The 57671-nt window shown below is 52.7% G+C and carries 45 protein-coding genes and 4 tRNA genes (1 of these 49 running past the window's edge); 33 read left to right on the top strand and 16 right to left on the bottom strand.

Features of this window, described 5'->3' with window-relative positions:
- Nucleotides 1–168, bottom strand: partial view of a ComEA family DNA-binding protein gene (locus ACFFLD_RS03115; RefSeq protein WP_386035449.1) — the 5' portion only. The gene continues 117 nt to the left of window position 1, outside the view; 168 of the gene's 285 nt are visible here — the first part of the coding sequence; its start codon is at nucleotides 166–168; its stop codon lies beyond the left edge, outside the window.
- A 275-nt stretch (nucleotides 169–443) separates the two neighbouring features.
- Between ACFFLD_RS03115 and pyrF the strand changes: the two genes are divergently transcribed.
- Nucleotides 444–1142 carry an orotidine-5'-phosphate decarboxylase gene (gene pyrF / locus ACFFLD_RS03110; protein ID WP_386035446.1) on the top strand — a complete coding sequence of 233 codons (699 nt, stop codon included), beginning with the start codon at nucleotides 444–446 and terminating at the stop codon, nucleotides 1140–1142.
- 72 nt (nucleotides 1143–1214) lie between these two features.
- On the opposite strand, the gene lapB is transcribed toward pyrF, so the two are convergent.
- From lapB to ACFFLD_RS03095, 3 genes are all read right to left on the bottom strand, one after another.
- Nucleotides 1215–2420: a lipopolysaccharide assembly protein LapB gene (gene lapB / locus ACFFLD_RS03105; RefSeq protein WP_386035443.1), complete on the bottom strand. Its 1206-nt coding sequence runs from the start codon at nucleotides 2418–2420 to the stop codon at nucleotides 1215–1217.
- Entirely contained in the window at nucleotides 2421–2726 is a 306-nt protein-coding gene (locus ACFFLD_RS03100; protein WP_386035440.1) for a lipopolysaccharide assembly protein LapA domain-containing protein, read from the bottom strand.
- A gap of 86 nt (nucleotides 2727–2812) precedes the next feature.
- Nucleotides 2813–3109 carry an integration host factor subunit beta gene (locus ACFFLD_RS03095; RefSeq protein ID WP_007113226.1) on the bottom strand — a complete coding sequence of 99 codons (297 nt, stop codon included), beginning with the start codon at nucleotides 3107–3109 and terminating at the stop codon, nucleotides 2813–2815.
- A 346-nt stretch (nucleotides 3110–3455) separates the two neighbouring features.
- Here ACFFLD_RS03095 and ACFFLD_RS03090 point away from each other — a divergent pair, with 346 nt between their 5' ends.
- Nucleotides 3456–3749, top strand: a complete 294-nt coding sequence (locus tag ACFFLD_RS03090; RefSeq protein WP_386035436.1) for an FAD assembly factor SdhE — start codon at nucleotides 3456–3458, stop codon at nucleotides 3747–3749.
- Nucleotides 3709–4143 (top strand): hypothetical protein, encoded by a 435-nt coding sequence (locus ACFFLD_RS03085; RefSeq protein WP_386035433.1) that lies wholly within the window; start codon nucleotides 3709–3711, stop codon nucleotides 4141–4143. The genes ACFFLD_RS03090 and ACFFLD_RS03085 overlap by 41 nt, the downstream gene beginning before the upstream one ends.
- A 54-nt stretch (nucleotides 4144–4197) precedes the next feature.
- Here ACFFLD_RS03085 and nadB read toward each other — a convergent pair whose 3' ends face one another.
- The 7 genes from nadB to uvrY all read right to left on the bottom strand — a co-directional run bounded on the left by nadB (nucleotide 4198) and on the right by uvrY (nucleotide 9697).
- Nucleotides 4198–5772, bottom strand: coding sequence for an L-aspartate oxidase (gene nadB, locus ACFFLD_RS03080; RefSeq protein WP_386035430.1), 1575 nt, complete (start codon nucleotides 5770–5772; stop codon nucleotides 4198–4200).
- A gap of 334 nt (nucleotides 5773–6106) precedes the next feature.
- Nucleotides 6107–6193 (bottom strand) — tRNA-Leu (locus ACFFLD_RS03075).
- Between the two features lie 56 nt (nucleotides 6194–6249).
- A tRNA-Cys gene (locus ACFFLD_RS03070) sits at nucleotides 6250–6323 on the bottom strand.
- Nucleotides 6324–6398: 75 nt separating this feature from the next.
- Nucleotides 6399–6473, bottom strand: a tRNA-Gly gene (locus ACFFLD_RS03065).
- A gap of 83 nt (nucleotides 6474–6556) precedes the next feature.
- Entirely contained in the window at nucleotides 6557–7105 is a 549-nt protein-coding gene (gene pgsA, locus ACFFLD_RS03060; RefSeq protein WP_386035427.1) for a CDP-diacylglycerol--glycerol-3-phosphate 3-phosphatidyltransferase, read from the bottom strand.
- 96 nt (nucleotides 7106–7201) lie between these two features.
- Nucleotides 7202–9016, bottom strand: a complete 1815-nt coding sequence (gene uvrC, locus ACFFLD_RS03055; RefSeq protein ID WP_386035424.1) for an excinuclease ABC subunit UvrC — start codon at nucleotides 9014–9016, stop codon at nucleotides 7202–7204.
- 30 nt (nucleotides 9017–9046) lie between these two features.
- On the bottom strand, nucleotides 9047–9697 hold the full coding sequence (gene uvrY / locus ACFFLD_RS03050) for a UvrY/SirA/GacA family response regulator transcription factor (protein WP_386035421.1): 651 nt from the start codon (nucleotides 9695–9697) through the stop codon (nucleotides 9047–9049).
- 172 nt (nucleotides 9698–9869) lie between these two features.
- Between uvrY and ACFFLD_RS03045 the strand changes: the two genes are divergently transcribed.
- Nucleotides 9870–9945 (top strand) — tRNA-Ala (locus ACFFLD_RS03045).
- Between the two features lie 156 nt (nucleotides 9946–10101).
- On the opposite strand, the gene argF is transcribed toward ACFFLD_RS03045, so the two are convergent.
- A complete protein-coding gene (gene argF, locus ACFFLD_RS03040) occupies nucleotides 10102–11022 on the bottom strand; it encodes an ornithine carbamoyltransferase (protein ID WP_386035418.1) in 921 nt (306 codons plus the stop codon).
- 152 nt (nucleotides 11023–11174) lie between these two features.
- Here argF and grxD point away from each other — a divergent pair, with 152 nt between their 5' ends.
- From grxD to ACFFLD_RS03000, 8 genes are all read left to right on the top strand, one after another.
- Nucleotides 11175–11525 carry a Grx4 family monothiol glutaredoxin gene (grxD, locus tag ACFFLD_RS03035; protein ID WP_386035415.1) on the top strand — a complete coding sequence of 117 codons (351 nt, stop codon included), beginning with the start codon at nucleotides 11175–11177 and terminating at the stop codon, nucleotides 11523–11525.
- 131 nt (nucleotides 11526–11656) lie between these two features.
- On the top strand, nucleotides 11657–13741 hold the full coding sequence (gene dnaX, locus ACFFLD_RS03030; protein WP_386035412.1) for a DNA polymerase III subunit gamma/tau: 2085 nt from the start codon (nucleotides 11657–11659) through the stop codon (nucleotides 13739–13741).
- Between the two features lie 92 nt (nucleotides 13742–13833).
- A complete protein-coding gene (locus ACFFLD_RS03025) occupies nucleotides 13834–14160 on the top strand; it encodes a YbaB/EbfC family nucleoid-associated protein (RefSeq protein ID WP_386035409.1) in 327 nt (108 codons plus the stop codon).
- Nucleotides 14161–14163: 3 nt separating this feature from the next.
- On the top strand, nucleotides 14164–14769 hold the full coding sequence (gene recR, locus ACFFLD_RS03020) for a recombination mediator RecR (protein ID WP_386035406.1): 606 nt from the start codon (nucleotides 14164–14166) through the stop codon (nucleotides 14767–14769).
- 46 nt (nucleotides 14770–14815) lie between these two features.
- Nucleotides 14816–15952, top strand: a complete 1137-nt coding sequence (rnd, locus tag ACFFLD_RS03015; protein ID WP_386035403.1) for a ribonuclease D — start codon at nucleotides 14816–14818, stop codon at nucleotides 15950–15952.
- Nucleotides 15949–16257: a YcgL domain-containing protein gene (locus ACFFLD_RS03010; RefSeq protein WP_386035400.1), complete on the top strand. Its 309-nt coding sequence runs from the start codon at nucleotides 15949–15951 to the stop codon at nucleotides 16255–16257. The genes rnd and ACFFLD_RS03010 overlap by 4 nt, the downstream gene beginning before the upstream one ends.
- 6 nt (nucleotides 16258–16263) lie before the next feature.
- A complete protein-coding gene (locus ACFFLD_RS03005; RefSeq protein ID WP_386035397.1) occupies nucleotides 16264–16839 on the top strand; it encodes an acyl carrier protein phosphodiesterase in 576 nt (191 codons plus the stop codon).
- A 34-nt stretch (nucleotides 16840–16873) separates the two neighbouring features.
- Nucleotides 16874–17329: a YcgN family cysteine cluster protein gene (locus ACFFLD_RS03000; RefSeq protein WP_386035394.1), complete on the top strand. Its 456-nt coding sequence runs from the start codon at nucleotides 16874–16876 to the stop codon at nucleotides 17327–17329.
- Between the two features lie 407 nt (nucleotides 17330–17736).
- Here the strand turns inward: ACFFLD_RS03000 and ACFFLD_RS02995 are convergent, their stop codons facing one another.
- Nucleotides 17737–21207, bottom strand: coding sequence for a putative bifunctional diguanylate cyclase/phosphodiesterase (locus tag ACFFLD_RS02995; RefSeq protein ID WP_386035391.1), 3471 nt, complete (start codon nucleotides 21205–21207; stop codon nucleotides 17737–17739).
- A gap of 464 nt (nucleotides 21208–21671) precedes the next feature.
- Here ACFFLD_RS02995 and ACFFLD_RS02990 point away from each other — a divergent pair, with 464 nt between their 5' ends.
- The 3 genes from ACFFLD_RS02990 to ACFFLD_RS02980 are packed head-to-tail and all read left to right on the top strand — an operon-like array spanning nucleotide 21672 to nucleotide 28303.
- Entirely contained in the window at nucleotides 21672–26237 is a 4566-nt protein-coding gene (locus ACFFLD_RS02990) for an EAL domain-containing protein (protein WP_386035388.1), read from the top strand.
- 1 nt (nucleotide 26238) lies between these two features.
- Nucleotides 26239–27726, top strand: a complete 1488-nt coding sequence (locus tag ACFFLD_RS02985) for a GAF domain-containing protein (RefSeq protein ID WP_386035385.1) — start codon at nucleotides 26239–26241, stop codon at nucleotides 27724–27726.
- Nucleotides 27719–28303: a biliverdin-producing heme oxygenase gene (locus ACFFLD_RS02980; RefSeq protein ID WP_386035382.1), complete on the top strand. Its 585-nt coding sequence runs from the start codon at nucleotides 27719–27721 to the stop codon at nucleotides 28301–28303. The genes ACFFLD_RS02985 and ACFFLD_RS02980 overlap by 8 nt, the downstream gene beginning before the upstream one ends.
- On the opposite strand, the gene ACFFLD_RS02975 is transcribed toward ACFFLD_RS02980, so the two are convergent.
- Nucleotides 28251–30350 (bottom strand): S9 family peptidase, encoded by a 2100-nt coding sequence (locus ACFFLD_RS02975; RefSeq protein ID WP_386035379.1) that lies wholly within the window; start codon nucleotides 30348–30350, stop codon nucleotides 28251–28253. The two genes, ACFFLD_RS02980 and ACFFLD_RS02975, sit on opposite strands and share 53 nt — an antisense overlap.
- 62 nt (nucleotides 30351–30412) lie before the next feature.
- On the opposite strand from ACFFLD_RS02975, the gene ACFFLD_RS02970 reads away from it, so the two are divergent.
- The 8 genes from ACFFLD_RS02970 (at nucleotide 30413) to ACFFLD_RS02935 (ending at nucleotide 41536) form a co-directional block, all read left to right on the top strand.
- The gene (locus ACFFLD_RS02970; RefSeq protein ID WP_386035376.1) at nucleotides 30413–30835 is read left to right on the top strand and encodes a hypothetical protein; all 423 of its coding nucleotides are present in this window, start codon (nucleotides 30413–30415) and stop codon (nucleotides 30833–30835) included.
- Between the two features lie 33 nt (nucleotides 30836–30868).
- The gene (locus tag ACFFLD_RS02965; protein ID WP_386035373.1) at nucleotides 30869–31648 is read left to right on the top strand and encodes a class II glutamine amidotransferase; all 780 of its coding nucleotides are present in this window, start codon (nucleotides 30869–30871) and stop codon (nucleotides 31646–31648) included.
- Between the two features lie 294 nt (nucleotides 31649–31942).
- Entirely contained in the window at nucleotides 31943–33607 is a 1665-nt protein-coding gene (locus tag ACFFLD_RS02960; RefSeq protein ID WP_386035370.1) for an AMP-binding protein, read from the top strand.
- Between the two features lie 110 nt (nucleotides 33608–33717).
- Complete coding sequence (hrpA, locus tag ACFFLD_RS02955; protein WP_386035686.1) at nucleotides 33718–37722, top strand: ATP-dependent RNA helicase HrpA; 4005 nt, start codon at nucleotides 33718–33720, stop codon at nucleotides 37720–37722.
- A 159-nt stretch (nucleotides 37723–37881) separates the two neighbouring features.
- Entirely contained in the window at nucleotides 37882–39003 is a 1122-nt protein-coding gene (locus tag ACFFLD_RS02950; RefSeq protein WP_386035367.1) for a beta-ketoacyl-ACP synthase III, read from the top strand.
- 28 nt (nucleotides 39004–39031) lie between these two features.
- The gene (locus ACFFLD_RS02945) at nucleotides 39032–39826 is read left to right on the top strand and encodes an MlaA family lipoprotein (protein ID WP_386035364.1); all 795 of its coding nucleotides are present in this window, start codon (nucleotides 39032–39034) and stop codon (nucleotides 39824–39826) included.
- An 8-nt stretch (nucleotides 39827–39834) separates the two neighbouring features.
- Entirely contained in the window at nucleotides 39835–41028 is a 1194-nt protein-coding gene (locus tag ACFFLD_RS02940) for a PP2C family protein-serine/threonine phosphatase (RefSeq protein WP_386035683.1), read from the top strand.
- Nucleotides 41018–41536: an STAS domain-containing protein gene (locus tag ACFFLD_RS02935; RefSeq protein WP_386035361.1), complete on the top strand. Its 519-nt coding sequence runs from the start codon at nucleotides 41018–41020 to the stop codon at nucleotides 41534–41536. Before ACFFLD_RS02940 ends, ACFFLD_RS02935 begins: the two co-directional genes overlap by 11 nt.
- Nucleotides 41537–41635: 99 nt before the next feature.
- Here the strand turns inward: ACFFLD_RS02935 and ACFFLD_RS02930 are convergent, their stop codons facing one another.
- On the bottom strand, nucleotides 41636–43300 hold the full coding sequence (locus ACFFLD_RS02930) for a methyl-accepting chemotaxis protein (protein WP_386035358.1): 1665 nt from the start codon (nucleotides 43298–43300) through the stop codon (nucleotides 41636–41638).
- Between the two features lie 161 nt (nucleotides 43301–43461).
- Here ACFFLD_RS02930 and ACFFLD_RS02925 point away from each other — a divergent pair, with 161 nt between their 5' ends.
- The 6 genes from ACFFLD_RS02925 (at nucleotide 43462) to pstB (ending at nucleotide 50235) form a co-directional block, all read left to right on the top strand.
- A complete protein-coding gene (locus ACFFLD_RS02925; protein WP_386035355.1) occupies nucleotides 43462–44649 on the top strand; it encodes a multidrug effflux MFS transporter in 1188 nt (395 codons plus the stop codon).
- On the top strand, nucleotides 44642–45373 hold the full coding sequence (locus ACFFLD_RS02920) for a sulfite exporter TauE/SafE family protein (protein WP_386035680.1): 732 nt from the start codon (nucleotides 44642–44644) through the stop codon (nucleotides 45371–45373). Before ACFFLD_RS02925 ends, ACFFLD_RS02920 begins: the two co-directional genes overlap by 8 nt.
- 150 nt (nucleotides 45374–45523) lie before the next feature.
- Nucleotides 45524–46540, top strand: coding sequence for a substrate-binding domain-containing protein (locus ACFFLD_RS02915; RefSeq protein WP_386035352.1), 1017 nt, complete (start codon nucleotides 45524–45526; stop codon nucleotides 46538–46540).
- Between the two features lie 107 nt (nucleotides 46541–46647).
- Nucleotides 46648–48027: a phosphate ABC transporter permease subunit PstC gene (gene pstC, locus ACFFLD_RS02910; RefSeq protein ID WP_386035349.1), complete on the top strand. Its 1380-nt coding sequence runs from the start codon at nucleotides 46648–46650 to the stop codon at nucleotides 48025–48027.
- Between the two features lie 6 nt (nucleotides 48028–48033).
- Nucleotides 48034–49395, top strand: coding sequence for a phosphate ABC transporter permease PstA (gene pstA / locus ACFFLD_RS02905; RefSeq protein ID WP_386035346.1), 1362 nt, complete (start codon nucleotides 48034–48036; stop codon nucleotides 49393–49395).
- 21 nt (nucleotides 49396–49416) lie between these two features.
- Nucleotides 49417–50235, top strand: a complete 819-nt coding sequence (gene pstB / locus ACFFLD_RS02900; RefSeq protein WP_446753350.1) for a phosphate ABC transporter ATP-binding protein PstB — start codon at nucleotides 49417–49419, stop codon at nucleotides 50233–50235.
- 216 nt (nucleotides 50236–50451) lie between these two features.
- Here the strand turns inward: pstB and ACFFLD_RS02895 are convergent, their stop codons facing one another.
- A complete protein-coding gene (locus ACFFLD_RS02895) occupies nucleotides 50452–51639 on the bottom strand; it encodes an acetyl-CoA C-acyltransferase (RefSeq protein WP_386035343.1) in 1188 nt (395 codons plus the stop codon).
- Nucleotides 51640–51765: 126 nt separating this feature from the next.
- On the opposite strand from ACFFLD_RS02895, the gene ACFFLD_RS02890 reads away from it, so the two are divergent.
- The 4 genes from ACFFLD_RS02890 (at nucleotide 51766) to ACFFLD_RS02875 (ending at nucleotide 57148) form a co-directional block, all read left to right on the top strand.
- Complete coding sequence (locus ACFFLD_RS02890; RefSeq protein WP_386035340.1) at nucleotides 51766–52335, top strand: TetR/AcrR family transcriptional regulator; 570 nt, start codon at nucleotides 51766–51768, stop codon at nucleotides 52333–52335.
- 242 nt (nucleotides 52336–52577) lie between these two features.
- Complete coding sequence (locus ACFFLD_RS02885) at nucleotides 52578–54248, top strand: AMP-binding protein (protein WP_386035337.1); 1671 nt, start codon at nucleotides 52578–52580, stop codon at nucleotides 54246–54248.
- A 99-nt stretch (nucleotides 54249–54347) separates the two neighbouring features.
- Nucleotides 54348–55115, top strand: a complete 768-nt coding sequence (locus ACFFLD_RS02880; protein ID WP_386035334.1) for an SDR family NAD(P)-dependent oxidoreductase — start codon at nucleotides 54348–54350, stop codon at nucleotides 55113–55115.
- Between the two features lie 227 nt (nucleotides 55116–55342).
- Nucleotides 55343–57148 carry an acyl-CoA dehydrogenase C-terminal domain-containing protein gene (locus tag ACFFLD_RS02875; protein ID WP_386035331.1) on the top strand — a complete coding sequence of 602 codons (1806 nt, stop codon included), beginning with the start codon at nucleotides 55343–55345 and terminating at the stop codon, nucleotides 57146–57148.
- Nucleotides 57149–57671 lie beyond the last annotated feature (523 nt).

The raw sequence follows: 57671 nt of genomic DNA, 5'->3' as shown, positions 1-57671 counted from the left end.
AATGGCCTCTGCCCGGCTAGGGCCGATGCCCGGTAGTTCGGCCAATAGTTCAGCATCGGCGGTGTTGACGTTAATGGGAGCAATATCCTGAGCCAACGCTCCACTGGAGAACGCACATCCAAGGCTCAGCAGGAGGGCGGCTAGAGTTCCTTTAAGTGATACGGTCATTCTCAAGTTCCTTATTCGTGATGAGTGTTAACGAACGCGGTGCGCGGTTCCATCGCGATAGCATTAATAGCGAAAACCTGAGAGCAATCGGAACGGCGCAACATAATTAACTTAACTTTATAGGGCGGGTGTTGCTGTCAGCGATGTAGGACAGCTGTTGTAAGTTTTTAGCTATAGGAGTATGGCAAATGACTTACAGTCCATAGCGTTCATACTGAGCGCAAGGAGGGGGGAGAGGCTGATATAATGATTAAAAATGTATTTGGAGCAATATTGTGGCCACCGATTCCCCGATTATTATTGCGCTGGACTATCCTTCGCTGGATGCGGCTCTCTGCATGGCTGATCAATTAGATCCTGCGCGTTGTCGCGTAAAAGTGGGTAAAGAGCTGTTTACGCGAAGTGGCCCTGCGGTGCTTGAAGCGCTACATGGACGTGGATTTGAGGTTTTCTTAGACCTTAAATTTCACGATATTCCTAATACGGTGGCAAGCGCCGTGCAGGCAGCGGCCGAGCAGGGCGTATGGATGGTCAACGTGCACGCAACTGGCGGTCAGCAAATGATGGAAGCGGCAGTAAAACGTCTTGATCAACACGGCCTGACCACTCATTTAATTGCCGTGACGGTATTGACCAGTATGCAAGCCGACGATTTAGCCAGTGTCGGTGTTACTGGCGCATTGGCTGAACACGTGGAGCGACTGGCGCTGCTGGCAAAGCAGAGTGGCTTGCACGGCGTCGTTTGTTCTGCCCAGGAGTCGGCGCAGATTAAAGCCCTATGCGGTGAAAACTTTTTAAAAGTGACGCCCGGTATTCGTCCAACCTTTGCCGTCGCGAATGATCAACAGCGAATTATGACCCCCGCGGATGCCATGAAGGCCGGCAGCAGCCACCTGGTCATTGGCCGCCCCGTTACCCAAGCGTCAGACCCGATGGCAGCCCTTGAAAGTATTGAAGCCGAGCTAGCAGGCTAGCTCGGCTTCAACGACACAAGACAAGTGAATCATATACAGCGCCCTTTATCGTGAGGGGCGATCTATAAGCGGCTATTCGCCCTCCACGCCAATGACCGGTTTTATGGTGCCCCAGAAGCGGCAACTAGGGCATTGCCACTGTAGGGCGTCGCTGGCAAAACCACAGCGTTGGCAGCGATGCCGCGTGCGGTTAATGAGCAGCGCATCGGTATGGTATTTGAGCAACAGCAGGCGTGTATCAGGGGAAGGTTTCCCACTTAACCGCTGACTTTCGATATACAGATCAATCAAATAATCCAGTCCACCTAAACTAGGCACCGCACGGAGACGTTCTCCTACTAGTTCTATTGCTTTGTCGACGCCGTCGCGTTGGTGAACAAGCTGGCCTAGCGCAATAATGATGCTGGTATAGGGCGCTTGCTCCAGCAGTCGATAAAGGTGTGCTTCGTATGCCGCTTCATCATTGTTGCGCCAATAAGCATGTTTAAGAGCGGGGAGCATGGTTGGAATATGGGCCGTCTCCTGCCCAGGAACGTTATCTAGTCGTTCAATGGCGCGGTCATAGTGGCCGTTTTCCATCTCTAAATCAGCCAGTAGCAGCGTGGCACGAACACAGTTTTCGTCCAACTGAAGGGCTTTTTTTAGCTGTTTTTTGGCCATTGGTCTGCTGGCGTTGCCAATGTCTTCCAGTGCCAGTTCGCATAGCCAGTGAGCCGCAGGCCGACGCATTTTAGGGTACTGTTTCAGCAGCGGTTGAATAACATCCAGTGCCTGCTGCCACGCTTTTTCGCGCTCGAGTAAATCGATCAGCAGGTGCTTGGCAGCATAACGGTGGTCTTCATCAGCGGAGTTTTGGATAAGCGTGTTGAGCAAACGCTGAGCACGGTCATGCACTCCTAACGCCATAAAATCGCGTGCTAGTTCTAGCTGAACCTGCTCGTTGGTAGAGGGTGATAGAGCAGGGCGTGCTAACAAATTTTGGTGAATACTCACCGCTTTGTCGGCTTCGCCACGGGCGCGAAACAGCTTGCCAAGGGCGATATGGGTATCCACCGTATCGCTGTTGACGGCTAGCACGTTAATAAAAATATTGATGGCTTCGTCGGGCTGCTCGTTAAGCAGATAATTAAGCCCGACGAAGTAGTCCCGGGAGGGCTCATTCAGTGATGCTGAGTGCGACTTAGCACTTTGCTTGTGGCGGCCGGCTTGGCGATAGCCTAATGCGTAGCCGATCGCAATAGCGGCTACTAATACGCTTATCAGCGCGACATCCAGCATTTAGGTCAGTTCCTTGAACTCCTGAGTGCGTAGGCTATCAAGCTCTTTACGCTGCTGCTTGTTATGCCGGTGACTGCGAGCAAGTGCCGCCTTTAACCGCACGTATACGCCAAGCATGGCGAGCATACCCACAATAACGCCCAACACCAACGTTGCGAGTAGCCAAACCGAAAGCGATACGGCGGGCAGCTCCAGCCAAATAAGATTCAAGGCGACAGTTTGCTGATTATTAACGGCAAACAAAATTCCTACGAGTACTACTATCAGCAAAATAACGGCTAGTAACAGCCCTTTTATCCAACGCATGTGAGTTTCCTAATGAGTGTCGTTCACGGTAGCGCTATTGTGTATGACTCGGGGCGCGACGTCATCCCGCGATAAGTCGGATAACGTTAATAACCGAGTGCGCGGCTTGCGTCTACCTGTTCACGTAGCTCCTTGCCAGGTTTAAAGTGCGGCACGTATTTACCTTCCAAATCAACCGCATCGCCGGTTTTAGGATTGCGTCCTACACGAGGTTCCCGGTAGTGAAGCGAGAAACTACCGAAACCACGGATCTCAACGCGACCACCGCTGGAGAGGGAATCCGTCATGTCGTCCAGAATAATCCGCACCGCGGTTTCAACGTCTTTGGCGGACAACTCGGGCTGACGCATCGCAATTTGTTCGATTAATTCAGATTTAGTCATCGATTGGCTCCCTGCGAATATTGAAGGCCGTGACGCGCTCTCGACCTCACTCATATTAAACTCAGCATACTGTGCAAATCAGAATAAAACAATTCAGATAAAACAAGGTACTAGACTCATTAACAACATAGGTGAAGGAGCGCGATGGCGCGACCCTGATGGTTAAATGTTATTTATAACCAAGGGGGCTTGGCTGTGGGGCCATTCATCAGCTCAATGGCTGCCGTTATTCTGGATAAAAAAGTCCGTTTCTTTGATTTTTGGTTCGCCTGATCTGCGTTCGCTGACTTTTCAGGTCCACCCTAGGTATACTGATGCTTCATTTACTAACTCGGAGCGGCTGACGTTGAACGATGATAATTCCCCAGCGGCCATTTTGCGTAAGCGACTTTATTGGCACTCTCGTCGCGGTATGTGGGAGCTTGATCTGCTGCTTATCCCTTTTCTTGAACAGCGTTTTGATGGTCTCAGCGAGGCAGATCAGTTGGCCTACCAGCAACTGATAGAGGGTGAAGACCAAGACCTGTTTGTCTGGCTGATGCATAGAGAATGGCCTGAAGAGCCTAGTCAACGACGTATCGTCCAAATGATCGTAGAACATGCTGAAACCACCGATAATTCTGCCTATCGTACGCTCTAAGCTAGCGCTTTTCATGGAGTGCAGTCTTTGGGGGGCGTTAGTGGTGCTTGGTTTTTGGGTAGGCGGTGCATCGGTGGCAGTCATATTGCTGTTATTCGCTGCTGCTTTGGGCTGGCGCGCCTATTGGCGCCAGCCCGTGGGGGTGCTTTCATTGACGTCGACCGCGACGCACATTCATGCCCACTGGAGGTTACCCAACGAGCATACCTCCAAGACGGACACGCTAAGGCAAAACGAAGCGCCGGTTAAGGCGTACCCTGTTAGCTGTGATTATCTGGGACCATGGCTGATAGGGCTTCATGTTGGACAGCAACGCCTGTGGTTGTGGCCGGACAGCGCGCCTCAAGCCAGGCTCCGCGACGTGCGTAAGTTATTTCACTCGCCTGGTCGGTAATAAAGGTCGGTAAGAAACGCTGGCGGCCCTGATCGATGCTTTCATCTTACCCCGTTAGTCATTTAAATCTTTTATAGTCCGCGTTGAAACAACTGCTGACGATGCCAGTTGTGGCCAGTCGTTAGTGTAATGTAGACCCCGCGATTCATGTCGCTGCTGAGCAGAGCGAACCGTTAATAACGCTAATTGAAGCGCTTGGTGCAAGCGTTTGCCCTGAGGATTCGCTAGGGCGCCTTTTTCCTCCTCCATGCGTTGCAACAGGCACTTTAAATCCGTTAGGGCGTTATGTAGCCCAGTGTCGCTACGCACAATAGAAACATGCTGGCTCATGGTCGCCCGCATACGTTGGCGTATGTCGCTCAGTAACGTGCTGGGTTCGGCCACCGCGATAGGTAGCGACGGTGGTATAAATTGGTGGCTAGCCGGGGCGTCGTCTTCAAGCAGCGCCTGCGCACAGCTGCGCGCAAAAACCAAGCACTCTAGTAATGAGTTACTGGCCATACGATTGGCGCCATGTAGCCCGGTATAGGCGGTTTCGCCAATCGCGTAAAGGTTGGCGACGTCAGTAGCGCCCTGCAAGTTGGTAGCCACGCCGCCGCAGCTATAGTGAGCGGCAGGCACGACGGGAATGGCCTGCTGGGTAATATCCATGCCTCTGGATGCGCAGTGCGCCACAATCGTGGGGAAGTGAAGGCGAATGGCATGATCGCCTAAATGGCGAATATCGAGCCATACATGCCCTAACGTACTGCGCTGTATCTCGGCGTCAATCGCGCGAGCTACTATATCGCGAGGAGCCAGCTCTGCACGTGAATCCAGCGCTGGCATAAAGCGCTGACCTTTTGCATTAAGCAGGTGTCCACCTTCGCCGCGTACCGCTTCGCTGATGAGAAATGCCGGCCCTTCCGGGTCAAACAGGCACGTGGGGTGAAATTGCTGAAACTCGAGGTTGGTCAAGCGAGCGCCGAGTTCGGCAGCCATCATCATGCCTTCGCCACTGCTCGGCGATGGGGTTGTGGTATGGCGATAAAGGCCGCTGGCGCCGCCGGTCGCCAGAACGGTATGGCGTGCAGTTAATAAGTGCCATTCTTGGCTTGCATCGCAACCATAGGCGCCACAACACGCCCCTTGCTCGTTTTGTAGTAAGCCAACCACCGTTAAATCATGGCGCTGGGTGATTCGTGGATGCTGTGCCACCGCGCCCAATAATATATCGACCACGGCGCGGCCGGTGGCGTCATCGGCGTGGATTATCCGGCGTGCACTGTGCCCCCCTTCACGGGTCAGGTGATACGGGTAGGGCGCGTTGGGGGCAGTTTCTGGTGTGAAGGGGACGCCTTGGTCAATGAGCCATTCAATAGCCGCAGGCCCATGGGTGACGGTAAAGCGTACGGCGGCTTCATCGCAAAGCCCGTCTCCGGCAATCAATGTGTCACTGATATGCGCGTCCAGGCTGTCATCTGGAGAGAGAACGGCGGCAATGCCGCCTTGGGCCCAGCGGCTGGCACCATGGTCATCGTGAGCGGGACGAACCAGCGTTACCGACTTATGGTTAGCCACTTCCAGAGCCAGTGTTAATCCAGCGACGCCGCCGCCAATGATTAGGACATCGGATGTGGGCGTGCTCATAACCTGCTCCTTAGTTCTGCTGACGTTACATTAGCGCTAATCGATATGGTGACAGGCAGCTCAAGTTTGATCGCTCGATGCTTGACTGACGTTAGCGAAGTTGCGCGTATGAAAATATCGCTTAACCGTTGCTAGTAAAGGCTTTTAAGCTTTTTTACGGCACGCATCATAGCGTGACGATTAGCGTTTAGCGATATTAGCACGCAAAATAAACCATGAACGGGCATAGTGAGGAGAAGTAGTTAACGCAGGGTAGGGTACTGATAGAGGCTGTTGACAGCACGCTGCTGACACAAGCGAAGACTGGATTAAGAGGAGAAATAAAAAATAAGAATGGTGCCCGGAGCCGGACTTGAACCGGCACGGGGTTGCCCCCGAGAGATTTTAAGTCTCTTGCGTCTACCGATTTCGCCATCCGGGCAAACATCGCAATGAGGTAGCTACACGAGTGCGTAGAACGTCATTACTACACAAAGATGGAGGCTGGAGTCGGAATCGAACCGGCGTACACGGAGTTGCAGTCCGCTGCATAACCACTCTGCCATCCAGCCTCAAACGCGTCGTTTCGCAAAATAGTTGTCTCGATCATTGATGTACCGCTTACGATCTTGACCACCATTTAGCGATGGAGCGGGAAAGGAGATTCGAACTCCCGACCCTCGCCTTGGCAAGGCGATGCTCTACCACTGAGCTATTCCCGCTCGACTCGAGGGCGAATTATACGGATCACCGCCAAGTTGTCAATCAAACAATTAAGGTATGTGCTTGTTTAGTTAACAGCAGCTTACATGGACCGGCTAAGATGCGGCCAGGCCGCCTTGAGGTACTGAATCATCGACCACAGCGTTAAAATAGCGGCGGCGTACAGTACGACAACCCCCAGCAGAGCAATATCGTGAGTTGGCGGCAGGGCCAGCAAAATAAGTAGCGCCACCATTTGCAGCGTTGTTTTTAATTTGCCCACCCAGGACACCGCCACCATGCCGCGCTTGCCCATCTCTGCCATCCATTCGCGTAACGCAGAAATGACGATTTCGCGACCAATAATGACCAGTGCCGGTAACGTTAGCACTAATGTGTCATAACGTTCGATTAGCAGCGCCAACGCAACGGCGACCATCAGCTTGTCGGCGACGGGATCAAGAAATGCACCAAACGGTGTCGACTGATTCCAGCGTCGCGCTAAATAACCGTCCAGCCAATCAGTAATGGACGCTAAGCCAAATAGACCTGCCGCGACAGGCATGCTCCAACTGAAAGGTAGATAAAACAGTACGACCAGCAGCGGAATAAAGGCAATTCTTGCGAGTGTCAGTATGTTGGGTATATTCATCGCAGGGTGCGATCCTTGCTGGAAAATCAGAGAATTCGAAATGTCTGGGGGATATTCTATCCCCCTTAGCCGATAGCATCTATGCCAAGACAAGGTTTATCCATTAAGTGCCCGGTAAATACTCTCGGCTAGCGACGCATTGATGCCCGGAACGCGAGCGAGTTCATCGCGGCTCGCCTTTTGTACTCCTTGCAGACCGCCAAAGAAACGCAACAATTCGCGCCTGCGTTTGGGGCCAATGCCTGGAATATCCTGCAGGGTAGAGGTGCGTCTGGCTTTATCACGCTGAGCGCGATGACCCGCTATGGCGAAACGGTGGGACTCATCACGAATATGCTGGATCAGGTGTAAGGCTGGCGATGCAGGGTCCAGTGTGAGCGGATTATCTGCTGTTTCCAGAAACAGGCTTTCGAGTCCGGCTTTACGTGTTGTCCCTTTGGCGACGCCTAACAGTATGATATTGCTGATCTCAAGTGCTTTAAACACTTCGCGGGCCATATTCAATTGGCCCTTTCCGCCATCCACGATCAGGATGTCGGGGGCCACCGCTTCGCCACTTTTGACTCGCTTCAGACGTCGGGTAAGTGCTTGCTGCATGGCGGTATAGTCATCACCTGCCGCCACCCCTTCGATACGAAAATGGCGATAGTCGCTTTTGCGGGGCCCTTGATGGTCAAATACCACGCAGGAAGCAACAGTCGCTTCACCATGACTATGGCTAATGTCAAAACACTCCAGTCGTTCGGGCACGGTGGCTAGCCCCAGCGCTTTCTGAAGCGCGGTAAAGCGCTGTGTTAGTTGCGTTTGATTCGCTAGTTGCGACGAGAGTTGTTGCTCGGCGTTAGTAATGGCGAGTTGCTGCCATTGGGCGCGGTGGCCGCGCACTTGGCTGGTGACGCGGATGCGTTTGCCCGCCTGCTGTGTCAGCGCCTCAGCAATCAGTTCGCTGTCGTCCAGGGGCAGGCTGGTAATGACTTCGCTAGGTACATTATGCGGCTGACCAAAATAGTATTGGCTAACGACCTCAGTGAGTAGCGTTTCAAGGGGGAGGTCTAGATCGTTTTTCGGAGTGTGGTGACGCGCGCCTAGCAGGCGTCCATCACGGACGCTTAAAACGGATACCCCCAGTGCTCCGGGGCGTTGGGCGAGTGCGAAAATATCGGCATCACCGCCGCCTGTATCCACAAATTGGCGTTGCTGCAGCTGACGCAGCTGTTGTACCTGGTCGCGAAGGCGGGCGGCCTCTTCAAAGTTGAGTGCTTGGCTAGCCGCTTCCATTGCCTGCATTAATTCCTGGGTGACATGCTCGCTTTTACCTTCCAGGCACATGACCGCGTGTTCAAGATCGCGCTGGTAATCGTCGGCTGAAATATAATCGACGCAGGGGGCGGTACAGCGTTGAATCTGATATTGCAGGCAAGGCCGGGAGCGGTGAGCAAAGACGCTATCTTCACAGTTACGGATACGAAATATTTTTTGCATGAGGGCGAGACTTTCTCGCACGGCCCCGCTGCTCGGGTAGGGGCCTAAATAGCGACCGTCGTCGCTGCGCTGGCGAGCGCGTTTATACTCAAGCGCCGGATAGGGATGGCGGTCGGTGACAAAGACAAACGGGTACGACTTATCATCGCGCAGTAAAATATTGTAGGGCGGGCGCAGTTGCTTGATGAGCGTTTGTTCAAGCAGAAGCGCTTCGGTTTCTGTTCGCGTGACGGTGACCTGGATGTCAGTGATGCGCCCCACCATGGCTTGGGTTTTGGTATTCAGTTGGCCACGGAAATAGCTGGCAAGGCGCGCTTTTAAGCGCTTTGCTTTACCTACATAAAGCGTATTGCTTTGTTCATCAAGCATGCGATAAACACCTGGCGAGGTGCTGACTGAGCTCAAGAACTGTTTCGCATCAAAGGTCATATTGGCGTATCGGTGCCCTATAACAGCAGTTTATATCTGGGTGGCGTCAAACCCCTCCACAAGCCCATGGCGGAGCGCTAGATGAGTGAGTTCAACGTCGGTCGCGACATGTAGTTTATCAAAGAGTCGATAGCGGTAGGTATTAACTGTTTTAGGACTTAGATGCAGGCGATCAGAAATATCTTGTACGCGCTGGCAATTAACAATCATGAGCGCGATCTGTAATTCACGCTGGGAAAGGTGGCTAAATGGATTGTCTTCATTGGTGAAATGAGAAAGGGCCAGTCGTTGGGCAATTTCCTGGCTGACGTAACGCCGACCGTGAAATACCTGGCGAATAGCATCGGTCATTTCGACGGCATCAGCGCCTTTGCTTAAAAACCCTGACGCGCCTGCTTCCAGCATGCGCCGCAGTACACTGTCTTCCATGTGAGCGGTCAAGATCAACACCTTGATGTCTTCCATGGTGCGATGGATACGGCGCGTGGCTTCAAGCCCGCCAATCCCGGGCATGCGTATGTCCATTAACACGATATCAGGCTTTAGTTGACGGCACTGTGTGACGGCGCTTTCACCATCATCGACCTCACCCACGATTTTAATATCACATTCTTCGTTGAGCAGGTGAGCAATGCTAGTTCGTACCAGATGGTGATCATCGGCAATAAGTACACTGATCAAGGGGCAGGCTCCTGCATAAAAGCGTCATGGGCTCGGTCTTAGGTCTTTTGCACTACATAGAGTGCCACAGCTAAGACCAAAGGAGAATTAGTTAGCCTGTGATCATTCAAAAACTTGACCGAGGTAAACGTTCATCGTAGTATCCGCATCGCTGTCGAAAAGGACAGCATGTGGGGCCTTAGCTCAGCTGGGAGAGCGCAACACTGGCAGTGTTGAGGTCAGCGGTTCGATCCCGCTAGGCTCCACCAAGATTGTAAACAAAAAAGCCTCGTTATTTAAACGAGGCTTTTTTGTTTCACAGCAATGGTTTTTCACAGCAATAGTTTTAAAAAAAAACCATGGCTTAACCGTTTTCACCTAGTGACGTCTGTTGGTAGCACGTCGCTACTGGTCATAACCTGCCTCTAGTTCGCGACTTCGCCTAGCAATAAGAATTCGATTAGCGCTTTCTGAGCGTGAAGGCGGTTACCAGCCTCTTGCCATACGACTGCGCGCGGATCATCGAGTAACGTATGGCTAATCTCTTCGCCTCGATGGGCCGGAAGGCAATGAAGGAACAGCGCGTCTGGGTTGGCTTGATCCAGCATCGCTTCGGTGACCTGAAAGCCTGTGAAGTCTGCTTCACGTTTCGCCTGTTCATCTTCTTGCCCCATTGAGGCCCAGACGTCGGTGGTGATTAAGTCGGCGTGCTTTACTGCTTCCTGTGGGTCATGTAGCAGGGTGATATGATCGCCTGCCGCGTCCATAATGTCTGCGCGGGGCTCATAGCCTTTCGGGCAGCAAATGCGCAAATGAAAATCGAATTGCCGTGCGGCGTTGATCCAGGAGTGGCACATATTGTTGCCATCGCCGATCCATACCGCTGTGCGACCTTTTACGCTGCCGCGTAGCTCGGTCCAGGTCATCACATCCGCGAGCAGTTGGCAGGGGTGGTAGTCATCGCTGAGCGCGTTGATTACCGGCACGCTGCTGGCGCTGGCATACGTTTCCAGCCCCGCATGTGAAAAGGTGCGGATCATCACGGCATCGACCATTTCCGATAGTACTCGCGCGGTATCTTCAATGGGTTCCCCGCGGCCTAATTGAGTATCTCGCGGGGAGAGAAAAAGAGCGTGACCGCCAAATTGCGCCATTGCCGTTTCAAACGATACCCGTGTGCGGGTCGATGATTTTTCAAAGATCATCGCCAGGGTACGATTGGGAAAGGGAGTATAAACAGGACCTTGAGCCTTTAGATTGGTTTTAATCTTAATGGCACGCTGGATTAAATAGTCCAGCTCCGTTGGGGATAAATCTAGCAAGGTCAGGAAATGGCGTGTCGCCATGAGGGTCTCTCCGCGCAAAAACACTATCCTAGCTATGCTACAGGGGATGCGCAACGCGAACGGCATGGGTAGAATAGCGCCTACGCGTTAAAGCCTAGCGCTCTACTCAGGTATTAATGAGCGCAACAGTTATCGAAAAGCGAGGAGATTGTATGAGCACGACGACCGAAAATATTCAGCGCCAAATCAGCGAGAATCCGATCCTGATTTACATGAAGGGCTCCCCACAGCTGCCTCAGTGCGGTTTTTCAGCCCAGACGGTTCAAGCGCTGATGAGCTGCGGTGAGAAGTTTGCATTTGTGAACGTTCTGGATAATCCGGATATTCGCGCTGAACTGCCCAAAATTGCTAACTGGCCGACGTTTCCCCAGCTATGGGTGGAAGGTGAACTGGTCGGCGGTTGCGACATCGTGGTTGAAATGCATCAGAGCGGCGAGCTTGAGACGCTGGTCAAAGCGGCTGCTCAGCGCGCTGGCGAAGCCACCGGAAATGATGGCGCCTAATCCTTGTTAGCACTGGGTGGTTGGCGGGCTGAGAGGCAACCGTTAGAATAAGGTTTTGTCACGCATTGTGGCCCTTGCCGTGCTGTTTTCGCAGCTGAGGTGAGTCAGCCCGCCGAAGGATGTACTGCTTCATGAGCTATCAGGTTCTGGCCCGCAAGTGGCGACCTCGCACATTCCACGAACTTGTGGGCCAAACCCATGTACAGCGAGCCTTGGTCAATGCGCTTGACCAAGGCCGTTTGCATCACGCCTACCTATTTACGGGCACTCGAGGCGTGGGTAAAACAACCCTCGCCCGTATTCTTGCAAAGTGTCTAAATTGCACCGCTAATGGACGTGGGGACGAGGGCATTACGTCTACTCCGTGCGGGCAGTGCGATAGCTGTCAAGCCATTGATGAAGGTCGCTTTGTAGACTTGATCGAGGTAGACGCAGCGTCCAGGACCAAGGTCGAAGATACCCGTGAGCTCCTGGATAATGTGCAGTATGCGCCCACCCAAGGGCGCTATAAGGTGTACCTTATTGATGAGGTGCACATGCTCTCCACCAGCAGTTTTAATGCGCTGCTTAAAACGCTGGAAGAGCCACCGCCGCACGTTAAGTTTTTGCTGGCCACGACCGATCCGCAAAAACTGCCACCGACAGTTCTGTCACGCTGCCTCCAGTTTACTCTTAAACATATGCCGCCAGAGCGTGTGGTGGAGCACCTTACCTACGTGTTAGGGGAGGAGGGCGTAGCGTTTGACGAAAGTGCGCTATGGCTTTTGGGTAAAGCAGCGGAAGGCTCAATGCGCGATGCGATGAGTCTCACCGATCAGGCCATTGCGTTTGGTCAGGGTGCTGTACGCCATGCGGATGTGGCGGTCATGCTGGGCACCCTGGATCATCGTCATATTCTTGCGCTGGCTGAAGCGCTGGCCGATGTCGACGTGCAGCGACTCTTGGCTGAGGTGGCTCAATTGGCAGAACAAGGCCCTGACTTTGCTGCGGTACTGGATGAGCTTTCTGGCCTGCTGCACCGTCTGGCGGTGGCGCAAATGGTGCCTGAGGCCGTCGATAACAGCCACGGCGACCGTGACGTTATCATCCAGTTAGCGAGCCGCTTTACTGCCGAAGATATCCAGCTCTACTATCAAATTGGAATTCAGGGGCGCGGGGACATGGTGCATGCCCCGGATCTACGTAGTGCTCTGGAAATGACACTGCTGCGTATGCTGGCGTTTCGCCCTCAAGGCGTGCCGAAACCGCCGCGTACGCCTCTACCATTACGTCGCGAGCCTTCAGAGGCCGCCGCGGGGCAAGAGGCAGCATCCGCTCCCGTAGCACAACAGGCCGAGATAGCCGCTAACCCTGCACCAGCACAATCGGTGGACAATCAACCTAGCGAAGCTGGCGCTCAAGAGGCCTCAGCAACGCCGCCGACGCCAACTGAGCCGTCAGTCTCTCAGGCCCCAACGGTTGATGAGCCTTCTCGCCAGGACGAGCCCCGAGCCCAAGCGCCGCCGCCTTGGTCTGTTGGTGCTGATCCCGTTGGTGCTGATTCAACTGATGTCGACTTAGCCCCTGACGGCTTAGCCTCTGGTGATCTAGCCCCTGGCGGCTTAGCTCCTGACGACATGGCCCCTAACGACTTATCCCCTATGGAGACTGAGGCGATCGATGGCGTACAAACGCCAACACCGCCAGTATCGTCTGATGCGCCAACTAACCAGCCCACGCCGGTTGCCGAGCCAGACGCTAGCGCTGAGTCAACAATATCGCCTGTGATGGCAACGCCAGATAACCGCTCATCCATGACTGATGCTCAGTCGGATGGACTGCTGGATAACGCCCGCTGGTTGCACTGTTTTGACTCCCTGGGGCTAGGTGGCTTAACGCGCAGTTTAGCCGGTAACTGTTTAGTAGAGAGCGATGATGGGGAGCTGCTAACGCTTCGCTTAGACCCCAGCCAAGAGGCGATGCAGGCAGAAGTACATCAAACCCGTATAGAGCGTGCCTTGAAAGAACAGGGACTACCACGGCGCATCGCCTTTTACGTGGCTGAACTATCGACCGAACTGGAGACGCCTCGCCAGCAAGAGGAGCGCCTCAATAAGGAGCGCCATGCGAGCGCGGTTGATCTACTCTATCATGATCCCCATGTAGAGAAGTTAAGGCAGGCGTTTGGTGCAACACTCATAGAATCCAGCGTCAAACCTGCCGGTGAAATGCGCTAAGCTCTGGGCTTAAGCACTCTATTGACGTTCTTTTTCGTTTTCTTTTTTAGGCGCGTCACCACGATCCTTTTAACCACGTTGGAGATCACACCATGCTTAAAGGTGGAATGGGCAACTTGATGAAGCAAGCCCAAGAAATGCAGGAAAAAATGCAGCGCGTTCAAGAGGAAGTTGCCAAGGCTGAAGTACAGGGCGAAGCTGGGGCAGGAATGGTCAAGGTCACCATGAACGGGCGACACGACGTATCAAACGTCTCCATTGATCCCAGCGTTATGGAAGAAGATAAAGAACTGCTGGAAGATCTATTAGCAGCAGCGGTCAACGATGCGGTACGCAAGCTGGAAGTCAGTTCTAAAGAAAAAATGGAAGAAGCAACGGCAGGCTTGAATCTTCCACCTGGCTTTAAGATGCCGTTCTAATCCATGCGCTTTTCACCTCTCGTTGAGCAGTTAATGGATGCCTTTCGCGTTCTGCCCGGCGTTGGGCCTAAGACGGCCCAGCGTATGGCAATGCATCTCCTGGAGCGCGAGCGCCCAGGAGGGCAGCGTCTTGCTGCTATTATCCAGCAGGCGATCGAGGAAGTGGGCTACTGTCAGCGGTGTCGCACTCTCACTGAGGCCGATATCTGCATGCTTTGCGAAAGTCCGCGCCGTGACGACGCTCTATTATGTGTCGTAGAGTCCCCCGCTGATCAACTGGCAATAGAAGAAGCCGGTGGATTTAAAGGACGCTACTTCGTACTGCATGGTCATCTTTCACCACTCGATGGCATTGGCCCGGACGCCATTGGTTTGGATTTGCTAGAAGCACGTGTGGCAGAAGGGGTCGTCGAAGAAGTGGTGCTTGCGACTAACCCGACGATCGAAGGCGAAGCGACCGCCCATTATATTGCTTCTTTGCTATCTGAGTACGGTGTCAAACTGTCAAGACTTGCCTATGGTGTGCCCATGGGTGGGGAATTGGAATATGTTGACGGCGGTACCCTGAGCCGAGCGTTTAACGGCCGCCTGCCGTTTGCCAGCGAATAAGCCTACCTAAAAGCAGACGCCTCAGCGTTTGCGCCAACTTGGAAGAATGCTTTTGTCCTCTCTTACTCCCTCTTTTCAATGGCTTGATACCCCAAAAGCACTCGATACAGCGTGCGAGCAAGTCGCCGATGCTGACGTTATTGCGCTGGACACTGAGTTCTTCCGAGAGAACACATTCTTTCCTGTACCTGCATTGATTCAATTTACCGCAGGGGAGCAGGCTTACCTCATCGATCCTGTCGCCATCGCCTGTACCGATAAGTTTCGCGCCTTGCTGCAAAATAGTGCGATAAAACTATTGCACGCCTGCAGTGAAGATCTGGAAGTCTTTCAGTACTGGGCGGGGGTATTACCCACGCCGTTAATTGACACTCAGGTAGTGCAAGGATTGTTGGGTGAAAACCCGAGCATGGGGTACCAAAAAATAGTTGAATTTTGGGTCGGTGAAACGCTGCCCAAGGATGAAACACGCTCAAACTGGTTAGTGCGGCCGTTGACTCCGGCGCAGTGCCATTATGCTGCACTGGATGTGATTTATTTGCTCAAAGTATGGGCGTTACAGGCTGAAAAGCTGGCGATGCTAGGTCGCCGTGCCTGGGTAGATGCCGAGTGTACCAGTTTGATTGAACAGGCTGGCCGCAGCGCTGAAAACGATCAACAGTGGTACACGCGTCATCGCCAACTTTGGCGCTTAGCACCTCGCCAGTTGGAAGCGTATCGCTTAATGACGATATGGCGAGAGGGAGAAACTCGTCGCCGCGACTTGCCACGCAATTGGTTGGTTAGCGATAAACTGTTATTTGCTGTGGCCGAGAAAATGCCTCGTAACCGCTTTGAACTGGCGGAGGTGGAAGGTATCAAGCCCGTGTTAATTAAAAAAGAGGGTGATGCATTACTGGCGTTGGTGAAACAGGCTCAGCATTGCGATGAAGCAGCTTTGCCGATGCGCTGGCCTGACCCTATGCATCCGGCATTCAAGTCGCGCTTCAAGGCACTAAAAAAAGTGGTGACCACGAAAGCTAACGACTTGGGAGTAGCGCCCGAGATGTTAATGCGTCGCCGCGATATTGAAGCTGTTGTGATGGATGTCTTGGCAAGCCAGCCGGTTTCCTTGCCCGTTGGCTGGCGGGGGGAGTGTTTGAATGCCGGGTTGATTCAGGCCCTTGAGGAGCAACCATCATGAGCGACAAGCTTATTTGTGAGGTTTTCAAAAGCTCACGAAAAGACGAAATGTATCTGTATGTCGATAAACGTCAAGGACTTGCCCAGGTGCCAGAGCCGTTGCTGGAAACCTTTGGTAAGCCGTTGCCTGTCTTCACGATGCTGCTGACAGCTGACAAAAAATTGTCCCGCGTGAAGGCTGAGGATGTCATTGAAGGAATTAAAGACAAGGGGTTTTATCTGCAGATGCCGCCGCCCAAGGAGGCCTACTTGCTGGATGTACACCGTGCCCATGTTGCCGCTCGCTCCGACGATGCATCAACCTAACTAACGATGAATTTTCTTGCCCACGCCTGGTTGGTGAGTGCCGGAAGCGATGACTTTCTCTATGGCAATTTAATTGCCGATGGTGTTAAAGGGCGCGATTTAAGTCAATGGTCCGCTGCCACTGCGCAGGGCATTCGTCATCACCGACGCGTTGATGCGTGGGTCGACAGCTATCCTCAAGTGGTTAATGCGCGCCGCCGTGCGCCGCCAGGCCAGCGTCGTTATGCGGGAATCGCCCTGGATATGATATGGGATCATTTCCTCGCCCGGGATACCGCTGGTCAGCCCGACCAAGAGGCAATCGTTGAGCGATGCTATCGCTTGCTTTCAGAACGATCCGCGCCGAACCGGCTGGCGGTGATGATGCCATCACTGGTCAAACATGATTGGCTAAGAGGGTACGCTGACTTTACCTTCACCTGCCAAGCAGTAGCCGGGATCGGACGACGCTTGTCCGGCCCGAATCAACTGGCTGCTTTGGTACCTTGGCTGCGCGATGATTACCAGACCCTTGAAGACGATTTTCAGACACTTTGGCCAGCACTATTGGCAGAATTAAGCCATACCGATATAAACCCTTAGAGAGTGTTTGCGCCTGGCCATAAAGGAGAGAACGATGGAAACCGCGATGCGCGAACGTTTCTGGGAGCGCTTTACCCTTGAAGAACTGACGCCACGGGAGTGGGAAGCGTTGTGTGATGGCTGCGGTCATTGCTGCTTGTTAAAACTGCATGATGAAGATACCCAAGAACTGGCGGTGTTGAATGTAGCCTGTCGCCTGCTGGATATCCAAAGCTGCCAGTGTAGCGACTATCCTAACCGCTTTGACAGCGTTCCCGACTGTACTCAGCTGACGCCAGCCTTGGTGAAAGAGTTCACCTGGTTACCTCAGAGTTGTGGCTATCGGCGCGTGGCTGAAGGGCGCAAACTAGCCGGCTGGCACCCCCTGTTAAGTAACGACGCCGAGCGGGTTCACCGTAAAGGGATTAGCGTGCGTAGCTTTGCGGTGTCGCAAGATGAGGTGCCAGAAAAGCAGCTTGAATCGCACATCATTGCCGTCCTGCCGATGTAAAAATCGGCTTACACACGCCTGCATGGTGCACGCTGAGCGCTTGCGGGCATAAGCCGGGGTAGTTGTGGTGGTTGTGGTAGATACAGGCGAGTAATTAAATGCTGGACTGACGCTTGGGTGAATCCCAAATGGATAAAAAAGCCTCTTTGAACGGCGCAAGGGCTTGCTTCTTAGGTGCTTGGCTAGCTGGCTTGTTACTCGGCTTACGTGGTGTGTCCCAAATCGTTGGGAAGTGCTCTTGATGATTCATCGATTTCCCCTAAAAGCTCAGGTGCTACGTTAGTGTATGCGACTAACGTATAGTATGACGAAGTGGCGGCGATTAGGGAATATTAATTGGAAAATATTTCCATAAAATACTTTCGAGTATTAATCCTCTCGTTTTAGCGCCAAGTAATGGCTTGGGATTAGCGATAGATAGAACGCTCCGCTAGCCATGTTTGGAGTGCATTGAAGGGCATGGGGCGCGCAAAAAGGTAGCCTTGATAAATATCGCCATTTAATGCTTCAAGCTGTCGTTGCTGTTGGGTTGTTTCCACTCCCTCCGCTACCACTACTAAGTCGAGGTGGTGAGCCAATGCAATAATGCCCTGTACGATAGCGGTATCTTTACTGTCATTGGCAATGTTATGAATGAAGCTGCGGTCAATTTTTACCTTGTTGATGGGGAGATCTCGCAGGTAACTCAGGCTTGAAAAGCCGGTGCCGAAGTCATCGATAGCAATACTGATGCCCATCTCCTGCAGCGCATGCAATGTGCTAATGGCGGCTTCGGTATCGTTCATTAAAATCCCTTCGGTAAACTCAAGCTCAAGCGAGGTGGCGCTAAGCCCCGTTTTCTCAAGCGTGGTGCAAAGCGAGCTTAAAAAACCAGGCTGATGAAACTGCAAAGGGGATATGTTGACGGCAATACGGCAGTTGCCGGGTAACTGAGACTGCAGGGTCAGAAAATCACGTGCGGCGCGCTCTGTTACCCATTGGCCTAACGCAGTGATTTGCCCCGTTTCTTCAGCAATCGGGATAAATGCACCAGGTGATATCGATCCTTTGGTGGGGTGATTCCAACGTACCAACGCCTCCAGACCATGGACCTCCCCTTTATGCGTTAAAAGCGGTTGGTAGTGCAGTACAAACTGGTCATTGAGAATAGCTTCCTGCAAATCATTTCTCAGCGTCACCCGCTGCGTTAATTTCTGGTTAATATCCTGAGTGAATGTTTGTAGCGTATTACGCCCTTGCTGCTTGGCTTTATACATCGCCATATCGGCTTGTTGAAGCAGCTCTTCTGGGTAGTTCAACTGCTTGTCATTAAGGGCGATGCCAATGCTTGCCGACAGATAAAGCTCGTGGCGCTCAATCTGGTAGGGCTGGGAGAGCGCGATCAATAGACGCTCAGCTATTTCTTCTGCTTGCCGAGTGTTCTTAAGGTCTGGTAGTAACAGAACAAACTCATCACCCCCAAAACGACATAGCGTATCTGAAGGTCGAATAGCTTGCTCAAGCCTGCGGGCCGCATGAATTAGTACCTCATCGCCTACGTAATGGCCTAGCGTATCGTTAATCGGCTTAAACTCATCCAGGTCAATAAACAGAACCGCCAACTGCTGCTGATGGCGACGGGCAAGTTCAACATCGTGACGCAAATGGTCTTCAAACAGCGCGCGATTTCCAAGTCCTGTTAACACATCATGGGTGGCATGAAACGCTAACGCATTTTCATGCTCCTGACGCTCGGAGATATCGTTAATACTGCCGACAAAATGGGTCACTTCGCCGCTGGGAGAGCGCACGGGTGATAGAAACAAATGGTTCCAGAATGCTTGCCCATTTTTGCGGTAGTGTCGCAGTGTCAATGTAATATCGTGCTGGTTTTCAAGCGCCAGCGCTATCTCCGCGATTTGCGCAGGGTCGGTATCCGGGCCTTGAAGAAACTGGCATTGGCGCCCTTTAGCTTCCTCAGTGGTGTAGCCTGTGATGGCCTCAAAAGCGGGATTCACATAAAGAAAGGGGTAGTCGGGGTGTTGAGCTTCACAAATTAGAATGCCGTTACTGCTGGCTTCTAAGCTTCGCTGGTAGATCCTTAGCTGTGACTCTTTTTGCCGCAGCGCCGTCATCTCTTTGGCTATTCCATAAACGCCGACTACTTGCCCCTTCACCACCGTAGGCAAAAACGAGATATCCAGTTGGTGAACTATGCCGTGTCGGTTTTTTATTTCAATGTCGAAGCGTTGAGCAGACCCTGTTAATGCCTCTTGAAAGGCGGTCTCCACCATCGGTTGGTGTTCATGGCTAACCATTGCTTGCCAATGACTGCCAATAATGTGTGTTTCGCTAATTTCCAGTAGAGACAGTAATGGTTGGTTAACGCTTAGATAATAGCCGTTGAGGTCCAGCGAAAATACGGCGTCAGGGTTTTGCGTAAACAGCGAACGAAACCGTTGCTCACTGCCTAATAGCGTATCTTGGGCGGTAGCAAGTTCACGCGAGCGTTGAGTTCGGGCCGATATCAAGGCAAAACTAAACACCAACTGGTAAGTAAGCAGTAGCCCCGAAAGCCCCACCCCCGCAGCAATAAAATTGGCTAATTTGGGTGATACATTGGTTAATTCAGATAGCGACAGGGTCAGCTCCGTTTCACCCGGTAATAGCGTTGTGCGCTCAGCAAAGGTCGGCGCCGACAGCTGTGGGGAGGCCGCGTTCATTAGACCGAAGCCGGTATTGATAAGGTGCCCTTTTGAATGAGAGATCTGCAGTGCAAACGTGCCGGTGACGATGTTTGTTTCGTGCTCAACGAGCTTCGCGAAATTAATAGCCGCTACTAGCTGATAAGGACTTTCAGGCGACTGAATAGAAAGCAGCCCGAGCGTAGGGCGACCGGGATCGGGAAACGACCACTGAATAGTATCTTGCTGCTGATCAATCCAGTACATAGTTGGTAAGCTTTTCAACTGGTTATCTAGCCATTGCAGCGCGCTACCATGGCGCGCTCGAAGCCAGCGATCAGTGACGGCTGGATTGTAATAAGAAACGGCTAATATGCTTGGATAGTCTGCCCAGTAACGCTCGATTTCGCGATTGCGTGAAGAGGTGTCGTCAAACACTTGGTTCCATCGTTCTGCCAAGCGTTGTAATACAATTGCGCGTGATGCCAGGGTTTGGTCAACATTATCGGTGATGACGTCGAGTATCTGTTGCGCGCCTTGACGCATTTCCTGATGTTGATTCCAACTGACTAAAAACCATCCTCCCATACTCAAGCAAACGCCCACCACGCACGCTAAAATGGCGGAACTGTTTAACGATGTGGCGAGCTGAGGCATACGCCTGCTCACCACCAGCATGGCCGCGCCGAATAAACTACAGAGTAAGCCCGGAATTAATGCACTGGCGCGGGGAAACCAGACAGGGATAGACCAGTCGCTGTAATCAGCTACCGTCATACCGCCCGTCAGACATAAAAAAAGCCCGCCCAATTGCCAGGTTCGACGTTGCCATGGGCCGTAAGGACCTATCCAGAGGCAGAAACCTGCGATGATGTGTATGGGAACCGCTTGGTTGGGAAGTCGAGGTTGACCGCTTAATAGGGACGCCGAAGAATCGGTGTCGATGGCATTGTGTAATAGCGTATAGGTCGCTATCGCTGCTAAGGCGATGGCAATGGCTTTACAACACCGCGTCCAGTTAGCCATGACGGCGCTAAGCCCCAGCCCGCATAACAAAATAACCAGTGAACTATCGGACACCAGTTCAAACGCATGGTAATGATGGAAGTCAAAGAAAAAGCCGAGCAGGAAACTACCAGCACCAATCACGATGGTAGTTACCAGCAACATAAGTAAGCCTGCCTGTAGCGCAAGCTCGCGATTATTGACGTCCATTAGCAATCATTCGCTTCTGTGATTAACAGGGGCTCTGCTATCTCGCTATCTAAGGTACCCTTAGTCCCCTTTATGCCGCCAGACGTTGCTCTCAACGCAAACAATGACCTTTAGTATTGTATTTCTAAATAATTGTATTATTAGAGATTTTAATATTATAGGCTGGCGAAAAGCGAGCGTGCCTAGTGCTAAAGAACTAGAATGGTCTTTTAAGTGTCAGGTGTTTCCCCCCGTGTTTCTGCCCACGGCTCTCTTTGTTAGCTAGAGCAGGCGTTCTTGAACAGAGAGGAAGACGAGTGGCGTTGTCACGTTTGAGCGCCGCCAATTCAGGGGCATCGACGGTTAGGTGGCCTTGATGCCCATCAACGTGCCATTACTGTGTGCTGCACTACCCGTCAATATCGCTTTACTCATTAGGAAGTGTAAACTGCACGCCGACAGTTAACATCAAGTAAAGGATTACCATGCCCACTGCCAGCCTTCCTCCACCCCGCCCGCTTGTGGTGGGTATCGGCGCTTCTGCTGGCGGATTAGAAGCCATCTCAAAGCTCATCAAGCCGCTTGATCCTGAAACACCGCTAGCCTATGTGGTACTCCAGCATGTATCTCCCAGCCATAAAAGTATGCTGGTAGATATCTTAAGTCGTGTCACGCGCTTACGTGTTCAGCTATTTGAAGATAACCAGGTGCCCGAGGCCGGGGTAATTTATGTGGTGCCGGCCAACACCAACGCCCTGATTAAAGAGGGCGTTTTTTATACCCATGCGGCTAAGGCCAGCGTGGGCCCTAAGCCCTCGATTAACGATTTTTTTATCGCCTTGGCATCAGATGCCCATGAGCAAGCGGTCGGTATCGTACTATCGGGTACCGGTTCTGATGGCACGGCCGGATTGCGGGCTATCTTGGCGTCAGGTGGCGTCACCATGGTACAGAACCCCGCTAGTGCGAAATATAACGGTATGCCACAGTCAGCACTAGATGCGGGCGTGATCGACTATGTATTGGATGTTGAAGCGATGGCGCCGCGCTTGGCCGAGCTTGCTCAGCTAGAGCGAGCAAGCCGGGGAGATAGCCAAGCTGCTGTGCCAGAGCGTTTATTGACGCTGTTGAAAGAGCATCGCCAACTGGATTTTTCTGGCTATAAAAAAGGCACGTTAAATCGTCGCATACGGCGCCGGCTAATTGCGACCAATGTGGCTGATATGCAGCAATACGTGGCGTTGGTGGAGGCCAACCCCAGTGAACTAGAGCAGTTGGGGCGCGATATATTGGTTTCGGTAACGTCCTTTGTACGCGATAGGCAAGCCTTTGCTGCCTTGGATGATGCTATTAATCGTTTTATCCAGGAAGCAGGTCGTGAGCCGATACGCGTGTGGGTGGCGGGCTGCGCTACGGGGGAGGAGGCGTACTCGATTGCGTTGATGATTGTCGAAGCGAAGCAGCGGCATGGCGCGGCGGATCGCTTAGTCCAGATTTTTGCCACCGACATAGATGAAGAGGCGTTGGAAATTGCGCGCCGAGGCCGCTATATCGAGGCGGCACTCGAAGCGTTACCCCCCGAATGGGTCGATCGCTATTTTACCAAAACAGAGCACGCTTATGAGGTTGATAAAGCGCTGCGCGATATGGTGATCTTTGCCAAGCATAATCTGGTCGATGACCCGCCTTTTTTACGCGTCAACTTGATTTCCTGCCGTAATGTATTGATCTACTTTGATAATGACTTGCAGGCGCGTGTGCTTCAGCGCTTTCATTTTGGCTTAAAGTCAAACGGCTTGCTGTTTTTGGGGCGTTCAGAAAGCATTGCCCAAACCGAAGATTTATTTAACCCGCTTGATCGGCGTGAACGGCTTTTTCGTAAACAGGGTGAAAGCCGCGAGGTAGACGTGCGCCCAGCGCAAATGGCTAATGAACGTCCTGCCTTGCGTCGTTATGAGCGTGAAATGCAGCAGCTCGTTGAGGCGTTAGTGGGCCGTATGGAGGCCACCGTTGCTCTGTGTAATAGCCAGGGAAGCGTACTGCATACGGCAGGTGAGGTCGCCAAGTTCTTGCACTTTCCTGCTGGGCGGACACAAGTGGGTATCGGTGAGGTCATTAACCCCGCTTTTCGCGGCGAGCTGATAGCGATGCTCCACCAGTTTAATAAAAACCGTGAGCCTCAGCTTGGGCGTCGTCGGCGTATCGACAATCGCTGGTGGCGTCTGGGTGTGCAAGCCCTCTCATCCCATGACGATGATCCGCATTTGCTGGTAGTGATTACGCCGACGCTCAGCGGGGAGGTTGCCTCTTCAAGCGACGTCTCGCTAGATCGGCTGATGGAGCCGGTGCCGATTGATGAAAACAGCAGTCTTGAAGATGAGCTAGTCGCCACGCGTGAGCACCTTCAAGCGCTCATTGAGGAGTTGGCTACAGCCAACGAGCAGATGCAGTCGCTTAACGAAGAAGCGCAGGCATCCAATGAGGAGCTTCAAGCCTCTAACGAAGAAATGGAGGCTGCCAATGAAGAGCTACAGGCTTCCAATGAAGAATTGATCAGCCTCAATGAAGAGCTAAATGTAAAAACCAGCGAGCTTACCAAGCTAAACGAAGAGTATGTCTATCTCTACGATGCGCTTGATTTTCCTCTACTGGTATTTGATAACGACCATTGCTTGAAGCGCTACAACGCACCCGCGGCCAGTTATTTTAACTTTAGACCGACGGTCCTGCAGCGTCATGTGTCGGGCTTAAAGTTACCTGCAGCGCTTAATAATTTAGAAGCACAGTTGGCCAATGTGATGGCCAACGGCTTGCTTGAAGAAGACGTTATTGATGTAGACGGTAGATTGCAGCAGCGAATTGTGACGCCAGGCGTTAATCGTGAAGGCAAGGTGGAGCTGCTGATCGTGACCTTGATGGATGTTACCGACCTTAGCCATGCTCAGGCTAAATTACGTCAATCCGAGGCGCAGTTGCAGGCATTGATGGAAAATAGCACGGTACTGATGGCCCTCAAGGACCTCAATGGTCGCTATGTCTTCGCCAACCCGCAATTCTTAACCACCTTCGATGTCTCGCTAGAAGCGTTGGTGGGACATACGCCGTTTGAACTGTTTCCTGAATCTTATGCCAGCTCGTTATGGGCAAGTGACCTGGAAGCGCTGCGCTATCAGCGCATCGTTAAATCGGAACATGTTCTGGCGACGTCTAAAGAAGACATACGCATTTTTTCAGCGGTGCACCAGGTTTTGCGTGATGACCAAGGGCATCCGAACCTGATATTGATTGAATCCGAAGATATCACCTCTCGCAAGCAGGCAGAGCGCGAAATGCAGATAGCGGCTAACGTCTACGAGCAAGCGGGAGAGGCTATCGTGGTTATCGATGCCAATGGCGATGTGACGTCAGTCAATGCGGCTTTCACACGGATTACCGGGTTTACCGCGCAGATGGTACTCGATACACCTGCGTTGCCGCTGCTCTACACTATACAAGAGAATGAGCATGACCTAGCTCACGTGGGCAGCACCGATATTGTCTGGGCGTTATTGCAGCAAAATGGGTTTTGGCAGGGAGAAGTATGGAACCGGCGTCGCGATGGCACGCTCTTCTCACAGTGGCTAACGCTGAACAGTATCGAGCCGGATAGCCATGAGGAGAGACTCTATGTGGCTGTGTTCTCGGATATTACTCACATCAAAGAATCGCAACAGCACGCTGAGTATCTCGCCACGCACGATGCGTTAACGGGCCTTCCCAACCGCACACTTTTTCAGGATCGCCTGCAGGTGGCGATTGCCCACTCGCGGCGCAATGATCAACTCAGTGCGCTGATGTTTTTGGATTTAGATAACTTTAAAAGTATTAACGATACCTTAGGCCACGATGTGGGTGATGAGCTGCTGATTCAAGTGGCGAGCAGACTACGTGAGCTAGTCAGGGATATGGACACCGTCGCACGCCTGGGCGGCGATGAATTTACCATTATTGTCACTGAAACCACGATAGAAGGGGCGGAGCAGGTGGCCAAGCGGGTCGTTGAGTCGCTGGCAAAACCGTTTGATGTCCGTCGTCACTCGCTCTTTGTAACGTCTAGTGTGGGATTGGCGTTCTGCCCAGGTGATGGTGATGATGTGGCTGGCCTCACCAAGGCCGCCGACACGGCAATGTATCGCGCTAAGGAAAATGGGCGTGATCGTTTTGAACTGTTTAAACCCGAGCTTCAGGAACGCTTAATGCGTGACGTTGCTATTGAGCACGCGCTGCGCGAAGGAATGGAGCAAGGCCGCTTATCGCTGGTATATCAGCCGAAATTTACCAGTGCGAGCCCGAATAATATAGTCGGTGCCGAAGCGCTTCTGCGCTGGAAAGATCCTGTGTTAGGAGCGGTCAGTCCCGCTGACTTTATACCCGTGGCTGAAGCAACCGGCTTGATCTTGGAGCTTGACCGGCACGTGGCCCTGTTATTGATTAATCAATTAGCGCAATGGCTCTCCGAGGGCATTCATCCGCCGCCAATAGCAATGAATGTGTCCGCCCGCAGTTTTCAGGAAGAGCGTTTTATTTCTCACATGTTTGCTTGTTTGAAACAGAATCGCGTGCCTCATGAGCTGATTCAGGTAGAGATCACAGAAAGCACATTGGTCGACCGTTCAAGTGCCGCTTTAGGCAATATCGAAAAGCTACGTGAAGCGGGAATTAAACTTGCGGTCGATGATTTTGGCACGGGCTACTCCTCCCTTGCGTATTTAAAACGGCTACCGTTGGCGGAGCTTAAAATTGATAAAAGCTTTGTTGATGGGCTGGGCAGTGCTGATGAGAGTGACCAGGCGATTGCGCTGGCGATTTTAGGCATGGCGAAAGCGCTTAATATCCGTACTGTAGCGGAGGGGGTAGAAACCACGCCACAGTTGAACTGGTTAACGGCTAACGGTTGCGATTACGTACAGGGGTACTTGCTATCACGGCCCCTGCCGTTGGCAGAGTTTAGCGGGCTTATTTCCGCCCCGGATTTATCTTCTAATACGACTGACACGGAAAGGATTTCCTGAGATGCCAACGCAAAAGGGATTTATTGACCAATGTGAGCAGGAGCCATTACATCTTTCTGGTGCTATTCAACCTCACGGAGCGTTGATAGTGAGCGATCTGCAAGGCACCGTTAGCCACGTATCATCCAATATAAGTGTTTGGCTGGGCGTTAATAGTCAAGCTGAGCAGTTAATCGGCCAACCGCTGCCAGCGTTTCTGCAGGAAATACACAATAGCGCTCTAAGCCTCAATGAAGGCGGGCGATATAGTGGTCAATGCAGCCACGGAAAACACGAGTTTGATGTGGTGATGAGCCATAACGGCCAGCAATTACTCTTTGAGCTTTATCCGGTTGAACCCCATGCTGACCCCATGCCAATGGAAGGGGAGGCTCAGACGGCAGCAAAAGATCGCCATGAGTTAGCTGAGCAGTGCCAACAATTGTTGGACACGCTATTGGCAATGAGTGGCTTTGATCGAGTGCATTACTACCATTTTATGCCTGAAGGCGACGGTGAAGTAACTGCTGAGTCCTGTCTGCCTGAGGTGACGGGCAGTTATTTAGGGCTGCGCTTCCCCGCGAGTGATATTCCGCAAGTGGCCCGCCAGCTTTATGTCAAAAACCCATGGCGATCTATACCCGACGCCCGTGCTGAGCCGATACCGGTGACAGGCCATGTGAATTCCCCCGTGCCTAACCTCTCCTGGGTCGATTTGCGCAGTGTATCGCCTGTTCATCAGGAATATATGGCGAATATGGGAGTCGGCGCCGCTATTTCGCTTCCAATCATTCAGGGTGGAGAGCTTGATGCGCTTATTTCATGCCACAGTGCGGTACCCAAACAGCTCACGATCAGTCAACTACAGGCGATGAGTGCGCTGACCAACGCGTTTAATTTACGCCTGCGCGACTATCGAGCCCGTCGGCGATTGTATGTATTGGATGGTTTGCAGCGCCAGTTTGATCACGCCAAGAATGTGTTGATACGCCACGGGGATTTAACCAGTGCCTGGCCCGAGTTAAGCCACTGGCTAATGGAAACGTTTGCTGTGGACGGCGTCGTGTTGGAGATCAACGGTGACTACTATCAAGAAGGCGTTGTGTTATCGCCGCAAGGGAGAGCGGTGGTCGCTAATGCTGCCCGCGTTGAAACAACGCCAGTTTGGATGAGCACTAGCCTGGGAAGGGATTGTCCTGATATGCCGTTGAGCGAGATTGCAGGTGTCGCGGTGGCCCACGATATGCCCGTGGCTAATCATCACCGGGTAACGCTCTACTTATGTCGCCTCGAACATCTCTATGAGGTGACCTGGGGCGGCAATCCCGATAAGCCGGTCGACTATCGAGACGGTAGTCGTGGGATCGCACCACGCCGTTCATTTGAAGCGTGGGTAGAGCAACGTGTTGGACATAGTCGGCCTTGGTCATCGAATACCCGAATGTACCTGTTAAAGCTGCGCAGCATTCTTCAACAGGCAGCGTCATTAGCTAGGCAAGCCCATGAATAACGTGGCGCTTAAAACGTGGCTAAAGCGAGAAACCCGTGAGCATCACCATCGTGTGGATCAGCATCCGGTGCTGAAGCCTCTGTTAACACCCACCTTGACGACAGGGGAGTACGCAAGGGCATTAAGTGCGCTTTATGCGCCCATAGCGGGTCTTGAACAGGTGCTAAGCACTGGTTTGAACGCCCACCATATTGAGTATGCTTTTACTAAGCGTGCGGGGTTCTTGGCGGCGGATATTCAACAACTGGGACGGCAGGAAGCGTCTCCTTATGTGGCGGATGCTCCCGCTAATGTGGCCAGCACTATTGGCATGCTTTATGTATTAGAAGGCTCCCGTTTAGGTGGCGTCATGATTGCTCGTCATGTCACAGCGGTATTAGGCAACCAGGTGCCGCTACGTTTTCTTACCGCCCAGCCCTTGCATGACGAGCAGTGGGCAGCCTTTTGGCACCTGGCAGAGCATTACTGTGAAGCGTCTGCTTGGCCTGCTGTGCGGGAGGGAGCGCAGCAGGCCTTTGGGTGTTTTACTCAGGCATTGGCGGCGTTTGACCGTTTAGCCCTAGCGCCCAAAGTATAAACGCATCTTGCCGCGCCGTATCCCGCCAGGCTTTGAAACGGCCAGAAGCGCCGCCATGGCCACTGCTCATGTCTGTGCGCATCAGGATGGGAGCGTCTCCTTGCTGCTGCTGAGATACCTGGGCATAAAACTTGGCAGGTTCCCAGTAACTGACGCGTGTATCGAACCAACTGCCCTCAATCCACAGCGCCGGGTAGGCCTGTGGTTTTATATTATCCATCGGCGAGTAAGCGCGAATACGCGCGGCGACCTCGGGTGCTTCTGGATTACCCCATTCGCTGTACTCAGCGGTGGTTAGCGGCAGTTCAGGATTTTGCATGGTGCGGAGCACATCTAAGAAAGGCACATCCAGTAGGGCTGCACAAAAGGCATCGGGTGCGCGGTTAACACAGGCGCCCACCAATAAACCGCCCGCGCTGGCACCATAGGCAACGATTTGCTCTGGCTCACTTACGTTCTGCTCGATCAATACCTCTCGAGCGGCCATGAAATCGTTGAAGCTGTTTTCCTTGTGGCTCATCTTGCCGTTCAAATACCAAGGCTCTCCGCGTTCGCCACCGCCTCTTACATGGGCGACGGCAAACGCTGCACCGCGTTCGAGCAATTCTAGACGTGCGATAGAGAACCAGGGGTCAAGTGCTTCACCATAGGCGCCGTAGCCATACAGAAGGGTGGGTAAGGGGCGGTCCGCTAAGTCCGCGCGCATGACCACCGATACAGGCACCTGTTCGCCGTCTTGGCTGGTCGCCCACAAACGGCGGCTAATCAACTGTTCCGGCTGCAAGTTGCCGTAAACAGGCGCTCGCTTAAGCAGTGTCCGCTGACCATTGGTTAAATCAAGCGAAAACCAACTGGGCGGCTGGGTAAAAGATTCTTCACGAAGGCGCACGACCTCGGTGCCAAAGTGGGGCGCATCTTCGAGCATTTGCGAACAGGGTTGCTCGGGTAGGGCCAGATATTCATCAACGCTGCAATGATGCTGGTCATCAAGGACTAAACGTCTTAGCTGTACTTGCGCCTGAGCGTGATCGCGCTCAGCTAGCATCAGTCCCCAAGAAAATGCATCGACTCCTTCAAGTGTGGCGTCTTCCCTATGCGTAATCAGCTTTTCCCAGTGGTTTAACGGCTGGCCTATCAGGCTTTCGGGTAGATAATCGAGCTGAAAGTGAGCGCCTGTTTGATTGTGTAGGCAATAAAAACTACCGGGGCGGTGCTCAATAGTGTACTCAACGCCCGCTTGCCGTGGCAGGATGCAGCGCGGCGCTGAGGTAGGCGACGCAGCCGGCACCAGATGAATTTCGCTGGTATCTTTGGAGCCGCTTTCGAGCAGTAGCCACGTGCGTGAGCGCGTTTTACCAATACCAAGCCAGAATTCAGGATCGTCTTCACGAAGTACCAGTTCCGGTGACTCAGCGCTCGCATCGGTCAGTAAAAGCGGTAAGCGCCAAATGCTGTCAGGGCGTTGGGTAGCATCGAAGCGCGTAAACAAAAGGGTGGCGGTGGTGGTGGTTTGGTCCTCGGCCCAGCAAAGTCCTGCGCCAATATCGTTGAGTAATTGTACCGGCGTTCCGCTAGGTAGCGCTTTTAGCCACAGCGTAAAACGCTCATCCCCTTGAGTATCCTCTGTCCAGGCTAACCACTGCTCATCGGGAGAGAGCGCCATATCACCCAGGTCGTAAAAGTCGTGTTCTGAGGCCCGAGCTCGGACGTCAAAGAAGCATTCGTGCTGCTCAGGTTGGTGATTGAGGTGGCGCCACCAGCAAGGGTAATCATCGTCGGCGCCGGTCTCGCTCCAGAACGTAAAGTGATCAAGCGCTGTCTTAAGGCTGGTGATGGCTAATTCTCGGCGTGCCAAGTGGCTCTTGTATAATGTTTCCTCCAGCGGAGCGAGAGGCGCGAACCATTCAGCGTGCTGTTGGTTGGCTGCCTCAAGAAAACTGCTTACCTCTTGATCCTCGCGCTCTTCTAACCAGTGCCAATGTGGGTCATTAGCGCGATAATAGCGCGCAGCGGGTAAGCCTGAATGCATGCCTAGCTGTGCTTTCATAAATTGATAGGTACCATAACGAGAAATCAACGTCGGGTGAGTTCACCCATATGAGGGGTATTATGCTGTTTGCAGATTCAATGTCACTGCTGTGGTTAAGTTATTACGGGCTATCGCTGTTAGTGATCGTCGCGGTCTATTTTGCGCTCACGTTTCTACCTCGCTTGCCCCGCCTCGTGCTTACCTGGTTAACGGCTGGCGCGATCTGGGCGCCTGCCAGTTTCCGGCTGCCGCTTATAGAAGAGGGAGAATTCTATACCGGTTGGGCGCCTGCGGCGATGGTCACGGCGGTCGGCTTTTTGGAAAAACAAGGCGCGGCGATGCGTGGGGGATTGCTATGGCTAGTGCTAGGCATGGCGATAGGCGCGCTTATTGGCGTCGCGATTTGGTGGTGGCGTCGTCCTGACGAGGAAGAGGTGGTGGTACAGGAAGAGAGGCGGGGCGATGACGTGACGCCGCCGCGTCGTGAACCGGTGATTGGTTGATGCTTCGTTTACTGCCTCAATCGGTGATAGCTGATGTGTGAATTACTGGGCATGAGCGCCAATGTGCCTACTGATATCTGTTTCAGCTTTTCTGGTTTCTTACACCGTGGTGGTGGCACAGGCCCCCACCGCGATGGGTGGGGAATCGCCTTTTATGAAGAGGGCGGCTACCGCGATTTTCGTGACCCTCACCCCTCGATCGATTCCCCCATCGCACGGCTTATTTGTGATTACCCCATTAAGTCACATGTGGTTATCAGTCATATTCGCCAAGCGAATGTCGGCGGTGTACGACTTGCCAACACTCACCCATTTACACGTGAAATGTGGGGGCGGCCCTGGTGTTATGCCCACAACGGGCAGCTAAGCGATTGGCAACACCTGACCTTAGGCAGTTATACCCCCGTCGGTAATACCGATAGTGAACATGCTTTCTGCTGGCTACTGGGAGAAGTGCGCCGTGTCTTCCCTGTGCCTCCCGATGACCCTGAGGTGCTATGGGCCTACGTGCATCAGCTCTGTGAGCAGTTAAGAGCGTTAGGCGTCTTTAATATGCTGCTGTCTGACGGGCGCTATTTGTATACGTTTTGTTCCACTAAGCTAGCTCACATTACCCGACGTGCGCCCTTCGGTGACGCAGAGCTTTCCGATGCTGAAATGACGGTCAATTTTGCTGAGCATACGACACCTGATGACATCGTGTCGGTGATTGCCACCGAGCCGCTTACGTATAATGAGGCTTGGCAGCGGATGGTGCCGGGTGAGCTTTTAGTATGGCGCGATGGAGAAATTCAGGCCAGTTACGGTCTATAGTCATAATGAAACAGGTGATCGATCCTTTCTATCTCACGTAAGCCCATTAGCTGGATAGTTAAGGTGCTAATTAATCATGTTTTTTTCTCGGAAGGAAAGGGCAGAGGATTGAAGCCCTCTGTTTTTGCTAGCTTATTTTGTTACAGCTTTATGCTTAGTATAGACCAATGTTGAAACGAAGGTTTCAAGCGATCGTTTTACACTCTGTCGTGCGTCGTATATCGTTGGGCCACTTTAACCTAGCGACAACAACAAGGTCGGTGATCACGCCGACACCTATAGCGGAGATTGCCCATGAGCGAACACGCCAATGCTGCCGTTTTAAGTGGCCCAGCGCTTGAAGGGTTGGATCAGTACGGCTCAGTTACGGATGTATTTCATAGCGCAGTAACACGTTTTAAGGATAAGCCCGCTTTTTCCTGTATGGGGAAAACACTTACTTTTAGCGATCTTGACCGCCTTTCTGCTGACTTCGCCGCTTGGCTACAGAACGAAACCGACCTTGTTCCCGGTGATCGTATTGCGATCCAATTACCCAACGTACTGCAGTTTCCGGTAGCGGTATTTGGCGCGCTGCGGGCTGGCCTGGTGGTCGTCAACACCAACCCGTTGTATACCGAGCGGGAAATGGCCAATCAGTTTAAAGACGCCAATGCGAAAGCCATTGTGATTCTGGCTAACATGGCGAACAAGTTAGAGAAAGTGCTCGATAAGACCGAGATTGAACATGTATTAGTGACTCAGTTGGGTGATTTACATGATGTCCCCAAACGTTGGCTGATTAATGCCGTGGTCAAGCATGTTAAAAAAATGGTGCCTGCTTATTCGCTGCCTGGCGCGATTGACTTTCGTGCGGCGCTAAAAAAAGGCGCCTCGCTCAGTCACCGCGAGGTCAAGCAGACCCTGGATGATCTCGCTGCATTACAATATACCGGCGGCACGACGGGAACCCCTAAAGGCGCCATGCTGACCCACGGTAATCTTGTGGCCAACATGCTACAGGCGCGTGAGGCCATCGGTTCCCACCTGATGGATGGAGAAGAACTGGTCATTGCACCGCTGCCGGTTTATCACATTTATACGTTCACCGTGAACTGCCTGTTTTTAATGGAAACCGGCAACCACTCGCTGTTGATCACTAATCCCCGCGATTTAGATGGCTTTGTCAAGGAGCTGAAAGGCAAGCCTTTTACCGCCTTCATCGGCCTGAACACGTTGTTCAATGCACTGTGTAACCGTGATGATTTTAAACAGCTGGATTTTTCCAAGCTGAAGCTCACCATTTCCGGTGGCATGGCGTTGACCAAAGCGGCAGCGCAGCGTTGGGAACAAACGACCGGTTGCCCAATTGCTGAAGGTTATGGGCTCACAGAGACCTCTCCGATTGTTAGTTTTAATCCCAATGATGCGATTAAGCTCGGTACTATCGGTAAGCCCGTGGCAGGTACGTCTGTAAAAGTCGTCGATGCTGACGGTAACGATGTGGCCATGGGAGAACCTGGCGAGCTCTGCGTGCAAGGGCCCCAGGTAATGAAGGGCTATTGGCAACGCGAAGATGACACCCATACTGCGATCGATGAAGGGGGCTGGTTTCATACCGGCGATATCGCCGTGCTTCAGGATGACGGCTATATTCGGATAGTTGATCGCAAGAAAGATATGATTTTGGTATCTGGCTTCAATGTTTACCCCAACGAAATCGAAGATGTGGTTGCTGCTCACCCTGATGTGCTTGAATCAGCAGCGGTGGGGGTGCCGGATGAAAATGCCGGCGAAGCCATTAAACTATTTGTGGTGAGCAAAAACCCCCAACTTGATGAGCAGACGCTACGTCAGTGGTGTAAAAAAGAGCTGACTGGCTACAAGGTGCCCAAGCACATCGAATTTCGTGATGAACTCCCGAAAACGAATGTTGGCAAAGTATTACGCCGACAGCTACGTGACAATGAGCCCGCGTAACCTTGCCACTCGGTACCGCCGTTAGGCGCTGAGCTAGTGAAAGCGTTACACTAGGAGACTGTGCTTACGACCCGCTCAATTGAGCGGGTTGATTTTTTGTATTCATGTTAATGGAAGCCGACTCAATCGTGACCACCGACACATCCTCAGCCCCCACCGATAGCCAACGCCTTGCTGAGCTGAAACAGGCAGCGGGCGATGTGATGCTGCGTGATGCAGACCGATTGGAACGACGCCTGGCCGGATTAAACCGTCGCTTGCGCGACAATAAGCCCATCAGTCGCGGGCTACAGGAAGTGCAGCGTGAGGTCAGTCGTGCTCAGCAGCAGCTCAGTCTGAGACAGTCTCAGCAAGTGGCGCTCAACTACCCCTCCGAGCTGCCGGTCGTCGAGCGGCGCGAGGATATCTTGAGCGCACTACGTGACCACCAAGTGGTGGTGGTGGCGGGCGAGACCGGCTCCGGCAAGACTACCCAGCTGCCGAAAATGTGCTTGGAGCTTGGCCGCGGCCGGCGTGGCTTGATTGGTCATACTCAGCCCCGGCGCTTGGCCGCGCGCAGCGTTGCGGGACGTCTGGCGGAAGAGCTGAATGTCAGCCTGGGCGAACAGGTAGGCTATCAGGTGCGCTTCACTGATCAAAGCAGCCCGACGACCTTGGTGAAGCTAATGACCGATGGGATTTTGCTGGCCGAGACCCAGCATGATCCGCTGCTGCTACGCTACGACACTATTATTATCGATGAAGCTCACGAGCGTAGCCTGAATATCGACTTTTTGCTTGGCTACCTTAAGCGCTTGCTCCCCAAGCGGCCCGACCTGAAAGTCATTATTACCTCAGCCACCATCGATGTAGAGCGCTTTGCCAAACACTTTGGAACGCCAACGACGCCTGCACCGGTGGTGGAAGTAACCGGGCGCACTTACCCCGTTGAGGTGCACTATCGACCGCTGGTGCGTGACGAGGAGGATGAAGAGGATCGTACGCTGCAGGAAGGAATTCTGCATGCGGTCGGCGAAATAGACGCCATTGAACGCGAAAAAGGCTGGCTGCATGGGCCTCGCGATGTGCTGGTATTTTTGCCCGGAGAACGCGAAATCCGGGAAACCGCGGATACCTTACGCCGAGCTGATCTGAAAGGCACCGAGATTCTGCCGCTTTATGCACGGCTATCTAATGAGGAGCAAAATCGTGTTTTCGCTTCTCACCGCGGGCGGCGGATAGTGCTTGCCACCAACGTGGCAGAAACCTCGTTGACGGTGCCGGGGATACGTTATGTGATTGACCCGGGATTGGTGCGCATCAGTCGCTACAGCTATCGTTCTAAAATCCAGCGCCTGCCGGTAGAGGCGGTTAGCCAAGCCAGTGCCAATCAGCGAAAAGGCCGCTGTGGGCGGATTGCGGAAGGTGTCTGTATCCGTCTCTATAGCGAAGAGGATTTCTTGTCACGGCCCGGCTTTACCGACCCTGAAATCCAGCGCACCAACTTGGCCTCGGTCATTCTCTCAATGCTGGGCCTCAAACTCGGCGATATTGAGGCCTTTCCGTTTGTTGACCCACCCGACAGCCGCTTTGTTAAAGATGGTTTCAGGCTACTGTTCGAGTTGGGGGCGGTGGATGAGCAGCAGCATCTTTCAGCGCTTGGCCGGAAGCTGGCGCGGCTGCCGATTGATCCGCGTCTGGCGCGGATGGTGCTAGCGGGAGCCGATAATGGCAGTCTTCGTGACGTGCTGATTATCGTTTCGGCATTGGCCATACAGGATCCCCGGGATCGCCCAGCTGACAAGCGCCAAGCCGCTGATCAAGCTCACCAGCGCTGGCACGATCCAGACTCCGATTTTGTCGCTTTGCTCAACCTCTGGCACGGCATTGAAAATGCCCGTGAGGCGCTATCGGGCAACCAGTTACGCCGCTGGTGCCGCGAGCACTATATTAATTATTTGCGTATGCGTGAATGGCACGACACCTACCGCCAGCTTCGCCAGTTGCTTCGTGACATGGATATTGAAATACCGGCACCGCTTCCCCGTGATCCAGAGGAGAGCGAGGAACAGGCGCGTCAGGCACGTCGTAAAACCTCTGGTAAAGCGCATCAGGCACTGCTGGCAGGGTTACTTTCCAATCTCGGGACGCTGCTGGAAAACCGCGAGTATCTGGGCGCCCGCAATCGTAAGTTCATGATTCACCCGGGGTCGGGATTAGCTAAAAAATCCCCCAAGTGGATCATGGCCTTTGAAATGGTAGAGACCTCAAAGCTGTTTGCCCGCACCGTGGCTAAAATTGACCCGCAGTGGATAGAGCCGCAGGCCCAGCATCTTGTCAAGCGCAGCTACAGTGAACCGCATTGGGAAATGAAGCGCGCCCAGGTGGTGGCGTTTGAGCAGGTAACCCTATTTGGGCTGCCGATCGTAGCACGCCGCCGGGTACACTTTGGTCCTATCGCGCCGCAAGAGTCGCGCGAACTGTTCATTCGTCGTGCGCTGGTCGAGGGGGAGTTCCAGACGAAAGGGGCCTTCTTTGCTCATAATCGAGCGCTGATCGACGAAGTCGAGGCATTAGAAGACCGTGCTCGGCGGCGGGATATTTTAGTCGATGAAGACACTCTTTTCCGGTTTTACGACGAGCGAATCCCGGCCGAGATCGTCAACGGTAAAGGGTTTGAACATTGGCGTAAGCAGGCCGAACAGCGTGACCCGCGGCTACTCCATTTTGACATTGATTCACTGAAAGCGCGCGACGCAAGCGACGTTACTCAGGCGCAATATCCCGATCACTTGCCGCTGGCGGGCGTTGCGTATCCGGTGGATTATCATTTTGACCCTGAAGCAGACGACGACGGCGTAACGCTCACCGTACCGGCCGCCATGCTGCCGCAAGTGCCGGTTCACGCGTTGGAATGGCTGGTGCCAGGGCTGCTACGCGAAAAATGTATTGCGCTGTTAAAGTCGTTACCCAAAAGCATTCGCCGCCAGGTGGTGCCAATACCCGACTGGGTGGACGCTGCCTTGGAAACCCTGGTGCCTGACCAGCGACCACTAACCGAAGCATTAGGCGAGTTCATACGTCGTAAGACATCGACGCGTGTTCACCCTGATGACTGGCGGCTGGACCTGCTTGAGCCGCACCTGATCATGAATATTCGTGTGGTAGACCACGCAGGGGCAACCTTGGGGCAGGGACGCGATCTGCGTGCACTAGAGCAGCGCTTTGAAGCCGCCGCCAGTGCCGGGGCCCAGGCGCTCGCCAATCAGGTTAGTGCCGAACCTTCAGTGGTCGGTCTACCTGAAACGCCGCTTCCCACCTCCCGCGTGACTACTCAGGCAGGGATTCGGGTCGAGGCATACCCAGCACTGATTGCGGATGCCGATGCGTTCAAGGTGGCACTGTTTGACCATCCGGCAAAAGCAGAGGCCGCCCACCAGGAGGGTATTGCCCGTCTGGCGATGGCGACACTGCCTGATAAGGTGAAAGCGATTAAGCAATTGCCCGGCGTAGAGACGTGTGCACTATTGTTTGCCAAGGTGGGTAGCAAGCAGGCATTAATCGACGATTTACTGCTGGCGGTGTTTACCCAAGGGGTGGCGCAACAGCCATTACCACGCTCTGAACAAGAGTTTCGCCAGCGCTTAAGGGATGTTGAAGATCAGCTTGTTGACGACGCTAAAGCGCTGTTAGTGTCGGTGGAAACAGCGCTTAAAGGCCATCTGGCGGTCAGTAAAGTATTAAAAGGTAAACTCAATTTTGCCTTAGCGCTGGTGTATAGCGATGTTAGCGCCCAAATGCAGCGCTTGGTTTATCCAGGCTTCATTCGTGATGCAGGCGTTTGGTTACAGGAGTACCCTCGCTATACTGAGGCGGCGCTGCTTCGGCTGGAAAAAGCCGCACGCGAACGCGGACGCGACCAAATGATGATGCAAGAGGTTCAAGCGTTAGAGGCGCGTTTTGATGCACGCCGTGAAAGCGAGCGACGGGGTCGCGTGGAAGATCCTGAGCTAGTCGATTTTGGCTGGTGGTTACAAGAGCTTAGAGTGTCACTATTCGCTCAACAGCTAGGTACCAGTATGCCCGTGTCGGTGAAACGCCTGCAAAAGCGCTGGGAAGAAATCATTAGCGTTTAACGAGTCGTCGTCAACGCCAGCGCTTAAAAACGAATTGTTGAAAAAAGGTGCTGGAAAAACCATCACTTTACGAACACAGTAACAGTATGGGTTCGCCGCGAGCCACGCGCTAGCCGCTGATGGACCGTCACGTCGGCAATCCGCTTAGAGGAGATAGGCATGACACAAGTGGTGATTACCGGTACAGGACTCTACACGCCGGAACACGCCATTGATAATGACGCCCTGGTGGCGGCATTTAATACGTGGGTAGACAAAGAGAATGAAGAGCATGCCGAGGCCATTGCGCGTGGTGAACGCGAGCCACTGGCATACTCTAGCAGTGAGTTTATTGAAAAAGCCTCTGGCATTAAGAGCCGTTATGTCCTCAATGCGTCGGGGATTCTTGACCCACAGCGTATGCGGCCTAAACTGCCACAGCGAAGCAATGAAGAACTCTCTGTTCAGGGCGAAATGGCGACTGCCGCAGCGCATCAGGCGTTGGCCGCCGCTAAGGTGGCGGCCAGCGATATTGAGCTGGTGATTGTGGCTTGCTCTAACCTTGAGCGGGCCTATCCTGCGGTGGCGGTAGAAGTACAGCAAACACTCGGTACGAGCGGCTACGGATTTGATATGAACGTGGCCTGTAGCTCCGCGACGTTTGCGTTGGAAACAGCAGCCAATGCCATCGCTTCAGGTAGCGTCAAGCGGGCTTTGGTAGTGAATCCTGAAATTTGCTCGGCGCACCTCAACTTCCGAGATCGTGACAGCCACTTCATTTTCGGCGATGCTTGCACCGCAATTGTCCTTGAAAGCGGTGACGTCGCCGTGGCTGATGAGCAGTTTGAAATTCTGGGTACACGCCTGGTGACCAAGTTTTCAAATGCGATCCGTAATAATGCCGGGTTTCTAAACCGCGTCATGGATAGTGATCCTTTGGGCTTGGATAAGCTTTTTGTTCAAGAAGGGCGGCGGGTTTTCAAAGAGGTTTGTCCGATGGTCGCTAAGTTGATTACCGACCATCTAGCGTCTTTAGAGCTAAGCGGTAATGATCTTAAGCGCATGTGGTTGCACCAGGCGAATCGACATATGAATGACCTGATTGCGCGTAAAGTGTTGGGTTACGACCCTAGTGAGCAGCAGGCTCCGATCATTTTGGATCGTTACGCTAATACCAGTTCGGCGGGCTCTATCATCGCCTTTCATCTTCATCGCGAGCAGCTCGAAGAAGGTGATATTGGGGTGATTTGTTCGTTTGGAGCTGGGTACAGCGCAGGTAGTGTGGTTATTCGACGTCTGTAAGTAGGCTGACTTGAAAAAGGAAGATGTCATGTGGCAGGGGTTAAATAACGAAAAGCCAGCGCTTTCGATGCGCAGTAAAGGGTTGCCGCTACTGCTGGCGACGTTATTGGTAACCAGTGGCTGTGCCAGCACGCAAATGGCGGATACTGCGAATCCTGACGATCCGTGGGAAGGGTTTAACCGCAAGGTGTTTGCGTTTAATGACGTAGTAGACCGCTACACGTTAAAACCTATTGCTAAAGGCTATCGCACGATTACGCCCGATCCTGTGCAAACAGGGGTAGGAAACTTTTTCTCCAACTTAGGTGAGTTACGCACCGCGATAAACAGCGTTTTGCAAGGTAAGCCGGGTAACGCAGGCCTTGCGACGTCGCGTTTTTTGATTAACTCGACCGTAGGTATCGCTGGGCTTTTGGATTACGCCACATTGATGGAAATCACGGCGGATGAAGAAGATTTCGGCCAAACGTTGGCGGTTTGGGGGTGGGAGGATTCGCGTTACTTGGTACTGCCGCTTTTAGGCCCAAGCACGCTGCGGGATACCACAGGTTTACCTGCTGATATCACCTCATATCCGGTTTATTACGTCGACGATGATACCGTTCGGATCAGTCTGACAGCGCTGAACTTGATTGATGTTCGTGCAGGTTTGCTTGATCAGGAAGAGCTGATCCGTGGTGATCGCTACCGATTTGTTCGTGATGCCTTTTTACAGAGCCGCCAGTTTGAAATCAGCGATGGTGAGTTAGGTGATGACCCCTTTGCAGCTGATGACTTCGATTTCGACGATAGCGACTTTGGTGACGACGACGTTACCGATTGAGGCGTATGATGGCTCACTCTAAGCAGTTAATCGCGGTGATCGACGAACCCGGTCGTGAACGCGATGCACTGGCCGAAGCGATTACTTGCGATGGAATGTGGGTATACGCGGCTGAGAACATTAAAAACTTGCCCGCTGATACAGCGCTTATTGTTGCCCATGCCCGTGCTGTGCCCAGGCAGGAGTGGTCACAATTGACCCATCGCCTTCCTACACTGGTGGTGAGCGACTCGCGCCAGGATGCTGACCTAATCAAGGCGATTGATGTTGGCTTGGTGGACTATATTGTACATCCTCTGCGCCACGCCGAGCTGTTGCGTCGTATGATCCGTAAAGCCATCGAGCTCAACGATCTGGCGCTTGAGCGCGAGCGTGACCACGCGCGGCTGGGAGAACTAAACGAAAGCCTTGAAACGCACTTGGCGTTATTGCGCATGGATCAGCAGAGCGGGGGGCATATCCAGCGACGTTTATTGCCGCCGCGCCCCAAAGTGATGAACGGGGTTTATTTCGACTATATCTTTGCCCCTTCACTCTATTTATCGGGTGATTTCCTGGATTATCAGCGCTATAACGAGCGCTATAGCGCCTTCTATTTTGCCGATGTCTCAGGTCATGGCGCTTCATCGGCATTTGTGACGGTGTTGCTCAAATATTTATGTAACCGTTGGCTAAGCGAGTGGGATGGCCAGCAGCCGGAAAAATTGCCGCCTGACTGGTTAAAGGCCATGAACCGTGAATTGCAGGGCACCGATATTGGTAAACATGCCACCTTATTTGTCGGAGTTATTGACCATGAGGAGCATACTCTGCACTATTCGCTCGGCGCTCAGCTTCCGATGCCTTTGTTGGCGTCCGAGGGAACGTTGAGTCGGTTAGAAGGCGAGGGAATGCCGGTAGGTCTTTTCCCCGATGTGGAGTATCCTTCGCTCTGCTGTGCATTGCCGAGTGATTTTCGCTTATGGCTCTGCTCAGATGGCGTATTGGAATGCTTGCCGGGTACCACACTCGACACGCGGCTCAAGGAACTCGAGCAATTAGTAAGTGAGAGTGTCACGCTTGAGCAGTTGCGCGACCGGCTAGCCAAAACGAACGCACTCCTTGCAGAAGGAGACGCAGCGTTTGACGCGAACCAGGAACGTGATGCTTTACCCGATGATCTAACAATCATGATGGTGAGCGGATTTGGTCATGCTGATTGAAGAAGGCCGCCTTAAAGCGGCGTTCGATTCTGGTGTTTTTGTTTTAAAATTGTGTGGCGACGTACGTTTGACGTTATGCGCCACTCTGGATACCCAGGCCCAGCGTCTTGCAGAGACACCTGGTCTGAGCGCCGTGTTAATTGACCTGCGTGAGGCTACCAACGTGGATTCGACTGCGCTTGGCTTTTTGGCCAAGGTGGCGATGGCGGTAAAAGGGCGTCTGGAACAGCCCCCGACCATTATCGTCGATAATCCAGACGTTCGGAAAATGCTGGATGTGATGGGGTTTGCGCGTTTTTTTACGTTGATGGAAGCACCGCTGCAGCCAACTAATGCGCTCAACGAGGCATTGGAAGATCTGCCGCTTGAAGAACCGGCAGATGAGAAAGGTCTGCGCGAGCGGATCTTGGAAGCCCACCGCATTTTGATGCATATCAACGAGCATAATCGAGAGCAGTTTCAACCGTTAGTAGAGATGCTCGAGTCTCAGGACACGTCTGTTCATTAGGCCTACCTTATTTCGCTGATCAATCACTTACTTGCTAATTGGGCCTGCAAATAGCAGGCCCCATTCGCGCAGGTGGTTATTGATGCTTGCGCCACTATTTTAATAAAGTGGTTCCGATAAAGCGGGAGTGCGTTGCTGTGGCTGGGAGGGCATAGCCGCTTCCTGGTGGGTTGCTTCCCACTGGTAATCTGGTAGGTCCACGTCGCCCTCTACTTTGAAACGAGCTGCCTGTTCGCGCATACCTTCCGCGGCGGCTTCCAACGACATGGCATCTTGAGACGTTGTTTCGACTTGGCGTGCGTTGGCTTGAGTGGCCTGTGTTTGTTCCTTAAGCGTACTGCTTATTTGCTCAATATTGTTGTGTTGCATACTCGCTGAGTCGGCAATTTGCGCTATTAAGGCATTGGTCGTTTCAATCGAGGCCACGATGGTTTGTATGCTCCGACTAGCGCCCACTGACAGCTTATTGCCGCGCTCTATCGTCGTATTGGAAGTGGCCAACAAGGACTGAATTTGATTGGCGGCATCAGCACTGCGTGTCGCCAGTAAGCGAACTTCATCGGCGACGACGGCAAATCCTCTTCCTTGCTCGCCGGCTCTTGCCGCTTCTACCGATGCATTCAACGCCAATAGATTAGTTTGGAAAGAAATAGCGTTAATGACATTGACGATTTCATTGACCTGTTGGGAGCGGGAATGAATCTCTTCCATAGTGACAAGAAAATCTTCCATCGTTTGGTGCCCCTCCTTGGCCTGTTGCACGGCTTCTTCGGTTATTTTATTGGCCTGAATAGCATGCTGGGCTGTATTAGCCACACTGTCTGCAAGGGTGTGCAGATTCGAGGAGGTCGTATCTAGGGAGGCGTTTTGCTGATGCGTGCGCGTGGCAAGGTCTTCATTGCCCAGCGCTAGCCGCTGCGCGCTCTCAAACACATGATGGCTGTTGCTGTGGAGCTGTTTAACCGTGCCAATAAACGATTGCTGCATAGTGCTGAGGGCGTGGAACAGTTGCCCAATCTCATTACTGCCACGGCTAGGCACTTCAGCACTCAAGTCACCGCTTGCCATGGTGCGAAAATGACCGATCAAACGATTAATAGGCAGCAGCAACTGGTAATGCCCCAGCCATATCAATAGACCCAGCAGGCCAAGTGATAACATCACCCCGGCAATGATCCATGTCGCGACTACTTGCGAGCGCTGCTGAGCCGACTGCATTAAATCAGTCCCTTGCTGATCGGCAAGCTGATAGAACTCCCGGGCTTGAGTGGCCAACGCTTCGCTATGGGTCAAGGCAGTGAGGGTTATCTGTCTATAGCCGCTGCGATCACCCGATGTGATGGCATTTAGCTGCGCTTGCATACTCTCTAGCAGCAGCGAGGCCTCTTGATCGATAGAGGTACGTAACGCTTGATAGGCGCTGGCCTCTGTGGCGGCCAGAAAGGTGGCCAAAGAGGAGGTCATGATCTCTAGCTCTTGCTCTACATCGGCTAGGGCTTGTACTGGGTCGCCAAGCGAGGGACGCAATTGTCGCTCTAGGGCACGATCCATACGGTTAAGGCCTTCAAGACTGGCGATATGAAGACGGTTGAGTGAAGATGCCTGTTGAACGTTGATTTTTTCGAGGGAGGCTAAATCTTGGCTACTTTGCTGCATGGTATGCCAAGTGAGCACGGCAAATATGAAAATATTAATCGCGATTAACAATAGCGCTGACAGGCTTAAATAGCGCAAGGAAATGTTTTCTAGTTTTTTTAATCTCACCATGGTCTCCAGATCGCTTCAATTCAGTCGGACTTATAAGTAGAAGCTTAAGGAAGAAATGTTTCAGTTGTGAGAGAGCGATGCGAGTAATACGCGTTAGGTGTATGATTAGCCGCCTACCTTTCATGACGTTTTAGTGTCTGTTGAGAACAAGGACCCCCATGGGCTTGAATCCTCGCAAAGTGGCGATATTGGTGGCAGCCAATACTGCCTTGGCTCCTTTTGCCATTGATGCCTACTTGCCAGCCATTGGCGTGATGGCCGATAGCATCAACGCTAGTATCCACCATACTGAACTGTCCATTAGCATGTTCTTGTTTGGCTTTGCACTAGGCCAGCTCTGTTTTGGCCCGTTGTCTGACCGCGTTGGTCGTAAGCCTGTGCTGCTCTGTGGATTGGTCGTATTTATGCTGGCAAGTCTGGCAATCACAAGCGCTGATAGTTTGACGACGTTATTGGTATGGCGATTTGTTCAGGCACTAGGGGGTGGTGCCTGCGTGGTCAATTCGGCGGCGATAGTACGTGACTGCTTTAGTGGACGTGAGGCTGCTAAAGTGATGTCGACCATGGCGATGATTATGATGCTAGCGCCGTTAGTGGCCCCGGCGGTAGGAAGTGGGCTGCTATATATCGGGGGCTGGTGGTTGATTTTTGTTTTCTTGGCCGTCTATGCAGGGTTTTTGCTTTGGTTACTGGGCACTCGACTGCCTGAAACCCGTGATATGTCGTTACCCGCGGCCTCTCCACGGCAAGTCATAAGAAACTACGCAAGCGTACTCAAGCACCGTGAGGGGATGGGGTACATCTGTGCGGTAGCGGCGTCCTTTGCTGGGCTTTTTGCCTTTGTCACCGCCTCGCCGTTTCTCTACCTTGATTATTTCGGGTTATCGCCCAGTACCTATCCATTTGTTTTTGGTGTCAACGTGCTGGTCATTGCGCTCTCAAACCGGGTCAATATCCATTTGCTGCGCAAGCGGACACCGCAGCAGAATTTGCGTTTCGGGCTAACGGTTCAGTTGATTGCTGCGCTTGGCTTGGTGCTCGTCACGCTACTGAATGTGGCGTCGATATATCTAGTCGTGCCGCTGGTTATGCTATTTACCGGCATGATTGGACTCATTACCCCGAATGCGATCTCCTCGTTGCTGGACCATTTTGGCCATATCAGTGCCACGGCTACCGCGCTTCTTGGTGGCGTCCAGTTTAGCTGCGGTGCATTGGCGGGAGTAATGGTGGGTCTTTTTCAGGTTGAGCATTTGTGGCCCATGGTGCTCACGATGTTGTCAGCGGCGCTAGTCGGTAATGTCGGCGTAAGAGTCCTGACGAAGGCTAATCGTCTTGATCGATAGTTTTCTGGCGTGGATCGAATTACCTGTCGGCGTATGGTTGGCTTGCTCAGCGGTACTAATGCTTGGCGCTTTCGTGCAGCGTGCGACCGGGTTTGGCCTAGCCGTGATAGGGGCGCCTCTGCTTTTGATGTTGGAGCCGCGTTTAGTGCCCGTGGTGCTTGTGCTATTTGGATTCACGATATCGCTAATGATGGTCAGGCATTATTGGCATGAAGTGCGGCTGGATACCATTGGAGTGGCGTTGATTGGACGTCTACCCGGTAACGCGCTCGGTATCTGGCTGTTATTGGCCGCGCCGATGGTCATGCTTGAAAAATTAATCGCAGTCATCGTGCTGTTTGCGGTACTGGTCACACTATGTCGTTTTCAGCTTCCGGTTAACCGGTTTACGCTATTTATGGCAGGCGTCCTGTCGGGTGTGTTCGGAACGGTAGCGGCGATAGGTGGTCCGCCTATCGTGCTTTTAATGCATGGTTTCCCACCGGATCGCATGCGCGGTAATCTGGCCGCTTTCTTTATTCTTACCTCACTATTGACGCTGTTAACGCTCGCGCTGGCTGGTCAATTAAGTGTTTGGCACTTTAAGCTAGCCTTAACCTTCCTGCCCGCTGTTCTGCTTGGAAACGCGGTAGCGGATGCAGTCGCCCATCGATTGGATACGCGGCTGCTTCAAATGGCATCGCTTGCGCTGTGTACCTTGGCAGCGCTTGGGCTATTAATGTAGCGCAACACAAAAAAATGAGTAATCCGCTCAAGCTGTCATATTTCTGAAACTCTTTGTGTGCAGACTCCTCGTTGTGAAAGGCCAGCAAATCAGCCATCTCTTCCGGAGAGCCAGCGCTTGCCGGATTTTAAAACAGAAGGGAACACGACGATGAAAGTGACTAAGAAAACGTTAGGTGTTGCAGTTGTAGCGGCTCTGGCAGCGGGCGTCTCCACTGTAGCAATGGCACGCGACACGATCCAGATTGCAGGTTCCTCAACTGTACTTCCATTTTCTAGTATCGTCGCTGAAGAGTTTGGCAACACTTACTCTCAGTTCAACACGCCTGTAGTAGGCTCTGGTGGTTCAAGCGGCGGGCTTCGTCAGTTCTGCCAAGGCGTTGGTGAAAACACCATCGATATCGCTAACGCGTCACGTGCCATTAAAAGTAGTGAAGTAGCTAGCTGTAACGAAGCCGGCGTCAACGACATTCTTGAAGTAAAATTTGGCTACGACGGTATCGTATTCGCTTCAAGCATTGATAGCGGATCATTTGAGTTGATGCCTGAGCACGTTTTTAAAGCGGCGGCTGCACAGGTTTCCCAGGATGGTGAGCTGGTTGATAACCCCTATACTCGTTGGAGCGAAATTGACAGCGACCTGCCTGACCAGGAAATCGTACTAGTTATTCCAGCGGGCAACCACGGTACCCGTGAAGTGTTTGAAGAGAAGGTTCTTCACGCTGGCTGTGAAAGCGATTCAGCGGTAGAAGGCGATGCCTGCATTACCCTGCGTGGCGATGGTCGTATCGTTGAAATTGCAGGCGACTACACTGAAACACTGGCTCGCCTTGATGCCCAAGAGGATGCTGTGGGTGTATTTGGCCTGAGCTTCTACGATCAGAACCGTGACCGTTTGCAAGTAGCTACCATGAGCGGCGTAACACCTAGCCTTGAAACCGTCGGTTCTGGTGAGTACCCGGTTTCACGTCCTCTGTTCTTCTACGTGAAGGGCGAGCACCTGGACGTTATTCCTGGCTTGGCTGAGTACACCGAGTTCTTCCTGGATGAGATGATTTCTGGTTACGGTAGCCCGTTGGAAGACGCTGGTTTGATTCCTCTGGATGAAGCAGAACGTGCACAGGAACTGGAAGATTTCCAGGCCCGCACCGTGGTAAGCGCTGAGTAATAAGGGCTGCCAACGCCGCCTAATAGCAATAATTAGGATGGCTACTACGCCGGCATCAATGACTTGATGCCGGCGTTTAAACGTAGGGAATCAAAGCCGGAGAGATAATGAGCAACATTGCCTTGATAGCCATACTACTCGTGATCATGGCCTTAGCTTACCACTTGGGTTTAACGCGCAGTCGTGCGGTTGCGGCAGACCACGATGTTAGGATGCATTCGCGTCCCGGTTACTACGGTGTTCTGGTTGCCTTATGGTGTGGGGTTCCTGCACTGGCCTTGTTTTTATTATGGTCTTTCCTGGCCCCCCAACTTATCGACACGCTGGTGACTCAGCAGTTGCCTCCCGAACTTATCGCCAGTATGAGTGAGCGTGAACTCGAGACTTTGCTACGCCGTGTCTCTGCGTTGGCGGAAGGTCGCGGGGTGGCCGGTGGTGGAAATGATATTGAATTAGCTGCCGCTAGCCACATGGCGCGCTTACAAACATTTGAAAATGCCAGCTTGGTTGCGCTGATGGCCGTCTTGGCGGTTGCGGGCCTGGTCTACGCAAGGCGAAATATTTCACCGCAGTGGCGTGCTCGTAATCATGTCGAACGTGTGGTAACCGTGGTTTTAGCTGCTTGTTCAGCCGTGGCCATTTTTACGACGATAGGTATCGTGCTTTCCATGTTGGGCGAAGCGCTGAGGTTTTTCAGTTTTATTAACCCGATTGATTTCTTCTTTGGTACTACCTGGAATCCGCGCTTTAGCTCCTCAGGTAGTGGTGGGCAGGGTGAGTTTGGGTTACTGCCATTGTTGTGGGGCACCATCATGGTCAGTGCTATTGCACTGCTGGTAGCCATTCCTGTTGGCTTGATGACGGCTATCTACATGGCGGAGTATGCGCCCTCTTGGCTACGCAGTATTGCCAAGCCTGCTATCGAAGTGTTGGCGGGTATCCCTACCATCGTGTATGGCTTTTTCGCCCTGATCGTGATTGGCCCTTTTCTCTCCAACGTAGGTGATCTGGTCGGTATTAATATTCGTGCGACCAGTGCGCTAACCGCTGGATTGGTAATGGGCATTATGATCATCCCGTTTGTGTCGTCGCTTTCTGATGACATTATTACCCAGGTGCCCAAGTCACTGCGTGACGGTGCATTAGGGTTAGGGGCAACCAAGTCTGAAACCATTCGCCAAGTCGTTTTGCCTGCCGCATTACCGGGTATTGTCGGGGCATTCTTGTTGGCGGCGAGTCGAGCAATTGGTGAAACCATGATTGTGGTGCTGGCCGCAGGTAATAATCCTGTGCTGCACGGTAATCCCTTGGAAGCCGTTTCAACGATTACTGTGACCATTGTCAACCAGCTAACAGGGGATATGGACTTCGCAAGCCCGCAGTCACTCGTTGCGTTTGCGCTCGGCCTTACATTGTTTGTTATCACTCTGTGTTTAAACGTCATCGCACTGGTTGTGGTGCGTAAATATCGCCAGCAATACGAGTAAGCGACCATGTCCACTATTACGATTGAGCAGCGCCGTCAGCACCGCCTGACAACGATCGAGAATTCGCTGGCGAAACGGCACAGGAAAGAAAATCTTTTTCGCCGTGCCGGGTTGGCAGCTGTCCTGATAGGGATGACGCTGGTAGCGATTCTATTTATCAGTATCTTAATACGGGGTGTCCCCGCCTTTTGGCAGGCAACAATCTTTACCGACGTGTATTTTGATCCTGAGGTTATTGAGTTAGAAGAGAAGCCTCAGCGAGGCAGTGATGAAAGCCAGTTTGCCTTCGAAGAACGCTACCTTGAGTGGATGACCCAGGCGGGGAGGGTTAATTGGCAACTGTTAATTGATAGCGCACTTGAAGATGCACTCGGTGTTGACGTTGAGCCCCGTGATTTACGCAATTTACGAGCATTGGTAACGTCTAATGAGCGTTACGAATTGCGTAATCGATTTATAGAGAATCCTTCGTTACTGGGCGAAACGGTCGAGGTTAAATTGCTCGCCTCTGCCGATGTCGATGTATGGTTAAAAGGCAACATCGACCGCAGCCTAGATGCCGCCCGTTTACAGCTTAGTGCCCAAGCACGTGAATGGGCCGATCGCCTTTACGATGAAGGAGTCATTACCAACTCGTTTAGTACCTCACTTTTTTTGAACACCGATTCGCGTAGCTCGCCTGCATCAGCAGGGTTGGCAGGTGCGTTCATGGGGTCGCTGTTCATGATGGTAGTGGTGATAGCTCTATCGGTTCCTATCGGGGTGTGTAGTGCTATCTATTTGGAGGAGTTTGCGCCGCAAAATCGTATTACCGACATTATTGAAATCAATATTAATAACCTGGCAGCGGTACCCTCTATTGTGTTTGGTTTGTTGGGGGCCTCCATTTTTATTGGGTATCTTGGTCTACCCTTGTCGGCCCCGCTGGTAGGGGGGCTGGTATTAACTCTGATGACCTTGCCAACCATCATCATCGCAACACGTGCTTCGCTGCGTTCAATTCCGCCCTCCATCCGCCAGGCGGCGTTAGGGATTGGCGCATCACGCGTACAAACGGTGTTTCACCATGTATTGCCATTAGCGTTACCGGGGATCCTTACCGGCTCTATACTAGGGGTTGCACAAGCACTGGGTGAAACAGCGCCGTTACTGCTCATTGGGATGAATGCCTTTGTATCCAGCGTGCCAGGGTCGCCAATGGAGCAATCTACTGCGCTCCCTGTGCAGATTTATCTCTGGCAGGGCAACGAAATGCGTAATTTCTTTGAGGCCCGAACGTCAGCAGCCATCATCGTATTGTTAGGGCTAATGCTGAGCTTGAACGCATTGGCAATCTGGTTACGCAAAAAATTCGAGACGAGGTGGTAAGTGAATACTTCTGCAGAGCCTATGAAAACATCTTCGATGGTCAGCGTGGGTGGTGGCGAGAGCCGAACCAGTAAAGCCAAAGACAAAATCAAGATGAGCGCCGAGAACGTCAAGGTATTTTACGATGATAATCCGGCTATTAACGGCATTGACCTGAATGTCTATGAAAACGAAGTGTTGGCCTTTATCGGTCCTTCGGGCTGCGGTAAATCAACATTTTTGCGTTGCCTGAACCGTATGAATGACACCATCGATAATTGCCGTGTTGAAGGCAAAATCATGATGGATAAAAACGATATCTATGCGCCTGATCGTGACGTGGTATTACTGCGCGCCCAGGTGGGTATCGTGTTTCAAAAGCCCAACCCGTTCCCCAAGTCGATCTATGAAAACATTGCTTACGGGCCCCGGCTTCACGGGCTTGCCAAGCGTAAGGCCGAATTGGATGATATTGTTGAGAGCAGCTTACGCCGCGCAGGGTTATGGGAAGAAGTAAAAGATCGTCTAGATCAGCCGGGTACAGGGCTGTCAGGTGGCCAACAGCAGCGTTTGTGCATCGCCAGGACCGTCGCGGTGAGTCCCGATGTGATACTGATGGATGAACCATGTTCAGCCCTGGATCCTATTGCCACGGCAAAAGTTGAACAGCTAATCGATGAATTAAGCGAAAGCTACACTATCGTGATGGTGACACATAACATGCAGCAGGCAGCCCGGGTGGCCGATAGAACGGCTTTTTTCCACCTGGGGGACTTGGTAGAAGTCGATACCACCGATCAGATCTTTACCAATCCACAGCATCAGCGTACCCATGACTACATTACGGGTCGTTTTGGCTAGTTGATATTGCGGTATTTCAGTAAATACGAAGATTCCGGAGGCGAAGGTTAGCGCCTCCGGTTTTTTTATAGGGGTGGCTATTGGTATACGTTTCTTCACCTATTGAGAGGCCGCCCGAAGCGGCCTCCGTGATTCAACTATTTTCCGTGATTCAACTATCTTCCGTGATTCAACTATAAGGTTATATAACCCTTGCTAGGTGTAATGGAGGCGACGTTAATCAATTAACTCGACCGCTACCGCCGTTGCCTCACCGCCGCCGATACACAGACTGGCGATACCGCGTTTGCCGCCTTTGGTTCTCAAGGCGTGAATTAACGTCGCGATAATGCGCGACCCCGTCGAGCCAATAGGGTGCCCTTGAGCGCAGGCACCGCCATAGACGTTAACTTTGTCATGGGGTAAGCCCAGGTCATCCATGGCCATCAATGTCACTACCGCGAATGCCTCGTTGATTTCAAATAGATCGACATCACCCACGCCCCAATCCAATTTTTTCAACAGCTTTTCAATCGCACCGACGGGGGCGATAGTGAATTCGCTTGGGTGGCGTGAATGGGTGGCGTGACCCAGCATGCGCGCCAGAGGCTTGATGCCATGTCGATCGGCTGCCTCTTGGCTTGCCAAAATTAACGCTGATGCGCCGTCGGAAATTGAGCTGGCATTGGCGGCTGTGATGGTCCCCTCTTTGGCAAAAGCGGGGCGTAGTTGGCGGATTTTTTCAAGCTTGGCTTGGAAGGGCTGCTCATCGTGTTCGACTAGCGTTTCCCCCTGGCGAGACGTCACTGACACAGGTGCCATCTCGGCAGCTAAATGACCTGCATTGGAGGCGTCCATGGCGCGCTCTAATGAGGCAATCGCAAAATCATCCAGCCGCTCACGCGTGTAGCTGCGCTGGGACGCAACGTCCTGGGCAAAGACACCCATTAGCTTGCCCGTTTCGGCGTCTTCTAGTCCATCCAAAAACATATGATCTTTTAGTTCACCATGGCCTAGTCGGTACCCAGCGCGAGCCTTGGTAAGCAGGTGGGGAGCGTTAGACATGGACTCCATGCCGCCTGCCAGCAAAATTTCGCCGCTGCCTGCTTTAATGACATCATGGGCCAGCATGGTCGCTTTCATACCCGACCCACACAGTTTATTGATGGTGGTGGCGCCATTTGCATCGGGTATGCCGGCTAACCGCATTGCCTGGCGGGCCGGGCCCTGCTTGGCACCGGCGGGGAGTACGCAGCCCATGATGCCTTCGTTGATCATAGCCGGATCAATGCCTGCCTCGTCGATGGCGGCTTTGATAGCGATGGCGCCGAGCTCAGGTGCCGATAGGCTTGCAAGGCTACCCATCATGCCGCCCATCGGGGTGCGTTTGGCGGCTAAAAAAACGATATCGTTAGGATTGCTCACGATGACTCTCCTTTAAATTTATTGTGATTATCATGCTGAGGGGTGGGTGATACGTTGACCCGTAGGCGGTGCTGTGGTTCTCTCCTGAGTAACCAAGCAAGCGCTAGTGTGAATAACATGAATGTAATGAATGCATCTCCTCGCCGCAAGGAATTGACGCGCCTTGCCGCTCAGCTATTCGTCCAAGAGGGCTTTGATCGCACCACGGTGCGTATGCTGGCGCAAGAAATGGGCATTAAATCCGGTAGCTTGTTTCATCATTTTAGGGATAAGCAGGAAATTCTCGCTGCGGTCATTGAAGATGGCACCCAAAATGCGTTGTCGATTGCACGTAACGCCCTCAATTCGTGTGCCGCTGACCCTGAGTTACGCCTGCGCACCATGGCGCGAGCGCATCTTGAAACCCTGTTTGCCGATCGTAATGCCCATGTGGTGGCATTGTTTGAGTGGCGACGGCTTGATCCCGCAGCAAGTGCCCATCTGAGTCATTTACGTGATGCTTATGAAGCGCTATGGGTGGCTGTTATTGATGATGCACTTGAAGCCGGTTTGATCCATGGTGATCGCTTTCTTGTCTCACGCTTTGTGCTTGGTGCGCTGAACTGGACCGTACGCTGGTATGACCCAGAAGGTCCACGCTCGCCTGATGACCTCGCCGATGAGCTGGTGGCCATGATCATGCCGTCATCACCTTGAATAATGCTTGTGGTCGTCTTGTGGTAATACCCCTTTGTGATCCTCTCTGACATAGGTCCCGCCCAGCAGTCCCGACCAACGTCTAATCTGCTAATCGATGAGAGTACTTGCTCTCTTCGGTAATTACTTTTAGCGTTGCTGTTATCTAAAGGTTTCCGTTAACGTCAACGGCTGATTGTAATGGCGTTACGTACCTTGCTTCAATTGCCCGTGCTCACTACCAACAACATAAGAGAGCCATCATGACAGCGACATCAACCTCACTACCTGCCTATCAGGATTACCTTGATAATTTTTCTATCGATAGTGCGATCGCACGCTTGGATGATCATCAAGACGGCTTGCTAAATGCCTATGAAGCATGCTGCGGTCGCCATGTGCGCGCCGGGCGTGGCAATGACCTAGCACTGATTCAAGAAGACCTTAACGGCGACGTGCACACCCTGACTTATAGCGAACTAGATGAGTACAGCGCGGCGTTGGCAGGATGGTTTCAAGCGCAAGGGCTAACCAGCGGTGATCGAATTGCCTGCATGCTGCCGCGATCACCCCAATTGCTCATTGCGGTACTGGCTACTTGGCGAATCGGTGCGGTGTATCAGCCGCTGTTTACCGCCTTCGGCCCCGATGCGGTAGATTATCGCCTAGGTCGAGCAGACACCAAACTAGTAATCACCGATCATGACAATCGCTATAAGTTTGATGGGCTAAGCCAGTGTCCACCGTTGTTGGCGGTGGGTGGCGCCACTAGTGAGCATGCTGATGATCATGATTGGCAGGCAGCGTTGACGCATACGTCAACGGGCGATAAGCCGCCGAGACTTTCGCCTGATGCGCCGTTCTTGCAAATGTTCACCTCAGGTACTGTTGGGAAACCTAAAGGCGTTGCCGTGCCGCTGGCGGGCATGACCGCTTTTGCTCTCTATATGGAGTTAGCTGTCGATCTTCGTAAAGACGATCGTTTCTGGAATATGGCTGACCCTGGCTGGGCCTATGGCCTTTACTATGCGATTACTGGACCTTTGCTACTTGGTGTGACTACGCATTTTTGTGAGGCTGGTTTTAGTGCCGAAGGGGCGCTTGGGTTTATGAAGCGCCATAATATTACTAACTTTGCCGCTGCGCCGACCGCTTACCGCCTGATGAAAGCGTCAGGCTTGTTTGATGACGCCCATCAAACGCTGGCACTACGTGCTGCTAGCTCTGCGGGCGAGCCGTTAAATACCGAAGTGGTCAATTGGGTAGAGAAGTCACTTGGCTGCTCGGTGATGGATCACTACGGTCAAACTGAAACCGGCATGACCTGTAACAACCACCATGCGCTCGATCATTTGAAACATGTTGGAGCGATGGGGGTGCCCATGCCTGGCTATCGCTTGGCAATTTTAGATGCGGAGTACCATGAATTGCCCGCTGGCGAGCCTGGTGTGCTGGCGGTAGATATCAAGAACTCACCGGCGCATTTCTTCCAGGGCTACACTTGGCAAGAGAAAAATCCATTTGTAGAGGGATATTACTTAACGGGCGATGTGGTGATTCGCAACGAAGACGGGACGTTTCAGTTTGCTGGACGGGACGACGATATTATTACCACGGCGGGTTATCGAGTAGGCCCTACCGATGTAGAGAATAGTGTAATGACGCATCCGGCGGTTGCTGAGTCGGCGGCGGTAGGGCAACCCGATGACATTCGAGGCGAAGTCATTAAATCTTACATCGTTTTGCGTGATGGCTTTGAAGCAAGTGAGGGGCTCGCGGAGGAGATACGTCAGCGAGTGCGCGAGCGTCTTTCAACCCACGCTTATCCGCGCCTTATTGAATTTGTTGACGAACTGCCTAAGACGCCAAGCGGAAAAATCCAGCGCTTCAAGTTACGCGCTCAAGCAGCAGAAAATGCCGCTTCTGGCGATTAAATGTAATCGCTGGGCATAACAACACCGCTAAGCGTGAACAAACATCAATATAGCAACCCTCTATAGAAGCCAGACATAACCACCAGAGAGAATGCCGTTATGCAGGTTAAGGACAGTGCTTTTTTAATTACCGGAGCCGCCTCAGGATTAGGGGCAGCCACTGCAGAGCGTTTAGTGGCTTCCGGCGCGCGTGTCGTCTTGTGTGATTTGAACGATAGCCTCAAGGCTCATGCTGAGCAGTTAGGCGAATATGCTAAAGCGCATCTCGCCGACATCACTTGCGCCGAGCAGATGCAAGAGGCGGTGGACGCTGCCGTAGCGTTGGGTGGCGAACGAGGCCTCTCGGGGGTGGTTCATTGTGCCGGCGTGGTTAGCGTGGGCAAATTGATTGATCGGGAGGGCAACCCCGCCAATTTGGATGCTTACGCCAAGACGGTCCAGATCAATTTGATCGGCACCTTTAACGTGATGCGCCTTGCCGCTGCAGCAATGGCTAAAAACGTTCCCGCTGATAGCGGCGAACGTGGGGTAATCATCAATACGGCCTCCATTGCCGCTTTTGACGGGCAGGTCGGGCAGTGCGCTTACAGTGCCTCTAAAGCGGGGGTTGTCGGGATGAGCCTTCCTGCCGCCCGTGAGCTATCTCGGCATGCGATTCGTGTCATGGCTATTGCACCAGGTGTATTTGAAACGCCGATGATGAGTGAAATTCCTGATGAGGCCGCTAACGCATTGGCTGCGGCGGTGCCGTTTCCCAAGCGGTTAGGCAAGCCGGAGGAATTTGCTCAACTAGCCGAGCAAATTATTACCAATCCAATGCTTAATGGTGAGGTGATTAGGCTGGATGGTGGTATTCGGATGCAATAATTGCTGAAGAAATAGGCCAAAGGCTTGCTGGCTTTCCGCTAGTGAGCCTTTTTGCTTTCTACCCTGAAGTAACCAAGGGCTACTAAAGTTGCAGCGATTTTGGCGACTAAATTCATGCGGCTGCTTGACTCTACCGCATGCTCGCGCTAATTTTCAAACATGTGTTTGAAAGCCGGTTTTTTACTTTTATGATCGGCTTTTAATCCCCTTGTTTTAGGAGACGTGCGATGCCCAGTTACCAGGCCCCCATTCGTGATATGCGTTTCGTGATGGACGAAATGCTTGATTACCCTACCCACTATTCACGCCTTCCTGGCGGTGACGATGCTTCACCGGATGTTGTTAGCGCCATTCTAGAGGAGGGGGCGCGCTTCGCTCGCGACGTACTGCTGCCGATCAATCAAAGCGGTGATGAAGAAGGCTGTCGGTTGGAAGGCGGTGAAGTCAAGGCGCCTAAAGGCTTTAAAGAAGCGTATCAGCAGTATGTAGAAGGTGGTTGGCCAAGCTTGGCTGCCGATCCTGCCAATGGTGGGCAGGGTCTGCCGCCGTCGCTTGCGATGTTGCTGTCAGAAATGATCTGCGCGACCAACCTGGCGTGGGGGATGTACCCGGGGCTTTCCCATGGCGCGGCCGATGCGCTGCGTCACCATGGTACTGATCAGCAAAAAGCGACCTATCTCACTAAGCTGGTAGAAGGCGTGTGGACGGGCACCATGTGCTTGACCGAGCCTCATTGTGGTACGGACCTTGGCTTGATCAAGACGCGTGCGGTGCCTGCTGAAGGCGATGCTTACGCCATTACGGGTACCAAGATCTTTATTTCCGCCGGAGATCACGATCTGGCCGAGAATATTATTCATCTGGTACTGGCCAAACTACCTGATGCGCCGGAAGGCTCCAAAGGCATTTCTTTGTTCGTGGTGCCCAAGTTCATGCCTGACTCACAAGGCAATGTAGGTGAGCGCAATGGCGTTAGCTGTGGTTCGCTTGAGCACAAGATGGGTATTCACGGTAACGCGACCTGCGTGATGAATTTTGATGGCGCCACTGGCTATCTGGTCGGACCGCCCAACAAGGGCTTGGCATGCATGTTCACCATGATGAACGCTGCCCGTCTGGGCGTGGGTATTCAGGGGCTTGGCCTGATCGAGGCGAGCTTCCAGAACTCGTTGAGCTACGCCCGAGATCGTTTGCAGATGCGTAGCCTGTCGGGTAAGCAGGCGCCTGAAAAGCCCGCTGATCCGATTATCGTTCACCCCGATGTGCGTCGCATGCTGCTGACCCAGAAGGCGTTTGCTGAAGGCGGCCGGATGCTGGTGCTTTATGCTGCGCAAATGCTCGATGTGGTTGAGCATGGCCAGCCGGGAGAAGAGCGGGATCACGCTGAAACCTTGCTGGGCCTGCTCACCCCTATTGTTAAAGCGTTTCTAACCGAAGTTGGTTTTGAAAGCACTAACGAAGGGGTTCAGATATTTGGTGGTCATGGCTTCATTAAAGAGTGGGGCATGGAGCAACTGGTGCGCGACTCGCGTATTACCCGCTTGTATGAAGGTACTACAGGTATTCAGGCGCTGGATTTGTTGGGCCGTAAAGTGCTGATGAGCCAGGGAGAGTCGCTTAAAGTCTTCACCAAGGAGATCCATAAGTTCTGTAAAGCCGAGGCTGATAACCCTGCGCTCAAAGAGTTCGTTGGTCCGCTTGCCAAGCTCAATGCTGAGTGGGGGGAGTTGACCATGGGTATTGGGATGAAGGCGATGCAAGATCGCGAAGAGGTAGGTGCGGCGAGCGTTGATTATCTGATGTACTCGGGTTACGTCACGTTGGCCTATCTGTTTGCCCGCGCGGCCAAGCAAGCCTCACTGTCGCTTGAGGGCGAAGAGAAAGCGTTTTATAGCGCCAAAGTGAACACCGCCCGTTTTTATTACCAGCGGCTACTGCCGCGTACTAAAGCGCATGCACAAATGATTCAAGCCGGAGCCTCCAGTTTAATGGCGCTATCCAGCGATGATTTCGGCCTGGGCTTTGAGATTTAAGCATTAGCTGAGTTGCTAAGAGCACTCTCTGATCAGGTGTTCTGATCGGTGGTTTGCGGCAGAAAGGAAACTTTCTGCCGCTTTTTTATATTCTATGCTTTTTTCGCTTGCACTATCGTAAGCGAATCCGTAAAGTACGCATCCGCTGCCGGGGACGCCAAGCGTTACCAGCGGTGAATGAGGTGTAAAAGCCTCGGGTTATCAAGCGGTTAGCTTGTTTCCAGTTGGAGTGATTCAACAGCGAAAACAACGCCCTTGACAATCACCAGGAAATGCGTAGAATACGCCTTCCTCGCTGAGGCAAGCCAAGTCAATGGTAGCCTAGGTTAGTTGCTCTCACACACGGTGTCAGGCGCAACGCAGCGAAAACAGCTCTTTAACAATTTGATCAGGTAATTCATGTGGGCGCTTGCTGATGTGGTGACAAGTCACCAAATATCAAGGCAGGCGAACACTACGATACTCTTCATGTCGTTGCTTTTAAGTAACGAAGTGAAATGGGTATCACAGTGAATTCGTTTGA

It is taken from the genome of Vreelandella sulfidaeris, from assembly GCF_042429665.1.
Lineage (GTDB): Bacteria > Pseudomonadota > Gammaproteobacteria > Pseudomonadales > Halomonadaceae > Vreelandella.
This window is presented reverse-complemented; position numbering and strand designations above follow the sequence as displayed.

Excerpts from the sequence above, each read along its gene's own strand:
- ACFFLD_RS02885 (WP_386035337.1), top strand. The coding sequence starts at position 52,578 with ATGACAGCGACATCAACCTCACTACCTGCCTATCAGGATTACCTTGAT.
- ACFFLD_RS02985 (WP_386035385.1), top strand. The coding sequence starts at position 26,239 with ATGCCAACGCAAAAGGGATTTATTGACCAATGTGAGCAGGAGCCATTA.
- ACFFLD_RS02960 (WP_386035370.1), top strand. The coding sequence starts at position 31,943 with ATGAGCGAACACGCCAATGCTGCCGTTTTAAGTGGCCCAGCGCTTGAA.
- ACFFLD_RS02980 (WP_386035382.1), top strand. The coding sequence starts at position 27,719 with ATGAATAACGTGGCGCTTAAAACGTGGCTAAAGCGAGAAACCCGTGAG.
- ACFFLD_RS03025 (WP_386035409.1), top strand. The coding sequence starts at position 13,834 with ATGCTTAAAGGTGGAATGGGCAACTTGATGAAGCAAGCCCAAGAAATG.
- ACFFLD_RS03085 (WP_386035433.1), top strand. The coding sequence starts at position 3,709 with ATGCTGAAACCACCGATAATTCTGCCTATCGTACGCTCTAAGCTAGCG.
- ACFFLD_RS02990 (WP_386035388.1), top strand. The coding sequence starts at position 21,672 with ATGCCCACTGCCAGCCTTCCTCCACCCCGCCCGCTTGTGGTGGGTATC.
- argF (WP_386035418.1), bottom strand. The coding sequence starts at position 11,022 with ATGGCGACACGCCATTTCCTGACCTTGCTAGATTTATCCCCAACGGAG.
- ACFFLD_RS02875 (WP_386035331.1), top strand. The coding sequence starts at position 55,343 with ATGCCCAGTTACCAGGCCCCCATTCGTGATATGCGTTTCGTGATGGAC.
- ACFFLD_RS02935 (WP_386035361.1), top strand. The coding sequence starts at position 41,018 with ATGCTGATTGAAGAAGGCCGCCTTAAAGCGGCGTTCGATTCTGGTGTT.
- ACFFLD_RS02945 (WP_386035364.1), top strand. The coding sequence starts at position 39,032 with ATGTGGCAGGGGTTAAATAACGAAAAGCCAGCGCTTTCGATGCGCAGT.
- ACFFLD_RS02890 (WP_386035340.1), top strand. The coding sequence starts at position 51,766 with ATGAATGCATCTCCTCGCCGCAAGGAATTGACGCGCCTTGCCGCTCAG.
- hrpA (WP_386035686.1), top strand. The coding sequence starts at position 33,718 with ATGGAAGCCGACTCAATCGTGACCACCGACACATCCTCAGCCCCCACC.
- pstA (WP_386035346.1), top strand. The coding sequence starts at position 48,034 with ATGTCCACTATTACGATTGAGCAGCGCCGTCAGCACCGCCTGACAACG.
- nadB (WP_386035430.1), bottom strand. The coding sequence starts at position 5,772 with ATGAGCACGCCCACATCCGATGTCCTAATCATTGGCGGCGGCGTCGCT.
- ACFFLD_RS02975 (WP_386035379.1), bottom strand. The coding sequence starts at position 30,350 with ATGAAAGCACAGCTAGGCATGCATTCAGGCTTACCCGCTGCGCGCTAT.
- ACFFLD_RS02940 (WP_386035683.1), top strand. The coding sequence starts at position 39,835 with ATGGCTCACTCTAAGCAGTTAATCGCGGTGATCGACGAACCCGGTCGT.
- ACFFLD_RS02950 (WP_386035367.1), top strand. The coding sequence starts at position 37,882 with ATGACACAAGTGGTGATTACCGGTACAGGACTCTACACGCCGGAACAC.
- recR (WP_386035406.1), top strand. The coding sequence starts at position 14,164 with ATGCGCTTTTCACCTCTCGTTGAGCAGTTAATGGATGCCTTTCGCGTT.
- ACFFLD_RS03010 (WP_386035400.1), top strand. The coding sequence starts at position 15,949 with ATGAGCGACAAGCTTATTTGTGAGGTTTTCAAAAGCTCACGAAAAGAC.
- rnd (WP_386035403.1), top strand. The coding sequence starts at position 14,816 with ATGCTTTTGTCCTCTCTTACTCCCTCTTTTCAATGGCTTGATACCCCA.
- uvrC (WP_386035424.1), bottom strand. The coding sequence starts at position 9,016 with ATGACCTTTGATGCGAAACAGTTCTTGAGCTCAGTCAGCACCTCGCCA.
- pstB (WP_446753350.1), top strand. The coding sequence starts at position 49,417 with ATGAAAACATCTTCGATGGTCAGCGTGGGTGGTGGCGAGAGCCGAACC.
- grxD (WP_386035415.1), top strand. The coding sequence starts at position 11,175 with ATGAGCACGACGACCGAAAATATTCAGCGCCAAATCAGCGAGAATCCG.
- ACFFLD_RS02995 (WP_386035391.1), bottom strand. The coding sequence starts at position 21,207 with ATGGACGTCAATAATCGCGAGCTTGCGCTACAGGCAGGCTTACTTATG.
- lapB (WP_386035443.1), bottom strand. The coding sequence starts at position 2,420 with ATGCTGGATGTCGCGCTGATAAGCGTATTAGTAGCCGCTATTGCGATC.
- pstC (WP_386035349.1), top strand. The coding sequence starts at position 46,648 with ATGAGCAACATTGCCTTGATAGCCATACTACTCGTGATCATGGCCTTA.
- ACFFLD_RS02970 (WP_386035376.1), top strand. The coding sequence starts at position 30,413 with ATGCTGTTTGCAGATTCAATGTCACTGCTGTGGTTAAGTTATTACGGG.
- ACFFLD_RS02915 (WP_386035352.1), top strand. The coding sequence starts at position 45,524 with ATGAAAGTGACTAAGAAAACGTTAGGTGTTGCAGTTGTAGCGGCTCTG.
- ACFFLD_RS02965 (WP_386035373.1), top strand. The coding sequence starts at position 30,869 with ATGTGTGAATTACTGGGCATGAGCGCCAATGTGCCTACTGATATCTGT.
- ACFFLD_RS03000 (WP_386035394.1), top strand. The coding sequence starts at position 16,874 with ATGGAAACCGCGATGCGCGAACGTTTCTGGGAGCGCTTTACCCTTGAA.
- dnaX (WP_386035412.1), top strand. The coding sequence starts at position 11,657 with ATGAGCTATCAGGTTCTGGCCCGCAAGTGGCGACCTCGCACATTCCAC.
- ACFFLD_RS03100 (WP_386035440.1), bottom strand. The coding sequence starts at position 2,726 with ATGCGTTGGATAAAAGGGCTGTTACTAGCCGTTATTTTGCTGATAGTA.
- ACFFLD_RS02925 (WP_386035355.1), top strand. The coding sequence starts at position 43,462 with ATGGGCTTGAATCCTCGCAAAGTGGCGATATTGGTGGCAGCCAATACT.
- pgsA (WP_386035427.1), bottom strand. The coding sequence starts at position 7,105 with ATGAATATACCCAACATACTGACACTCGCAAGAATTGCCTTTATTCCG.
- ACFFLD_RS03005 (WP_386035397.1), top strand. The coding sequence starts at position 16,264 with ATGAATTTTCTTGCCCACGCCTGGTTGGTGAGTGCCGGAAGCGATGAC.
- ACFFLD_RS02880 (WP_386035334.1), top strand. The coding sequence starts at position 54,348 with ATGCAGGTTAAGGACAGTGCTTTTTTAATTACCGGAGCCGCCTCAGGA.
- ACFFLD_RS03095 (WP_007113226.1), bottom strand. The coding sequence starts at position 3,109 with ATGACTAAATCTGAATTAATCGAACAAATTGCGATGCGTCAGCCCGAG.